The following is a 55817-nucleotide window of genomic DNA, read 5'->3' as shown; positions in this document are numbered from 1 at the left end:
AAACTGGCCACCGTGAGCGCCTGGGCCACCGGCCAGCGTCGCGACCAGAGCCCCGGGACTCGCAGCCAGGTCGCCGAGTTCGAGGTGGACGGCGCCTTCTCCACTCCGGACAGGCCGCTGTACAAGTTCAATCCGCTGGCACAGATGAGCAGCGAGGAGATCTGGGGCTATATCCGCATGCTGGAAATCCCCTACAACTCGCTGCACGAACGAGGCTATATCAGCATCGGCTGCGAACCCTGCACCCGGCCGGTACTGCCCAACCAGCACGAGCGCGAGGGTCGCTGGTGGTGGGAGGAGGCCACCCACAAGGAGTGCGGTCTGCATGCCGGCAACCTGATCGGCAAGAGCTGATCCGGCCAGGGACCGCCCCCGTCAATACAACGGCAGTTCGATGCCCTCGAACAGTTCGTCCAGCTCGGCCTTGTTGTGGCACTGCATGGCTTTGCTCAAAACGGGCCGGGTGAGGTGCGGGGCGAATCGCTCGATGAAATCGCACATGAACCCGCGCAGGAAGGTTCCGCGGCGAAAAGCGATCTTGGTGACGCTGGGCTCGAAGAGCTCACTGGCATCGAGCGCCACCAGATCGCCGTCGAGCTTTTCGTCCACCGCCATCCGAGCGACGATGCCTACACCGAGACCGAGCCGAACATAGGTCTTGATGACGTCGGCATCGGCGGCGGTGAACACCACCTTGGGAGTCAGGCCACGATTGAAAAAGGCCTCGTCCAGCTTGGAACGCCCGGTAAAGCCGAACACATAGGTAACGATGGGATATTCGGCCACCGCCTCCAGCGTCAGCTTGGACAGCTTGGTCAACGGATGCCCCTGCGGCACCACCACACAGCGATTCCAGCGGTAACAGGGCATCATGAGGAGGTCGCTGAACAACTCCAATCCCTCAGTGGCGATGGCGAAGTCGACGGTTCCATCGGCCGCCATTTCGGCGATCTGGGTCGGCGTCCCCTGGTGCATGTGCAGGGAAACCTCCGGATACTGGCGAATGAAGGCGCTGATGACCGACGGCAAGGCATAGCGCGCCTGCGTATGGGTCGTCGCGATGGACAGGGTGCCTTTCTTCTCGTTGGAAAATTCCTGGGCGATCTGCTTGATGCTTTCCACCTTGCGCAGGATTTCCCCGGCAGTGGTGATGATTCGCTCGCCGGCCGGCGTCACACGTGTCAGATGCTTGCCACTACGCGCAAAAACCTCCACCCCCAGTTCATCCTCCAGAAGGCGGATCTGCTTGCTGATGCCGGGCTGCGATGTGTAGAGGCTCTGAGCCGTGGCCGAAACATTGAGATCGTGATGCGCCACTTCCCAGATGTAACGCAGTTGCTGAAGCTTCATGGCTATTCCTCGAACCAAGATAACGAACGCTCGCAAAATGACAGCATTCTTATAACCATTATTGATAGTTTACCGAAGAAAGCCAGACGCTTTATCAGCTAAAACGAATCCGGGCCCTTGAGCGATCATGGCCTCTAGCCATGCAGGAGAATGGTCCTGCGGTCACGTTCCGCCCACTGTCTCCCTATTCTTCGAAAGCCCATTGTCGCCCCCTCGCATAACGCGCTAAGGTTCCCCTCCCCCCATTGCCTTACATGCCGCGCCCATAGTGCGGGGACGCACTGGCTGGCCCATGACCTGCGAGTAACCCGATGGCCGATTTACCGATCAATGACATCAACGTTGCCTCCAACGACCCCCTGATCACCCCAGAGCAGCTCAAGGCAGAGATCCCCCTGAGCGCTGCCGCCATGAACACCGTCTCCCGCGGCCGCGAAGTCATCCGCAATATCCTCGACGGCAAGGATCATCGCCTGTTCCTGGTGGTCGGCCCGTGCTCCATCCACGATGTCAAGGCGGCACACGAATACGCCGAACGGCTCAAGAAGCTCGCAGCCGAAGTTTCCGACACCCTGTTTCTGGTGATGCGTGTCTATTTCGAGAAACCCCGCACCACCGTCGGTTGGAAGGGCCTCATCAACGATCCCTATCTGGACGACACCTTCAAGATCCAGGAAGGGCTGCATATCGCCCGCCAATTGCTGCTCGACATCGCCGAAACGGGCTTGCCGAGCGCTGGCGAAGCCCTGGACCCGATTTCCCCACAGTATCTGCAGGACCTGTTCAGTTGGTCGGCCATCGGTGCCCGCACCACGGAATCCCAGACACACCGCGAGTTGGCCTCCGGCCTGTCTTCTGCCGTCGGTTTCAAGAACGGCACGGACGGCAGCCTGACCGTGGCGATCAACGCGCTGCAATCGGTATCCAGGCCCCACCGTTTCCTGGGCATCAACCAGCAGGGCAGCGTTTCCATCGTGACGACCAAGGGCAATACCTATGGGCACGTCGTTCTGCGCGGCGGCAATGGCAAACCCAACTACGACTCGGTCAACGTCGCCATCTGCGAGCAGGAGCTGCGCAAGGCCGGTATCCTGCCGAATATCATGGTGGACTGCAGCCACGCCAATTCGAACAAGGATCCGGCCCTGCAACCCCTGGTGATGACCAACGTCGCCAACCAGATTCTCGAAGGCAATTCATCCATCATAGGTCTGATGGTGGAGAGCAACCTGGGCTGGGGCAGCCAGTCGATTCCCGACAATCTGGACGACCTCAAGTACGGAGTCTCCGTCACCGACGCCTGCATCGACTGGGACACCACAGCCACGGCGATACGCGACATGCACGCCAAACTCAAGGATATCCTGCCGAACCGGAAACGCTCCTGAGCATCGAAAACGACAACGCCGGGTTGGTATCCCGGCGTTGCCACCACCATGCCCGCATTCTCAAGACTGGCTCTGCTGACGCTCGATGTAGCGCTCGACATAGGAACAGGACGGAATCACCGTGTACCCCATGCGCTTGGCATAATCGAGCGCCTCGGCCGTCAGGGCAGCGGCGATGCCACGGCCACGCAAGGAGACGGGAACATAGGTACGGTAGATATCCAGGGTGTTCTTCCCAAGGTCCATATAGGCCAGATAGGCACGATGCCCATCTACGACAGCCTCGAACTGATGCCCGGCCCGATCATGGTGAATGGATAATGCTTCGCTCATTCCGTCTCCCCTCAAGTCTTGTCTTATTTTTGTACACTTCGTATCTTAGACTCTATCCGTCGGCGAAGAAACGCCTGAATCCGTCTCCCATCCGAACATGGGCCACTGCTCTATTTCCGCTTTCTGTGTAGCACGCCCCGATAAAAGTCGCCTGCTTAATCGGATGGGCAGCAACCCCTTCTCTCCCGCCTTCATAGCCCTGCAAAACAGGAGCGATGGCACGATCATACAAGGCTAATCCACAAGCATTCCCAATGCTTGGACAGAACCCCCAATGCATGATTCTGGATAAATTTTAGACAACCTCATGGATTCTCCGGGGTCATCCGAAAAAAACGTGGCACTCTTTGCTCGTACTCAGTTTACTTACAAAAAGTTATAGGTAGTATGTTGATCGGCGAATTTCCCTCGCATGGGAAATTGCTTTTAGATGAAAGCCACCTCAAAAGGGGAACACGATGAACAATGCTCTGAAAATTTCCGCTCTGACCCTGGCCGCTCTTCTGGCCGCTGGTTGCAGCAGCGCCTCCAAAGAAAGCGATGCCCGCATCACCGCTACCGAAGACGCAGCTGCTCGCGCCCAAGCCCGCGCCGACGAAGCCTATCGCAAGGCCGACGAGGCTCTGGCAGCCGCTCAGCGCGCTCAGCAGACCGCTGACGAAGCCAACGAGCGCGCCCTGCGCATGCTGGAAAAAGCCAGCCGCAAGTAATTGTTTCTTTGGAAACGAGGAAAGCCGGCCCATTCGGGCCGGCTTTTTTATTGAAAGGGCGTGGGAATTAAATCAAGGCTATCCCTTTCATCAATTCGTCAACTTACAAAAACCGCAAACAATTCTCAGATATCCGAACCATTAGTGGTACTGGCCAATCCCGAGTCGGGTCCGGATACTTCGACCGGCAAACCATCTTCGGCCGCGACCACTTCTCGCACAACTTCCCAGTCCAGCCGTCGCTCCCCCAACAAGTCATTGCGCTTGAGCAACTCATCGATCAGGGCTGCATGCTTGTCCACGACCGAAGATTTCGAAGACTCGTCTTCCAAAGGTGCATGCACCTCCAGATAGACCTTGCCTTCCGAGATACCGAACTTGTAGGGCTCGTTGATGATACGAACCTTGGTGCCTACCGGCACCATATCCGCCAGTTGCAGCACGTTGTGGTTCAGCATGCGGAAACATCCATGGCTGACCCGCATGCCGATACCGAACTTCTTGTTCGAGCCATGGATCAGGTAACCGGACAGCCCCAGGGTGAACTTGAAGGGGCCAAGCGGGTTGTCCGGCCCCGCCGGGACCACGGTCGGCAAGGGATCGCCATCGGCGGCGTGCTCTTCGCGAATCGATTTCGGCGGATACCAGGCCGGGTCCTTGATCTTGCCGGTGATGCGGGTTTCGGCGACGGGAGATCCCCATCCTTCGCGCCCGATGCCCAGAGGATAGGTATGAACCACGTTCTGGTCCTTGGGGAAGTAATACATGCGGTACTCGGCCAGATTGATGATGATGCCTTCTCGCGGACCGGGCGGCAGTATGTAGCGCGTCGGCAGGATCACCTCGGTTCCGACGCCGGGCAACCAGGGGTCCACGCCCGGGTTGGCCGCGACCATTTCCAGATAGCCGATGTCGTTGGCCTGGCCGATATCGGCGAAGGTATCTTCGTACTTGGCCTTGATGACCTGCACCTGTCCGACCACATCCTCCCCGGGCGGCGGGAGAGGCAGTTCAAGGGCTGCCAGAGGAGCACTCAACAGCGCCGAAAACGACAGGAAAGCAACAGAACGCGCAAGCATCGAGATAATCCTTGGCATGTAATGGCCCAAGTGGGAATGCCCGATTGTACCGCATCATCGAAGTGTTTAGCCAAGCACCCAGGGAATCGACCAGCCGACGCAATCGCCCCGGCGTTGTGCCTCCAAGGCCGCCCGACAGACCGGGCACAGCCGGTCATCGCGCAGCAGCGGCTTGGTCAGTCCACGCCAGCGCGGCTGTGCAGGCAGCAGGCCGCCGCACAGGGTCCGATCGATCTGGCCACCCAGCTCCAGTTGACGACCGACCAGATGCAGACGTACCTCACGACAGGCGAACAGATCGAGCTGCTCGTCCGGCTCGATCAGGTAATAGGCATGCAGGGACCAGGCAGGGCGAGGCATCGGAGGCTCCAGGAAGGGGGCGCAACATTAGCCGAAAGAACCTGCGCGGAAAAGCCCGGAAAACCGCTTCGAGAGTCCCTGCAAACCGTTCAGAGCAATGGCTCCAGGGTGGGCCAGAGATTGTCCAGCAGCTGCGGCTGGGCCCGTGCGGTCGGATGGATGCCATCGGCCTGCATCATTCCGGGCACTCCCCCCACTCCTTCGAGAAAGAATGGCACCAGCGGCACCTGCTTCTCCTCGGCCAGCGACGCATAGACCCGAATGAACGCCTGGTTGTAGCGGGAGCCGTAGTTCGGCGGGAGCTGCACGCCGAGCAGCAAGACCCGTGCCCCAACGGATCGCGAGCGGTCGATCATCGATGCAAGATTCTGTTGCAATTGCTGTGGAGGCTGTCCGCGCAGCCCGTCGTTTCCCCCCAGCTCGATGATCACCAGCTCCGGACGGTGAGCGGCGAGCAGCCCGGGAAGGCGCGCGAGGCCGCCGGCACTGGTGTCGCCGCTGATCGAGGCGTTCACTACCCGGTGCTCCAAGCCCCGCTCGGTGAGACGCCTTTCCAGCAGAGCGACCCAGCCCTGGCTGGTTTCCACACCCAGAGCGGCGCTGATACTATCGCCGACGACCAGAACGGTACCCGCCAGCGCCCCTTGCGCCCAGAAGAACAGCGACGCCAGCATGGCGCCCAGCAACCACCCACGCATTGGAATCTCCATGAGTTCGAGCATTCTCGTCGCGCAGAACCTTAGCAAAGTGGTTTCCAGCGCGGAAGGCGAACTGACCATCCTCCACGGGCTCGATCTCGAGCTCCCCCGCAGCGCGACCCTGGCCATCGTCGGCAGCTCCGGCTCCGGCAAGTCGACCCTGCTCGGCCTCCTGGCCGGGCTCGACCTGCCCAGCAGCGGGGAGGTCGCGCTGGCCGGCCACAGCCTCGCCAGCCTGGACGAAGACCGCCGGGCGCGGGTCCGTGCCGAGCATGTGGGCTTCGTCTTCCAGTCGTTCCAGTTGCTCGACACGCTCGACGCCCTGGCCAACGTCATGCTCCCCCTGGAGCTGGAAGGCCGCACCGACGCCCGCGCCCGCGCCCGCGAACTGCTCGAACGGGTGGGGCTCGGCCAGCGCCTCGCCCACTATCCGAAGCAGCTTTCCGGCGGCGAGCAGCAGCGCGTCGCCATCGCCCGCGCCTTCGCCGCCGAACCGGACATCCTCTTCGCCGACGAACCGACCGGCAATCTCGACAGTCAGACCGGCGAGCGGATCAGCGATCTGCTCTTCGCCCTCAATCGGGAACGCGGCACCACGCTGGTGCTGGTCACCCATGACGAACGCCTCGCCCGGCGCTGCGAGCGTCTCATACGCCTGGAAGCCGGCCGCCTGGTCGCCTCGGAGCCCTGAATGGACCTGCCCTTCCTGCGCCTGCTGAGCCTGGCCTTCCGCCAATTGCTGCGCGATGCCCGCGCCGGAGAATTGCGGGTGCTGTTCCTCGCCCTGCTGGTGGCGGTGACGGCGACCACCGCCATCGGTTACTTCGGGGCGCGCCTGAACGCCAGCATGCTGCTGCGCGCCACCGAATTCCTCGGTGCCGACCTGCGCCTGAGCGGCAGCTCTCCGGCCACTGCGGAGCAGTTGGCGGCCGGCACGACGCTCGGGCTGGAGCATGCCAGGGTCGTCGAGTTCTCCAGCGTGATCGCCACCGACACGGCCATTCAACTGGCCAGCGTCAAGGCCGCCGACAGCGCCTACCCCCTGCGCGGGGAACTCAAGAGCGCTCCGGCCCCCTATCAGCCGGACACGCCGGGCCCGGGTCCCGCCCCGGGCGAGGCCTGGGCCGAGACACGCCTGCTGGCGGCCCTGAGCCTCGAGGTCGGCGACAGCATCGAAGTGGGTGAAAAGTCACTGCGCCTGACCCGCGTCCTCACCCAGGAGCCGGACCGCGCCGGCAACTTCTACAGCCTCACGCCGCGCGTGCTGATGCATCTCGACGACCTGGACGCCACCGGGGTGGTGCAGCCCGGCAGCCGGGTGCGCTACCGCGAGCTGTGGCGTGGCGCCCCGGAGGCGCTCCAGGCCTATCGCCAGCAGGTGACGCCGCTGCTCGCCGCCGACCAGCGCCTGGAGGATGCGCGCGCCGGCAACCGACAGATCGGCAATGCGCTGGCGCGCGGCGAACGCTACCTGAATCTCGCGAGCCTGGCCGCGGTACTTCTGGCCGGAATCGCCGTGGCCCTGTCGGCGGCTCGCTTCGCGATCCGCCGCTTCGATGCCAGCGCCCTGCTGCGCTGCCTCGGCCTGTCGCGCCGAGCCACCCTCGCCCTCTACGGACTGCAGCTCGGCCTGCTCGGCCTGCTCGCCTGCGGCCTGGGCGCCGCACTGGGCTGGCTCGCGCAGCAGGGTCTGTTCTGGCTGCTTCGAGACTTGCTGCCAGCCGAGGTCCCGGCCGGCGGCCTGATACCGGCGCTGGCCGGCGGCGCCACCGGGCTGGTCGCCCTGGCCGGCTTCGCCCTGCCGCCACTCGCGGCCCTCGGCCGGGTACCGCCGCTGCGGGTACTGCGCCGCGACCTCGTGCCGGTACCGCCCGCCGCCTGGCTGACCTATGGCATGGCCCTGCTGGCGCTCGGCCTGATCATGTGGCGGCTCAGCCTGGACCTGCGGCTGACCCTGGCCCTGCTCGGCGGTGGCCTGCTCGCCGCATTCGCCCTCGGCGCCCTGCTGCTGTCCGGCCTGCGCACCCTGCGACGTCTATTGGCCACGGCCCCCCTGGCCTGGCGGCTGGGAATCGGCCAGTTGCTGCGTCACCCTCTCGCCGCCGCCGGGCAGGCGCTGGCTTTCGGCCTGATCCTGCTGGCCATGTCCCTGGTGGCCCTGCTGCGCAGCGAGTTGCTCGATACCTGGCAGAACCAGCTCCCGGAGCAGGCGCCCAATTATTTCGCCCTGAATGTTCTGCCCGCGGAAAAAGAGCGCTTCATGGCGGAGGTCGCGCGTATCGCCCCGCAGAGCGCTCCTCTCTATCCCGTGGTGATGGGACGTCTGACCGCCATCAACGGCGAACCGGTCAGGCAGATCGTCAGCAAGGAATCCAGCGGCGAACGCGCCACCCAGCGCGACCTCAACCTGACCTGGGCCGAGCGGCTACCCGCGGACAACCGCCTGAGCGCCGGCCAGTGGTGGGACCGGTTGGAGCACGGCGAACTGCCCGGGGTCTCGGTCGAGGCCGAGCTGGCCAAGAACCTCGGGCTCGGACTCGGCGACCGCCTGACCTTCAGCGTCGGCGGCATCACCCGCGATGCACGGGTCAGCAGCCTGCGCGAAGTGCACTGGGACAGCTTCCAGCCGAATTTCTACATGATCTTCCAGCCCGGAACCCTGCAGGACCTTCCGGCTACCTACCTGACCAGCTTCTACCTGCCGCCCGGCCGGGACGCCGAAGTGGTGCGCCTGGCACGCAGCTTCCCCACGGTGACGCTGCTTCAGGTCGAGGCCCTGCTGGCTCAGTTGCGCGGCATCCTCGCCCAGGTCACCCTGGCGGTGGAATACGTGTTGCTGTTCGTCCTCGCCGCCGGCCTCTGCGTGCTGTTCGCCGGACTGCAGGCGACCCTCGACGAGCGCCTCCGCCAAGGCGCCCTGCTACGCGCCCTGGGAGCCAGGCGGCGCCTGCTGGTTCAGACCCGGCGCCTGGAGTTCGCCCTGCTCGGGGCGTCCAGCGGCCTGCTCGCCGCGCTGGGTTGCGAACTGGTCAGCGCGCTGCTTTACCGCTTCGTCTTCGATCTACCCTGGCATCCCCATCCCTGGCTGCTGCTGCTGCCGGCGCTCGGCGCACTGCTGGTGGGCGCCGCCGGGCTGCTGGGCACGCAGCGAGCCCTGAACGCCAGCCCGCTGCAGGTCCTGCGGGAGGGTTGAGCCCGCCCCGGGTTCGGTTATCCTCGCTCTCTTTCGACAGCCTCGAGCCACATGAGCCGTTATCGACCGCCCCGTTCCGCCGGAACGCCCCTGATCACCCCCGAAGGCGAAGCGCGTCTTCGCGCCGAACTCCACGAACTCTGGCACGTGCGCCGTCCGCAGGTCACCCAGGCGGTCAGCGAGGCTGCCGCGCAGGGGGATCGTTCGGAGAACGCCGAGTACACCTACGGCAAGAAGATGCTGCGGGAAATCGACAGCCGGGTACGCTTTCTCACCAAGCGACTGGAGAAGCTCCAGGTGGTCGGCGAGCGCCCCGCCGACCTGAACAAGGTCTACTTCGGCGCCTGGGTCACCCTGGAGGACGAGGACGGCGAACAGGTCCGCTACCGCATCGTCGGCCCGGACGAACTGGACCTGAAACAGAACCTGATCAGCATCGACGCTCCGCTTGCCCGGGCCCTGGTCGGCAAGGAACTGGACGCCGAGGTCCGGGTGCCGACGCCCACCGGAGAGAAGACCTGGTACCTGGTCGCGATCGACTACCCTTGACCCGGAGGCCGCGGGAGCAAGCCATGAACGTCAAGAACCTGCGCCTGTTCTTCGGCCTGCCCCTGCCGCATCGACAGGCCGAGGCGATCGACCGCTGGCGCCGGGAACTGGGGCTCGACGGCCGCCCCGTCGCCAGGCGCAACCTGCACCTGACCCTGGCCTTTCTCGACAGCCATCCGCTCGAGCGCCTGGCGGAACTGCAATGCTTGGGCGAAGGCATTCGGGGAAATGCTTTCGAAATGAAGCTGGATCGCCTGGAAACCGGCCGTCACGGCCTCGTCTGCCTGGGCACCGGCCAGGCACCGGAGGCCCTGCTGCAGCTCGCCGGGGAACTGCAGCGGCTACTGCGTGGCGCCGGCTACGCCCTCGACGAGCGTGCATTCTGGCCGCATCTCACACTGGCCCGGGACTGCCGCAATCCCCCGCTCCCCGCCAGCCCCCCGGATTTCCGCTGGAGGGCCGAACGCTTCGTCCTCTTCCATTCGACGAGCGACGCCCAGGGAACCCTCTACCGGCCCCTGTTCCATTGGCCGCTGGTCATGCCGGAGCGCTGAGCGGGCGAACCGTCAATCGTCGGCGCGGCTGGCGACCCGCTGCTGCGACTCCAGGGCGCTCCGTTCGCGGTGGAAGGCGAGGAAATACTTGTTCACGTTGTTCACGTAGCTGACCACGCCCATCCCCACCTGCTCGGCAGCGACGCGCTCGACCTGGAAGAACCACTGGTCCGGATTCAGGCCGCGCCGCTTCGCCTCCGCCCGCAGATGCTGTACCCGCTGCGGACCGATGTTGTAGGCCGCCAGGGTGAAAGCCATGCGCTCGCGCTCGTTGAAGCGCGGACTGGAAAAGAACTGCCGCCGCAACGACGCCAGGTAGCGGGCGCTGGCCCGGACATTGTTTTCCAGCCGATGGATATCGCCCACCCCGACGCTGCGGGCCGCGGCCGGGGTGACCTGCATCAGCCCCGTGGCATTGCCGGCTCCGCGCGCCGCCGGATTCAGGGTCGACTCCTTATAGGCGACCGCCGCCAGATTCAGCCAGTCGAGACCATTGCGCTCGGCGTATTGCTGCAGGACCGGACGCACCTTCTCGAGACGCCTGAGTTCGATCCCGCCCAAGGGGTTGTGCACCCTGAAGAGACGGCGGTAGACGCGCTGGAAAACCGCGTCCTGATCGGCCGGACTACGGTAGTCCTTGAAGAACCGATCGATGCTGGCGCGCAGCAGGTGGGCATCGCGACGGATGAACCAGCTCAGGTCGTCATCGTGGGAGAAGGCCACCTCGGGCTGCACCTGGAGCTTGGGCAACACCTTGGCCCAGCGCTGGGCGATCGGCAATTCCACGGCGGTCAGGGGATAGATGCCGGCCTGCACCATCTCCAGCACGTCCTCCACCGCCAGACTGGGATCGAGCCACTCGATCCCGATCGGTCGCAGCTTGCGCGCCGCCAGTTGCTCGTTGACCTCGTGCACCGCCGCGCCGACGGCACTGCCGGCCGGCAGCACCAGGGTCTTGCCGGACAACTGATCGAGCTGTCGGTAGCGGCGCGCGCCCTTGCGGCCGACCAGCACCAGCGGGACCTGGGTCATGATCGGTGCACTGGGGCTGATGTCGCCCCGGCCGCGCAGATGGACCAGTTCGCCGGGAGCGACCAGATCGCCCTCGCCGCGCTGCAAAGCGGAGATCAACTGGTCCTTGGCCCTGGGAATGATCTCCAGGCGCAGGCTGCGGCCATCCCTGGCGGTGCGGTTGAGATATTGCTCGAAAGCGCGCAGGCGCCGGTATTCGACCCCGATGGGTTGTCCATTGACCTCGCCCGAGCTGTTCCGGCTCTGGTTCACCAACACCCGCAGCACGCCACTGCTGCGCACCTGCGGCAAATCACGAACCTCTCCCGGCCGCTGCCAGGCTTCCGGCGGCCCGGCCAGACGCGCCGCGGCCGGAAGCGGCAGCAGGCTCAGCAGGCAGGACAGAAGCAGCAATCTTCTTGTTGTCATTCGGTCTCCAGAGAACGGTGTTCGACGAACGAGCCTCATTTCAGAGCCCCCGTGTCTGGAGCAAGTTCCCTGGGGCATGGACTCCCAAGCCTCTCACAGTGCGCCGTCCAAGACCAGGCCGGATTGTCGGGGAGCGACCACCAACCCACTGATTTACCAAGGTTTTTGAACCAGCCGAAAAGGCTCTGCTATGCTTCCCGCGTTCTTTCCGAGGCACAGGCATGCAACTCGTCGACATAGGCGTCAATCTGACCCACCCCAGCTTCGCCCACGACCGCGAAGCCCTGCTGGCCCGCGCCTACCGGGCCGGGGTCTGCCAACTGGTGCTGACCGGTACCAGCGTGGCGGACAGCGAACAGGCCTCGATGCTCTGCCGCCAACTGGACGAAACGGGCGAGCGCCTGTTCGCCACCGCCGGCGTCCATCCCCACGACGCCCGTGAGTGGACGGCCGCCAGTGCCCATCGGTTGCGCGAGCTGTTGCGGGAGGAGCGAATCCGCGCCGTCGGCGAGTGCGGCCTGGACTTCAATCGCGACCTGTCCCCGCGCGCCCTGCAGGAAAAGGCCCTGGAAGAACAGTTGGCGCTGGCCGTCGAGCTCGGCAAGCCGGTGTTCCTCCATGAACGCGATGCCAGCCAGCGCCTGGTCGCGATTCTCCGTCACCATCGTGACAGTCTGGCGGCCGCCGTGGTGCACTGCTTCACCGGTGACCGCCAAGCCCTCTTCGCCTATCTCGACCTGGACCTGCACATCGGCATCACCGGCTGGATCTGCGACGAACGCCGCGGCAGCCACCTGCACCCGCTGGTGCGGGAAATTCCCGCCGGTCGGCTGATGCTGGAAAGCGACGCCCCCTATCTGCTGCCGCGCACCCTGCGCCCCAAGCCCAGGAGCGGGCACAACGAACCGGCCTTCCTGCCCGAGGTGCTGCGCGAGGTCGCCCGCCACCGCGGCGAGTCCGAGGAGGCGCTGGCCGAACACAGCACGGCCTGCGCCCGGCACTTCTTCGGCCTGCCCGAGATCCTCGCATCCTGAGGCCCGGAACCACATCCGGACTACGCCAGCCAGTCCAGGGTCAGGAGCAGGCGCGGCTCCCCCGCCGGCCGTGGCGAACGGTGGACGATACCGGCCCCCTCGTTGCCCAGCCACTTCTCGCCCTTGAACAGCGCCACCGCTCCGGTGTCGATCTGCTGCGCCTCGCCCGGCTCGGCGGACGCATCGCCGAGACGCGCCCTCGCCATGGCGCCCTCGCGAAGCCACTGGCTGCCGATGCCGCAATAGGTGGTGACCAGCCGCAGGGGTACCCGGTCGACGTGAAAGCGCGGACACATGGCGGTTTCCAGCGAGCGCAGGCGCAAACCGACACGACGGGCATCGATCAGGCAGGCGTAGGCCGAGACCAGCCAGGTCAGATCGGCGACGAATTCGGCGTACCCTTCCGCGCCGGCATGCGCCACGAGCAGCCGGCCCAGACCCGGCTCCGCCTCGGGATGCTCCAGCTCCACGACCTGCGACACCGCCAGGGGCTCGCCACGCGCCAGCCGCGCGGCGAAACGCTCGACCGGGCGGGACAGGCGCCGCTGCCAGAGCGCCATGTTGACGCCATCCTCCAGCACCTCAGCGAGCACCGCCGGGCTGTCGGCGCAGAGCTGACGCGGCAGCCGCCGGATAAGCGCTTCCCGCATCTCAGGCGACCTCCTCGCGCCAGGAGCCGAAAGGGTCCGGCAGGGACCGCCAGGACTCCGGCCCGGCGGCCATCTCCGCGTCGTCGAGCAGACAAGCGTCGAGTTCTCGGCCGAGACGGGCAAAATCGATGTGCTGGCCGATGAACACCAGTTCCTGGCGGCAGTCGCCGACCTCGGCCGTCCAGTAGCGCTTGATCGCCGCCAGTCCCTCTTCGTCCCTCGGCCACTGCTCCCTGGGCACGAAACGCCACCAGCGCCCGGCATGGCCATGGCGCATCAGGCCACCGGCCTGGGACCAGCTACCGGCCTCTTCCGGTTTGCTCGCCAGCCAGAACCAGCCCTTGGAGCGCAGCAGCCGCCCGTTGTCCCATTCGCGACTCAGGAAATCGAAGAAACGCTGCGGATGGAAAGGCCGGCGGGCCTGATAAGCCGTCGAGGCGATGCCGTATTCCTCGGTTTCCGGCACATGCTCGCCACGCATTTCCCGCAGCCAGCCCGGCGCCCGGGCGGCGCGCGCGAAATCGAAGCGGCCCGTGTCGAGGATCCTGTCCAACGGCACCCGGCCCATGCTCATCGGCAGGATCTCGGCCTGGGTGTTGAGGCGGCCGAGAATCGCCGTCAGTTCTTCCCGCTCGGCCTGGGAGATCAGATCGATCTTGCTGATCAGGATGACGTCCGCGAACTCCACCTGCTCGATCAGCAGGTCGGTGATCGAGCGTTCGTCCTCCTCCCCCAGCCCCTCGCCACGGCTGGCCAGGCTCTCGGCCTCGTGGAAATCGCGCAGGAAATTGACCCCGTCGACCACCGTCACCAGGGTGTCCAGGCGGGCCAGATCGGACAGGCTCCGTCCCTGGCTGTCGCGGAAGGTGAAGGTTTCCGCAACCGGCAGCGGCTCGGCGATGCCGGTGGACTCGATGAGCAGGTAGTCGAAGCGCCCTTCACGGGCCAGCCGGCTGACCTCTTCGAGCAGGTCCTCGCGCAGGGTGCAGCAGATGCAGCCGTTGCTCATCTCGACGAGCCGCTCCTCGCCGCGCTCGAGGCTGACATCGCGCTGCACTTCGCTGCCATCGATGTTGATTTCACTCATGTCGTTGACGATCACCGCCACCCGCAGGTTCGCGCGGTTCTTCAGAACATGGTTGAGCAGCGTGCTCTTGCCGGCGCCCAGGAAGCCGGACAGCACGGTCACGGGCAGTCGTCGATTCATGGAATTCTCCTCAGATGTCGCGCAGATGCCGTTCGCGCCGCTCCTGGCGTTCCTTCGCCTCGATGCAGAGCGTCGCGGTGGGGCGCAGCAGCAGGCGCCGCAGGCCGATCGGTTCGCCCGTCTCGACGCACCAGCCATAAGCGCCGTGGGCCAGGCGCTCGAGCGCCGCGTCGATCTTGTCCAAGAGCTTCTTCTCCCGCTCCAGCACGCGCAGATGCCATTGCCGCTGCTCCTCGGCGCTGCCGATATCCGCCGGATCGCCGCTCGGCTCCGGCTCGCGCAAGGTGGCGAATTTCTCGTCGATACGCAGTTGCAGCTCGGCGCGCTGCGCCAGCAGCAGGTCGCGGAAGAAGACCTGCTGCTGCTCGTTCATGTAGGCCTCTTCGGGCTGGGCCAGCAGTTCGGCTTCGGTCATGGGAGCCTCCAGGGTCGGGACCTCCACAGGCGCACTCCAGAGGGGCTGTCTTTCAATGCCCACTCCTGCGGAACCTGTACAGGAAGAGCATTTTCATTATAGTTATAACATAACATTTTCGTCGTAAGCCAGCGCCATGAATTCCCTCGCCTTCCCGATGCCGTCGGCCAGCCGCGGACGGACCACACGCACAAGTGCCCCGCAGAAACCGGACTAGACTTCTCTCATCCACGACGTCGAGGAGTGCGGACATGGGCAAGCGCGCTGCGGAGTATTTCCACCGTCAATGGCGGCACTACGAAGACTGCCACCACGACCGGACCAACCTGGCCCTGCACATGCTCGCCCTGCCGCTGTTCGGCGTGGCCTGCCTGGTGCTGGTCGGCGCCCTTGTGCAACGGGACCTGCTGGCACTGGTGCTCGGCGGGCTAGGCCTGGCCGCGGCCCTCGCCCTGATCGCCCAGGGACACCGCTTCGAGAGCGGCTCCGATCCCCGGCACCCGGAGAATTCCCTGCCCCACCTGCTGGTCGAGCAATTCCTGACCTTCCCCTGGTTCGTCCTGAGCGGTGCCTGGCGGCGGGCCTGGAAAGCCTGCCAGCGCAAGCGCGAGTGAACGACGGGAGGCCGGCTCAGGCGAAATCCCGAGCCAGGGTCGTCAGGACGCGGTCGGCGCGCCGGGCGCTCGCTTCCAGTTCCTCGCGCCAGCGGACCGTCAGCGGCTCGAGATCGGTTTCCCGCTCCGCCCGCGCCAGCCACTGCAAGCGGTCGTGCCAATCCCCCAGCGCGGCCTGCGCCCTCTTCAGGCGCTTCGCTCCGTCCTCCGAAAGATCGACCAGATCGGGATAGGCCTCGGCACCGTAGCGCACCCGCTTGATCAGCAGACGCAGCCGATGCCGGTCGTGGGCCGGATCGCGCAGCGCCTCGCCCAGCCGCCGGGCTTGGCGCGCCTGCCCCTTGCCGATGCGCCGGCGCAGGCCGCGCAAGGCGCCATCGCGTCCGGCCTGGCGCCAGAGCGAGGGCCAGACGACCAGGGTGTTGCACAACTGCCGCCATTCGGCACTGGCCAGCAGGCCATCGCGCCCGGCTTCCAGCCGTTCGCGACGCGTACCGACCAACTCGTCCAGGGCAGCGGCTTGCAACTCCCGCAACAGTACTTCGTCGTCGCGCAGCGGCGTGCTCAGCCGCCCCATGGCGGCGGCGGCCAGCTCCAGCGGATCGATGCCGGGCAGGCCGCGCAACGGGCGCAGCAGGCTGCGCAGCCGGCGCAGGACAACGCGCAGGTCGTGCAGCGCCTGGTCATCGCTGTGCGCCGCGAGGCGGGCGGCACAGGCCTGCAAGGCGACATCCAGGCGCAGAACCCGCTCCTGCAATCGATCGGCAATCATCCATCCTCTCCTCACGAATATCGCACCCACGACCGCGGCCCGACCGACCCACGGCCCATACCTCGGCAGTTGAACAGCCGGAACGCGATCAGCGCCGACAATGATCGCCGGCCGAGGCGACGGGGCTCAATCCCGATGCGCCCAGGTCGGCGCTGCCGAACCGGAAACCGCACGCCGGGGACAGCGGCGCTCCCCCGAAGAAATACCGCTCCTGGTCGAGCGCCAGACCCGCCCGATGCGCTCAGATACCGCCTGAGAGGTGGAATCGACGCTGGTCCAGCCGCACTGCGGCCGCCCGCATTCGAACCCAGGCATGGGCATCGAACCGCTGCCCCGACAGATAATCGCCGACCGCCCTCGAACTCGCCGCCCAGGAATCCCGACGGCGCGCAGCACGAAGATCAGGAGGCTGGAGAAATGCTCGCAAAAGCCGCGGCGACCGGCGCACGGTAACTCATCAATGCCGCCGCGCCCCGGCCACAGCGGCTTCGGACCGCAGCGGACAGCTTCGCGAGCGGAGCGCTCGAGCAGCGCCCTCCCCGCGGCCCGCGATGGATGGTCCAGACTTCTATTTGCGCAAGCCGATGCCGACGGCCGCCCGACGGGACAAGGCCACGGAGGCAGACGCAGGCGAAAAGGTGAAGCAGACGCCGGGCAGGAACGGTCGGCGGACAGCCTGGCGCGATTCCGAAGCGCCCGCCGTCCCGAACCCGAAGCATGATCCGTCGCGATTCTTCCGAGGCCGGGCATGACGCCGGCCGGTACGCCAGCGACCATGCGGCACCTCATGCGCAAGTGCCCGGTGGCACGCTCCGGTCGCCGGAACTGACGGCGAGCAAGGCAGCCGCTCCGCATCGGGGCGAGGATAGTCCGTGCCAGCCACCCGCCCGCGCCCCGCCGCAAGCCGTAGAGGACGGCCGGCCCCGGCCGCGATCGCGCGGAATGGCCGTCCCGGCGGCTGCCGTGAAAGCGCAATGGCGGATTATCGAGCCCCAGGACAGACAGAGCGAGGAATGCGATGCAAGCCCACCCGCACAGCGACTGGCACACCCGACCGGCCGAGGATAGCCTGGCCGCCCTGGAGAGCGGCCCGGACGGACTCAGCGCCGACGAAGCCAGGCGCCGCCTCGAGAAACACGGTCCCAACCGCCTGCCGAAACGCAGGAGCGAGGGGCCGCTCAAACGCTTCCTGCTGCAGTTCCACAACCTGCTGATCTACGTGCTGCTGGCCTCCTGCGGGGTCACCCTGATTCTCGGCGAGTGGCTGGACAGCGCGGTGATCTTCGGCGTGGTGCTGATCAATGCGCTGGTCGGCTTCATCCAGGAAGGCAAGGCCGAACAGGCCATGCGCGCCATCCAGAAAATGCTCACCCAGGAAAGCCGGGTGCGCCGCGACGGCAAGGTCAGCGTGATCGACGCCGAACACCTGGTACCGGGCGACCTGGTCCTTCTCGAGGCCGGCGACCGCGTGCCGGCCGACCTGCGCCTGCTCGACACCCGCGACCTGCGCATCGAGGAAGCCGCGCTGACCGGCGAGTCCCTGCCCAGCGACAAGGGCTGCGAGCCGGTCGGCGCCAGCGCCAGCCTGGGCGACCGCAGCAGCATGGCCTACTCCGGCACCCTGGTCAGCGCCGGCAGCGGCGTCGGCCTGGTGGTCGCCACCGCCGGGCACACCGAGCTGGGCCGGATCAGCCACATGCTCGGCAACGTGCAGCGCCTGCAGACTCCGCTACTGGCCGACATGGCGCGCTTCGCCCGCCAGCTCACCCTGATCATCGTCGGCCTGGCCGCGGCGACCTTCGCCTTCGGCGTGCTGCTGCGCGACTACTCGGCCGGCGACATGCTGATGGCCGCGGTCGGCCTGGCCGTGGCGGCCATCCCCGAAGGCCTGCCGGCGGTGCTGACCATCATCCTCGCCCTCGGCGTACAGCGCATGGCCCGCCACCGGGCGATCATCCGCCGCCTGCCGGCGGTGGAAAGCCTGGGCGCGGTGACGGTGATCTGCTCGGACAAGACCGGCACCCTGACCCGCAACGAAATGACCGTGCAGCGCGTCTTCACCCGCGAGCACAGCTACGAGGTGGAAGGGGTCGGCTATGCGCCGCACGGCACCATCCGCTGCGACGACGACCGACAGTGCGCGCTGGACGCCGCCGACGACCTGCTCGAGCTGGCCCGCGCCGGCCTGCTGGCCAACAGCGCCAGCCTGCGTCTGCTGGATGGCCACTGGTGCATCGCCGGCGACCCCACCGAGGCCGCCCTGCTCACCCTGGCCGGCAAGATCGGACTGAATCCGCATCAGGAGAGCCAGCGCCTGCCGCGGGTCGATGCCATTCCCTTCAGCTCCGAGCGGCGCAGCCTGGCCAGCCTGCACCACGACCACGCCGGACACGGGCTGATCTACCAGTTCGGCGCGCCGGAGCGCCTGCTGGAAATCTGCCAGCGGCAGTGGCGGGCGGGCAGCGACGAACCCCTCGAACGCCGCTACTGGCACCAGCGTCTGAACGAGGGCGCCGGCCAGGGCCTGCGCATGATCGGCCTGGCCATGCGGCCGCTGGAGAAAGCCCGCCAGCAACTCGACGAGGACGACCTGAACGAAGGCTTCATCCTGCTCGGTCTGGTCGGCATGATCGATCCGCCGCGCGAGGAAGCCATCCAGGCCATAGCCGAATGCGTGAGCGCCGGCATCGCGGTGAAGATGATCACCGGCGATCATGCCGCCACCGCCGGCGCCATCGCCCGGCGCCTGGGCCTTGGCGGCAGCCGGGCGATGACCGGCACCGAGATCGATACGCTGGGCGACGCCGAACTGGACGCCCGCCTCACCGAAACCTCGGTGTTCGCGCGCACCAGCCCGAGCCACAAGCTGCGTCTGGTCGAGCGCCTGCAGGCCGGCGGCGCCCGCGTGGCGATGACCGGCGACGGCGTCAACGACGCCCCGGCGCTCAAGCGCGCCGACATCGGCATCGCCATGGGTATCAAGGGCACCGAGGCGGCCAAGGAAGCGGCGCAGATGGTGCTGGCCGACGACAACTTCGCCACCCTGGTGGACGCGGTGGCCGAGGGCCGCACCGTCTACGACAACCTGAAGAAGTCGATCCTGTTCATCCTGCCCACCAACGGCGGCCAGGCCCTGGTGCTTTTGGCGGCCATCGCGCTCGGCCTGCCCCTGCCGATCACTCCGCTGCAGATCCTCTGGGTCAACATGATCACCGCCGTGACCCTGGCCCTGACCCTCGCCTTCGAACCGGCCGAGCGCGGGCTCATGCGACAACCGCCGCGCGATCCCGAGGCGCCCATGCTGAGCGGCTGGCTGCTCTGGCGAGTAGCCTGCGTGTCGCTGCTGCTGACCGCCGCCAGCCTCGGCATCTTCCTGTTCACCCAGCAGCAGGGCTGGATGCTGGAAGAAAGCCGCACCCTGGCGCTCAACGTGCTGGTCGCCGGCGAGATCGGCTACCTGTTCAGTTGCCGTCGCCTGCGCGAGCCGGCCCACTTCGGCGCGCGCCGCAACCCCATGGTCTGGGCCATGGTGCTCCTGCTGTTCCTGCTGCAACTGGCCTTCACCTACTGGTCGCCGCTGCAGCGGCTGTTCGGCACCGCCGCCCTCGGCCCCGACGCCTGGGGCTGGTGCCTGCTCGCAGCGGTCGGCGTGTGCCTGGAGGTGGAGCTGGAGAAAGCCTTCTATCGCTGGCGCCGGACACAAAACACCGAGCACGAGGTGCCGCCCCGCTGAGGCGGGGCATGCCTTTCCCGCCCACCTCCCGGCATGGAAGCACATTCATACGCTTACACCCTGCTTCACCGGCAGCTCTTTCCCAACCAATTTCTCAAAAGCTTACGAACGTAAGAATCAGCTCCTCGCGAGTTGGTGGCTTGGAATGCCAAAACGCCCTTTCCAACTCAAAATAATGGCGTTTTGCAAACGCCCCCCAAAAGTGCCTCTGTCTGCCAACCATCATCAATGTAGCCAGAACGCATCTTAGTCAGGAGTACCATACTCAAATCCGTTTAATGGTACTTCGCTGCTACTCTGTCCGATCACTTGGTAGACTGCCTGGATTTGGCGCTCATGACGCGCCTGATGTACCCAAAAGGAACTTCGTGCATGTCTGTCCTGTCCGTCCTGCTCAATACCTACCGCTCTGCTTCAGTTACGGAACGCGAAAAAGGCTCCTACTTTGAAGAGCTGATCTGCGCCTATCTGCGCAACGAGGCCACCTACCGAGATCTTTACCAACAGGTCTGGACATATGCCGAATGGGCTAAAGAGCAGGGGTTGGACGGTCGCGATACAGGAATCGACCTGATCGCTCGAACCCAGGGTACCGGTGAGTATCATGCAATCCAATGCAAGCTGTACGCTGAGGATTATCGCATTCAAAAGAAAGACATCGACAGTTTCTTTACCGCCTCCGGCAAGGCGCCGTTTTCGCATCGAGTCATAGTTACTACCACCAACAACTGGAGCGAACACGCCGAGGATGCCTTACAAGGACAGCAGCCCCCGGTCAGCAAGATCGACCTGCAAGCTCTGGAAGACAGTCAGATCGATTGGGCCAAATACCAGCCTAGGCAGGCTATAACCTTCAAGACCCAAAAGCGGCTCCGCGAACACCAACAAACCGCTCTGAACGCCGTGACAGCCGGCCTACGAACGGCCGATCGCGGCAAACTCATCATGGCTTGCGGTACCGGCAAAACCTTCACCAGCCTAAAAATCGCCGAAAAGCTCGCCGGCCCCGGCAAGCGCGTACTGTTCCTGGTGCCCAGCCTGTCACTGCTATCGCAAACCCTGACCGAATGGACACAGGAGAGCGAAACCCCACTGCACAGCTTTGCCGTCTGCTCCGACAGCGATGTGGGAAAGAAACGCAAGGCCGAAGACGACGCAGTTCAGGTCTTCACCCACGAACTGCGCTACCCGGCCACCACTCGAGCGGATCGCCTCGCGGCGGAAATGCTCAACCGCCACGACGACCGACACATGAGCGTGGTGTTCTCCACCTACCACTCCATCGACGTCATCAGTCGCGCCCAGCACGACCACGGCCTGGCCGACTTCGATCTGGTCATCTGCGACGAGGCCCATCGCACCACTGGCGCCACCTTCGGCGAGGACGACGAAAGCAGCTTCGTGCGCATCCACGATGCCGATTACATCCGCACCGCCAAGCGCCTGTACATGACCGCCACCCCGCGCATCTACGGCGACAACGCCAAAATCATGGCCGAATCTGGCGAAGTTACGCTCTGCTCGATGGACGACCCCGCGCTTTATGGCAGGGAACTATTCATCATCAACTTCTCCGAGGCGGTCAGGCGCGGGCTGCTGGTCGATTACAAGGTGCTGGTGCTGGCGGTGGAGGAAAACGCCATCAACCGCCGTCTTCAGGAGTTGCTGAAAGACGAGAACAACCAGCTCAAGGTCGATGATGCCGCCAAGATCGTCGGCTGCTGGAAGGCATTGGCGAAGCAGGGGCTGGCGGAACAGTTGAGCGGCGACAAGCAGCCGATGCAGCGCGCCGTCGCCTTCTGCCAGGTCATCTCGCCCCACTACAAGGGCAACAAGCACAAGGTCAGTTCCATCAACATCGCCAGCATGTTCAAGGCGGTGGTCGAGGCCTATCAGGGGTCCGAAGACATCGAGGAAGCGGCCCATCTGGTCTGCGAAGCAGAGCACGTCGACGGCGGCATGAACGCCAGCCAGAAGGAGGCCAAGCTGGCCTGGCTGAAGGAAGAAACGCCACCCAACACCTGCCGTATCCTCAGCAACGTGCGCTGCCTATCCGAAGGCGTGGACGTGCCCGCGCTGGATGCCGTGCTCTTTCTCACCCCACGCAACTCCCAGGTAGACGTGGTGCAGTCGGTCGGCCGGGTGATGCGCAACGCTCCCGGCAAGAAGCGTGGCTACGTCGTGCTGCCAGTGGTGATCCCCTCCAACATGACGCCGCACGAAGCCCTGAACGACAACCAAGTCTACAAGGTCGTCTGGCAGGTGTTGCAGGCCCTGCGCTCCCACGACGACAGCTTCGACGCCACCATCAACAAGCTCGACCTCAATGGTCCTGACCGGCGCAAGATGGAAGTCATCGCCATAACCGACAAGGTGGAGAAAAAACCCAGACGCAGTGCCAGCTCGCAAAATGGACAGGCCGGCAAAGGCCAGTACGGTATCGGCGAAAACCGCAGCCGCTATGACGCCGAAGGACAAATGACCCAGCAGGCGGAAATGACCTATGAGGTCGGTGAGATTGAGCGGGCCATCTACGCCAAAATCGTCGAGAAGGTCGGCAACCGCCACCATTGGGAAGACTGGGCAGGTGACATTGCCAAAATCGCCAACACTCACATCGGCCGCATCCGTGCCATTCTCGCTACACCGAGCAACACCCAGGAAATCGCCGCCTTCGAACGCTTCGCCGCCGAGCTGCGCGACGATCTCAACGACAGCGTCAGCGATGGCGAAATCGTCGAGATGCTGGCCCAGCACCTGATCACCAAGCCCGTCTTCGACGCCCTGTTCGAGCAATACAGCTTCGCCCGCCACAACCCCATGTCCCAGGCCATGCAGGCAGTGCTCGATGCCCTGCACGAACACCGCCTGGAAAAGGAAGCTGACACCCTGCAAAGCTTCTACGACAGCGTGAAACTGCGTGCCGAAGGCATCGACAACGCGGCGGGCAAGCAGAAGATCGTGGTCGAGCTATACGACAAGTTCTTCCGTAACGCCTTCCCGAAGATGACCGAGCGCCTCGGTATCGTCTACACGCCGGTGGAGGTGGTGGACTTCATCATCCATAGCGTCAACGACCTGCTGCAAAGCGAGTTCGGCCAGTCATTGGGCAGTGACGGTGTACATATTCTTGATCCCTTTACGGGCACGGGTACGTTCATTACTCGCCTGCTTCAATCCGGCCTGATGACGCCCGAACAGATCAGAAAGAAATACAACAAGGAAATTCACGCCAACGAACTGGTACTGCTGGCCTATTACATTGCCGCCATCAATATCGAAACCACCTACCACGAGATCGTCGGCGGCGATTACGTACCCTTCGAAGGCATCTGCCTGACCGATACTTTCCAGATGTATGAGAAGGACGATCTGGTCAATGACGTATTGGTGGAAAACAGCGGGCGACGGACGCGGCAGAAGAACCTAGACATTCGGGTCATCATCGGCAATCCGCCGTATTCCGTTGGACAAGGTGACGCCAATGCCAATAACCAGAACATCGCCTATCCGTACCTCGACCGCCGCATTCGCGACACTTACGCCGCCCGCTCCAACGCGACCAACAAGAACGCCCTGTATGACAGTTACATTCGCGCCATCCGCTGGGCCAGCGACCGCCTGCAGAATAGCGGCGTCATTGGCTTTGTAACCAATGCGGGCTTCCTCGAAGCCAATACTGCCGCCGGCCTGCGCCACTGTCTGGTGGAAGAGTTCTCCAGCCTGTACGTATTCCATCTGCGTGGCAACCAGCGCACCTCGGGCGAACTTTCGCGCAAGGAAGGTGGCAAGATTTTCGGCAGTGGCAGCCGTGCCCCCATTGCCATCTCATTGTTGGTCAAGAATTCCGACGCCCAAGAGCATGGCCGGATATTCTTTCACGACATCGGCAATTATCTCAGCCGTGAGGAAAAGCTGGAGAAGATCAATGCCTATCGCAGCATTGCGGGCATTGACACTTCTGTCTGGCAAACGATTACGCCCGATGACCATGGTGACTGGCTGAAGCAACGTGACAATAGCTTCAGCGAGCTAATTAAAATAGGCGATAAAAAGAGCAGCGGAGAGAAAATCTTTACAAACTACTCATCTGGCATAAAAACTCAAAGGGATGCTTGGGCTTACAACCCATCGAAAGCTGCCTTGAGAGGCAATATGAAAAAAATGATTGATTTCTATAATACAGAAGTCACCAGAATCTCACAAAGCCATGGAGCATCAGAAAGAAAAGACCTTGAAAGAATTGCAAATAATTTTATCGATTCAAACCCTACAAAAATCAGTTGGAGCGACACTCTAAAGCAGGAACTGATCAAAAGAAATCATATCTCCTTTGAGGAAAGCTGCTTGATCCCGAGCCTGTATCGACCATTTTCCAAACAATGGCTTTATTACAACCGCCGTCTCAATGAAAGAACTTATCAGATGCCTGCCATTTACCCACTAGGGGATGTCGACAACATTGCTATTTGCCTACCTGGCCCTGGCGAAGATCGTCCATTCTCCACGTTGGTGACGCGCTATTTACCAGACCTACACCTGCTGCACGGGGGGCAGTGCTTTCCACTGAACCTTTATGAAGCGGATACAGCCAGCCAGCCAGCCAGCCAGCCAGCCAGCCAGCCAGCCAGCCAGCCAGCCAGCCAGCCAGCCAGCCAGCCAGCCAGCCAGCCAGCCAGCCAGCCAGCCAGCCAGCCAGCCAGCCAGCCAGCCAGCCAGCCAGCCAGCCAGCCAGCCAGCCAGCCAGCCAGGATGGGGCGTCGAGCCACCCAGTCAAGACCATTCGTCCGAAAAACCTTACGATCTGTATCACCCAGATGGGCGGCAGGAGCGGCTTCTCAGTACTGATGACGGACACTCTGCCGAACCTGCACGTTCTGGATACAGTCCAATGCTTCCCGCTGTTCCTCTACGAAGAGGAGGAAGCGAAATGAAGGAACCGACTACTGGCGACCTGTTCGAAACCACCCAGCCCGAGCAACCGCAAAACGGTCCCCGAACACTCACCCGCCGCGACGGCATCACTGACGAGGGACTGATTCACTTCCAGTCGGCCTATCCCGATGAAACCCTAACCAAGGAAGACCTGTTCTATTACATCTACGGCATCCTGCATTCGCCCGATTACCGTGAGCGCTATGCCGATAACCTGAACAAGGAATTGCCGCGCATTCCGCAGGTAAAAACCTTTGCGGACTTCCAGGCCTTCAGCCAGGCCGGACGCAAGCTAGGTGAGTTACACGTCAACTACGAAAGTGTGCCTATGTATGCTGGTGTGAAAATCAATACCGGTAACAAACCACTGACCGATGCTGACTATCGAGTCGAGAAGATGAAATACGGCAAAAAAGGCAAGGACAAGGACCTGACCGCCCTACACTACAATCACCACATCACCATCACTGGCATTCCGCTGGAGGCTTATGACTACGTAGTCAACGGCAAGCCTGCGTTGGACTGGGTGGTGGAGCGGCAAAGCGTGCGGGTGGACAAAGCCAGTGGCATAGTCAGCGATGCCAACGATTGGGCCATCGAAACCATGGGCAACCCGAAATATCCACTGGAACTTTTCTTACGTGTCATCACCGTTAGTCTGGAAACCATGAAAATTGTCAGAGGTCTCCCGCCTCTTGAGATTCGATATAAATGAGTCACAGATTTTAGGCGCGACATAGTGGCCTTCCCCACTTTATTTTTTCTATCGGATAGCGCCGGGTGCTCCCTTCAGGAGAACGAGCGGCAACGTAGGGAGAAAAGCCGGGGTGGAACGTAGGGTCCAATGAGAGGATGGCCTTCTCTTGGCTACTTTTTCTTGGCCAACTGTCCAGCCACTCGGCAGACAGCCGACACAGCGAAGCCGAAGGCAATGCCCCAACACAATCCTTCCACTCCGGCATCCGACGGCCGTTTCACGCGATCACCCGGCAGGTCGCCGCGTGCCGATGCGCCATCCGACAAGCGAATGCAACATTCGACCGTCAAACTGGCGCGCGGCGGATCTACGCTGAAAAAACGTTTCCAGCCACGGAACCCGGACATATGTACAACCAGTATTTCGGCTTTTCCGAGGCCCCCTTTTCCATCTCGCCCGATCCGCGCTACCTGTTCATGAGCGAACGGCATCGCGAGGCGCTCGCCCACCTGCTCTACGGTCTGCAGATCGACGGCGGCTTCGTGCTGCTCACCGGCGAGGTCGGCACCGGCAAGACCACCCTCTGCCGCCGCCTGCTCGGCCAGGTGCCGGAACACTGCGACGTCGCCTTCATCTTCAACCCCAGGCTGTCGCGCCTGGAACTGCTCGAAACCCTCTGCGAGGAACTGGGCATCGCCCTGCCGGACAGGGTGCGCAGCCTCAAGCCCCTGTTCGACCGGATCAACGCCCACCTGCTGGAGAGCAACGCCCGCGGCCGCAAGACGGTACTGATCATCGACGAGGCGCAGAACCTGTCGGCCGAGGTGCTGGAGCTGCTGCGCCTGTTGACCAATCTGGAAACCGACCGGCACAAGCTGCTGCAGATCATCCTGCTCGGCCAGACCGAGCTGCGTGATCTCGTCGCCCGCGACGACATGCGCCAGCTCGCCCAGCGCATCGTCGCCCGCTATCACCTGGAACCGCTGTCGGGCCCGGAAGTCGGCGCCTATGTCCGCCATCGCCTGGCGGTCGCCGGCAGCCGCGCCGAACTCTTCGCGCCGCCGCTGCTGGAACGCCTCTACCGGCTGAGCGGCGGCACGCCGCGGCTGATCAACGTGCTCTGCGACCGCGCCCTGCTCGGCGCCTGCGTGCAGGGCAAGGCCGGTGTGGACCGGGCGACCCTGGACAAGGCCGCCCGCGAGGTGCTCGGCCCGGCGCGGCGAGCGAGGCCTCCCGCGGCCCTGGCCGCGATCCTCGGCATCGGCCTGCTCGCCGGCATGGCCACGGCCGGCTGGCATCTGGCGCCGGAACCTTCGGCGGATGCCGGCCATGGCGGACCGGCCAGGCTGCTCGCCGCCGCACCGACCGAGAGCATGCCTGCACCTGCTCCACCGAGCGGCGATGACGACACCGGACCCCTGCCCGCGTCCGGCCTGCCACGGCAGGAAGGCGTCCAGCCCCTAGAGCCGCCGCGCCCCGAACCCATCGAAATGCCACCGGAGGAAGACGTGGTCGGCCCCGCGGCCGAGGATCACTGGCTGCACGAGGCGCTGGCGGTACGCGCGCTGTTCGACCACTGGCAGGCTGCCATCCGCCAGCCCAGCAACATGGACGACGCCTGCCGCCAGGTCGAGGAAATGAGCCTGCGCTGCCTGCGCCGGCAGGTCGAGCCGGCGTCCCTGGCCAACCTGTCGCCGCCGCTCATCCTCGAACTCGTCCCGGCCGAAGGTCCGCCCTTCCTCGCCACCCTGCTGGCACGGGACGAGCGGCATGCGCGGCTGGCCGTGAGCGGCGAAATCCGCACGGTCGGCCTCGCCGCCCTGACACTTCGCTGGAGCGGCCGCTACGTCCGCTTGCAGCAGGCGCCGCTGATCCACGGCCGGCACCTGAGCCATGGCAGCCGCGGCGCCGACGTGGCCTGGGTGGACCTGCAACTGGAGCGCTGGGAAGGCCGGAGCCGGCCGCGCGCCGGCGACCCGCTGTTCGGCGACGACCTGGAGCGGCGCGTGCGCCGCTTCCAGCAGGCCAACGGCCTGCGCGCCGACGGCGTGGTCGGCGCGCAGACCCTGGAGCGGCTGGCCCGCCTGGGCGGCACGGAAATGGCCGCATTGAGCCGCTGACATGTCCTACATACTCGAAGCCCTGAAGCGATCGGAACGCGCCCGCCGGCAAGGCGAGGCGCCGCTTCTCGACAGCCCGCCGCCCCTGCTCGCGGCACCCCGCGAAGGCGCCGGCCGCCGCCTGCCGGCCTACCTGCCGCCGGCGCTCGGCCTGCTGACGCTGATCGGTGCCGTCCTCGGCTGGTGGCGCCCCTGGCAGGACGAGCCGGCGCTCCGGGCAGCGCCGTCCGCAGCAGCGGCCCCGCGCTCCCCCGCATCCCCGCTGGCCGGCCCCGGCGGAGCGGCCCAGGCGTCGCCCGTCGTCGCGCCGGCTCCCCCCGGGCCGGCCGCCGCTGTCCCGCCCCCGCTGGTCGTCGCCGAGCCACTGATCCGTCCGGACCCGCCGGAAGCGCCCGCCAGCCCAGCGCCCTCTCCCCGCCTCGCCGCGCCGGCCCCCCGTCCCGCCTCCGGCGCGCCGCCAGCCCCGCCGGCGCCTCCCGAACGGGTGCTCGGCTTCCATGAACTGCCCGACGAACTGCGCCGGAGCCTCCCGCCCCTGTCCCTGGCCGGCTTCTCCTACGCCGACGATGCGCACCTGCGCATGGCGGTGATCAACGACCGCATCCTGCGCCAGGGCGACCAGGCCGGCCCCGGCGTTGTCCTGGAGCGAATCGCCGGCGACGGCGTGGTGCTGAACTACCGGGGCTACCGCTTCCGTCCGCGCTGAACGATAACGCCGCCCGTGGCCGACGGCGGTCCGGCGCGGTGAAACGGCTTCGCGCACCTGCTTGTCAAGAATAGGGCTCGTCCAGGGCGAGCCGTCCGGCGACGGCGGCGTCCTGGCGCGGGCTCATCTTTTTCCCGCTCGACAGGAGCGCACATCAAGGACCCCTACATGAACCAGTTGCTTCGCTTCAATCCGCCATCGCACGCGACACTGCCCCTGCTGCTCGCAGGCTGCCTCGGCCTGGCCGCCGAAGCGGGCGAGGCTCCTCCTTACGAATGCGGCGAGAACCTGTCCGACGCCCTGGAAAAAACCATCTGCACGGACCAGGACCTCACGGCGTTGGACCGGAAAATGGCCGAGGTCTACGCAGCGGCCCGGAACGGGGACTCCGCCGGGAATCCGGCGGGCCTGGAAGAACAGCAGCGGGACTGGATCGAGTCGCGCGATGCCTGCGAGAAGAGCGCGGAGCCGCCCGAATGCCTGCAGGAAAGCTACAGGCGGCGGATCGCCGAACTGCAGGCGCGCCATGCCCTGGTGCCCCTCAGCGGTACCTTCACCTACACCTGCGACGACGATCGGAACAAGATCGTCCACGCCCGTTTCTACGAGACCGATCCGCTTTCGCTCTACGCCGAGTACGACGAGCAGGACTCGGTCATGATCGTTCAGCCCAGCAGTACCGGCGTCAAATACGCCGGACAGAACGAAACGACACTGTGGGAACACGGCGACGAGGCCCTGATCACCTGGGGCTATGAGCGGCCGGTCATGAAATGCCTCAAGACCCCCTTGATCGCCCCCGGCGCCGAATCCCGGGGCAAGCCGGACGACTAGATCCGCCCGGTGTCGGGCGACCACGAGTGGCTCTGCCCGGTCGGCCAGATCCGACCGGGCAGCCACATGGGGCCGGGTGTCGTTCCAGTCCTTCGGCGCATTCAGAGTGAATTCAGCTTGCGTCGCTACAGTGGGAACATCGAACCCCGCTGGAGAAAACGACCATGAAGTCCCTGCCCATCCTGCTCATCACCAGTCTGATCGCCACCGGCTCCTTCGCCGCCGGCTACACCGGCCCGGGCGCCCAGGGCGCCATCAGTACCGTATCCGCCGCCAGGGAGGCCGCCGATGAAACCCCGGTGACCCTCGAAGGCCGGATCGTCCGCCAGCTCAAGCACGAGCACTACGAATTCCAGGACCGGACCGGCAGCATCGAAGTCGAGATCGACGACGAGGACTGGCCAACCACCGCCATCGACGAGAAGCGCCAGGTACGCCTGCAAGGCGAGGTGGACAAGGAACTCTTCGGTCGCACCATCGATGTCGACTTCATCGAAGTACTGAATTGACGATCGGGAAAACCGCGCCAGAGTTGTCATGCCAGGGATACATGCTGTACCCGCCCCCTCACATCGCGAAGGCTCTCCCATGGCAATCACCCGGACCATGCCGGCCCGCCCGACCAGACGCCACGTCCCCGGCTGGTCGCTCGGCCTATCCGCCGTACTGCTCGCACTGGCGCTCGGCGCCGGACTGGAGTTCCGCCTGTTCGAACGCACCGGTTTCGACCTGCGGCAGATGTACGGCAGCGAGCGGCCGCACGAAGGCTCGCTCTGGCTGCCCGACTATCGGGTCGCCATCGAAGCGAAGCCGCTGGAGGGGCTCGACGACTTGTCCGGCCTGACCTTCGACCCCGGCCGCGGCACCCTCTTCAGCGTCACCAACGCCCACCCGGAAGTGATCGAATTGAACACCGCGGGCGAGGTGCTGCGGCGCATCGCCCTGAGCGGCTTCGACGATCCGGAGGCCATCGAGTACCTCTCGCCCGGCCGCTTCGTGATCGCCGACGAGCGTGACCAGCGCCTGGTGCTGGTACAGATCGACGACGAAACCACCGCCCTCGACGCCGGCAGCGCCCAGCAGCTCAGTCTGGGTTTCGGCTTGAACGGCAACAAGGGCTTCGAAGGCCTGGCCTACGACACCCACGGGCAGCGCCTGTTCGTGGCCAAGGAACGCGACCCGCTGCGCATCTACGAGGTGACCGGTTTCCCGCACCGCGACCCGAACGCGCCCATGGCCGTGCACCTGCGCGACGATCCGAAGCGCGATGCGCGGCTGTTCGTCCGCGACCTGTCCAGCCTGACGTTCGACGAGAGCCGGAGCCACCTGCTGGCGCTCTCCGACGAGTCGCGCCTGCTGCTGGAGCTGGACGCCGACGGCCGTCCGCTGAGCAGCCTTTCCCTGTCGCGCGGACGCCACGGCCTGAGCGAGACGGTGCCCCAGGCCGAAGGTGTCGCCATCGATGCCGCCGGCAACCTCTACGTGATCAGCGAGCCCAACCTCTTCTACGTCTTCCGCAAGCCGCGGGACTGAACCGGGCGCCCGTCACAGGCGCCATTCCAGCCCGGCGTAGACGCTGCGCCCGTCGCCGGGCAGGAACTGGGCGCTGTCCTGTCCGCGGGCATCGGCGATCACCCCGGTGGTAGCCGCGTAGCTGCGGTCGGACAGGTTGCGGCCCTCGATGAAGAACGCCGGCCCCCGCGCCGGCCGGTAGCCGGCCTTGAGCCCCCAGAGAGCGTAACGGTCGGTATACAGGGTTTCCGCATGGTCCACCGCGTAGTGGCTCGGCACCCACTCGAAGGTCGGCCCGGCGTACCAGCCCGCCCGCTGCCAGAGCAGTTCGCCCTTGAGGAACTGGCGCGGCACGCCGGCCAGGCGGTTGTCGCCGTAGACATCGTCGTCGTCGAAGCGGAAATCGTTGAACAGGTACTGCCCGCGCAGCACGAAGGCACCGACCGACCAGGAGCCGCCCAGTTCGATCCCCTGGTGCAGGGTACGGTCGGCGTTGACCGTGCCCAGCGGATCGCCGTTGTCGTCGTTCAGCGCCAGGAGTTCGTCGCGGATCTCGCTGCGGTAGAGCGCCAGATCCAGCGCCACGCCGCCGCGCGCGTAGCGCAGGCCGGCTTCCCAGGTCCTGGCCCGCTGCGCATCGTTCTTGCTCACCACCTGGCCACCGGTCAGTTCGCTGAAGGTCGGCGGCTCGTAGCTCTGGCTGAAGTTGGCGAACACCTGGATACCCTCGGCCAGGTCGTGGCGCACGCCGAGGCGCGCGACGCGGCCGACATAGGTCGACTCGAAGGATTCGTCCTGGAACACGCAACGGCCGGCGACCGAGGCGTTGCACTTGTAGCGGTCGTCGACCTCGCGCTTCTGGTGCAGCCAGGCCAGCCCGCCGATCAGCGCCCAGCGCTCGGCCAGCGGGATTTCCAGCTCGGCGAAGGCGTTCAGGTTGCGCGCGGTCTGGCGCAGTTCGTTGAGCTTGCGCCCGGCATGACCGCCGACGTTCTGGTGACGCACATCGCGGTTGCGCCCGTGATTGAATTCGATGCCGCCGGTCCAGCGCCAGCCCTGGTGCTGCCACTTGTGGGTGAGGCGCAGTCCGTAGTCCTCGCTGTCCACGTCGAGCACCTGGTAGATCGGGTGCCAGAGGTCCTTTTCGCTGTAGAAACTGGCCAGTTCCAGGCTGTGGCCGCCGTCCAGCAGCCAGACGGTGCGGTTGCCGATGCGATCGAGGGTGAAGTCGCGGCGCTGGTCGTTGCTCAGGTTGCCGGCGGCGGCCTGCTCGTCGTCGTCGCGCAGTTGCGCCTTGGTCAGGTTGCCCGGCAGCTCGGAATCGGTTTCCACATGGGTCACATAGAAGCGGGTGAACAGCCGCTCGCCGAGCCGCCCGCCGAGGTTGGCGAAGTAGCGCTGGTTGTCCTGCCGGGCGTGGTCGCGAAAACCGTCCTGGGAGGAATCGGTCACGCTCAGGTAGGCGTCCCAGGCGCCGAAGTCCCGGGCCGCCGCCAGGAACAGCCGGTGAGAGTCGAAACTGCCGCCCTCGTAGCGCAGGTCCAGCGGCGGCGCGCTCTTGCCGCTGGGCGCGACGAAGTTGACCGCGCCGCCGAGGGTGGCCGTGCCGTAGTGCCAGGCGTTGGCGCCGCGCAACACCTCGATATGGTCGGTGGCCAGCGGCTCGATGACCTGGAAGTCGAAACTGCCGTCGGCCAGGTTGACCGGCGCGCCGTCCTGCATCAGCAGCAGGCCGCGGCCGTGGAAGGTGCGCTGCAGGCCGGAGCCGCGGATCGACAGGCGCGACTCCTCGGCGCCGAAGCGCGGCTGGACGAACACCCCGGTGGCCAGCCCCAGGGCGTCCTGCAGGGTGCTGCTGCGGCCGGTCTTGTAGGTTTCGCCGTCGACCAGCGTGGCGCCGCCGGGAATCCGCGCGAACTCGGCGCGTTTCTCGGCCTGGGTCGGCGCGGTCGGGTCCCCTGCGCGGGGCTCCTCGATGGTCAGGCTGTCCAGCTCGATCTGCTCGGCGAGAGCAGGGGTCGCCAGGCCGGCGTTCAGGGCCAGCAGGCTCAGAATGGATGAAGGGCGCATCCCCGTCGTCTCCTTTGATGCTTCGTTCTGTGTCGGGCGTGGCCGCAACCACGCCGAAGTCGCAGGAAAGGTCGGCTTCGCGGTCGCATGCCTCCGTTCCGGGCTCGGGCCCGGAGCATGGGGAAAGCGGCGAAGCCTCGCGGGAATCAGGGCGCGCGCGGGTTGGCCGGCGGCCAGTGCTGACGAGGAGGAGTCCTGCCGTGCCGGCTCGGGCCGCGGCGCCAGTGACGCGACGGGCGCAGCCAGGTACCCAGGGCGACGAGCAGGGCCAGATCGACAAGGACGGCGAAGTTGCAGAAGAGGCAGTTGGCCAGGTCCGGTACATCCACGGAATCGCCGCTGTCGCCATCCAGCGTCGGCCCGGCATGCCCCTCGGCCGAGCAGAACGCTCCACCCACGCCGGCCAGCGCGAAACCGGCCATCTGCCCGTGGCCGATGCCGCAGTGCAACGCGCTCAGCAGGACGCTGAAGTACAGCATCCAGGCGATCAGCGAGCGATGGTCGCGCGAAAGGTTCATGGGTGTGGAACGGACCGGAAATTCGAAGAACGGGAAATCTATCCGATGAGCGCGGGCCCTGACAGCCCCGGCCGACCTCTTTACACTGCCTTCTGCCGGTTTTTCCTCAGTGCCGACGCGCCGACCGCCATGCCGCCACTCTTCCAGCATTTCATCCGCCTGCCCTCCGCCGGACTGTTGTCCATCCAGTTGCTGGGCGTGCTGCTCTATCCGCTGATGGAGGACACCCGGATCGGACCGGTGCTGTTCGGAGCCTTCGGGATCATCGTGCTGGGCGCCGCGCTGCGCATGGTGCGCCGCAGCGCGGCGGTGACCTGGGTCGCCCTGGTGCTGGCCGGCGCCATCCTCGTCCTGATGCTGGCCAACACCCTGGTTTTCGCCCAGGAACTCAGGCTGAGCCTCGCCCTGCTGGAAAGCGCTTTCTACCTCTATGCGGCAGGCAGCCTGATCCATTACATGATGGAAGACCCGAGAGCGACCACCGACGAACTCTTCGCCGCCGGCGCGACCTTCACCCTGCTGGCCTGGGCCTTCGCCTACCTGTTCGTGGCCTGCCAGCTCGTCGCTCCGGGCAGCTTCGTCGGGCAGTTGAATCCCGAGGCACCCCGCAGTTGGATGGATCTGCTGTTCTTGAGCTTCACCACCCTCTCCGGGGTCGGGATCGGCGACATCCTGCCGCTCAGACCCTTCGCCCGCGCCCTGGTGATGCTCGAGGAATTCGTCGGGGTCATGTATTTCACCCTGGTGGTTTCGCGCCTGATCGGCCTGACGGTGCTCGGCGCCAAGCGTTAGGCGAGCGGCCATCCGCTCCCGGATCGCCCGCGAAGGATCGGGCCACCAGGGCGTACCATCCATTACTTCCCGCGTTGCGCCGGAGCCTGTTCAAGCACAGGGCAAGGCGCGGGGAGAGAAGCTCGGTCATTCCAAACGAATGCCACGCCCTAGACTGGAACCAGCCCTTTGCCGATCTGCGAGGCCCCATGAATCGATCGCCGGAAACATCCTCCCTCGTCGCCGGACTCAACCTGCGTGCCCACTGGATGCCCTTCACCGCCAACCGCGACTTCCAGCGCGACCCGCGGCTGGTGGTCGCGGCCCGGGGCAATTACCTGACCGATGCCGAAGGCCGGCAGGTCTACGACAGCCTCTCCGGCCTCTGGTGCTGCGGCGCCGGACACGGCCGCCGGGAAATCGCCGAGGCGGTGACGCGCCAGCTCGGCACTCTCGACTATTCCCCCGGCTTCCAGTTCGGCCACCCGCTGTCCTTTCGCCTGGCGGAGAAGATCGCCAGCCTGACCCCGGCCGGCCTCGACCACGTGTTCTTCACCAACTCCGGCTCGGAATGCGCCGACACCGCGCTGAAGATCGCCCGCGCCTACTGGCGCCTGAAGGGCAAGGCAGGCAAGACCAGGCTGATCGGCCGCGCCCGCGGCTACCACGGCGTCAACCTCGGCGGCACCGCCGTGGGCGGCATCGGCGGCAACCGCAAGGCCTTCGGCCCGCTATCGGACGTCGACCATCTGCCGCACACCCTGCTCGCCGAGAACGCCTTCAGCCGCGGCCTGCCCGCGCACGGCGGCGCGGCGCTGGCCGACGCGCTGCTCGGGCTGATCGAGCTGCACGACGCCTCGAACATCGCCGCGCTGATCGTCGAGCCGATGTCCGGCTCGGCCGGCGTCCTGGTTCCGCCCGAGGGCTATCTCGCGCGGCTGCGGGAGATCTGCGACCGCCACGAGATCCTGCTGATCTTCGACGAGGTCATCACCGGCTTCGGCCGCACCGGCGCGCTGTTCGGCGCCGAGCGCTTCGGCGTGACGCCGGACATCCTCAACCTGGCCAAGCAGCTCACCAACGGCGCCGCTCCCATGGGCGCGGTGCTGGTCAAGGGCGAGATCTACGACACCTTCATGCGACAGGAATTGCCCGAACACGCGGTGGAATTCGCCCATGGCTACACCTACTCCGCCCATCCGGTCGCCTGCGCCGCCGCCCTCGCCACGCTGGAGCTGCTGGAACGCGACAATCTGCTGCAGCGGGCCGCGGAACTGGCCCCACATTTCGAGAACGCCCTGCATGGCCTGCGTGGCGCGCGGCACCTGCTCGACATCCGCAATTGCGGCCTGGCCGGCGCCCTGCAGCTCGCCCCACGCGACGGCGACGCCCTGGTGCGCCCTTTCGAAGCGGCCATGCGGCTCTGGCGCCGGGGCTTCTACGTGCGTTGCGGCGGCGACACCCTGCAGTTCGGCCCGCCCTTCAGCAGTTCCGCCGCCGAACTGGATCGTCTGTTCGACGCCGTGGGCGAAGTGCTCGGCGGACTCGACTAAAAGCCCGGCGCAAAGCGCCCCGGATGCTAGCGCTTTGATCTATCCTGCTCGCAGGCTCCGTCGACCACCTCCGGTACAGACGGGTGTATTCCCGCCGGCCGGAGTGCCGGCCCAGCAGTAGACCGGACATGCATTCGCCAGGAAGCAAGCCAGAAGAAACCAGCCGCGAGCCAGGGACGGCCTGCGACTGTAGCCGTACCGCCGGCTTCGAAATCATCCTCGACAGCATCGACGCCATCGTCTATGTGGCGGACATGCGTACCCACGAACTGCTGTACCTCAACAGCTACGGGCGCCAGCACTACGGCGACCCCGAGGCGCTGAAGTGCTGGCAGGTGCTGCAGGCCGGACAGGCCGGCCCCTGCGATTTCTGCAGCAACCCCCATCTGCTCGACGCCGACGGCGAGCCGGCCGGCGTCTACGTCTGGGAGATCCGCAACACCCGTACCGGCCGCTGGTACGAATGCCGCGACCAGGCGCGCTACTGGTCGGACGGCCGCCTGGTGCGCATCGAGATCGCCACCGACATCACCGAGCGCAAACGCATCGAGGAGGAACTCGCCGCCGCCAAGCACCAGGCCGAAGCCCTGGCGCACGTCGACGAACTCACCGGCCTGAACAACCGCCGGGCGTTCTTCCAACTGGGCCTGCAGGCCTTCAGGCAGGCCGCGCGCGCCGCCGGCCCCATCGCCGTGATCATGTTCGACCTGGACCACTTCAAGCAGATCAACGACGCCCACGGCCACCTGGTCGGCGACAAGGTGCTGGTCGCGGTGGCCAACGGCATGCGCTCGCAGATACGCGAGGCGGACATCGCCGGACGACTCGGCGGCGAGGAGTTCGCGCTGATCCTCCCGGAGACCACCCTGTCCGAAGCGCTGACCGCCGCCGAACGGCTGCGCGGGGTCATCGCCGCCACCCGCCTCGCGCACGGCTCGATCCACATCCAGTGCACCTCCAGCTTCGGCGTCGCCGTCTGCGAGGACGGCTCGCTGGATCTCGAGCACATGCTCAGCCTGGCGGATGCCGGGCTCTACAAGGCCAAGCGCAACGGTCGCAACCGGGTGGAACACGCCGGCCCGTAGGTCCCGGGGACAGTCTTGCAAGGCCTCCGCCGGCAAGAGGCGGGATTCATCCGCGATGAACCGTGGAAGCGAAGGCATCGCGAATGAATTCGCTCGCCCCCCGGTTCTCCGACAAAGGCACAGTACAAGCCCTTGACTCGAAAAGCTGGATTTCAGGAGCGGACGAGCATCCTGCGAAACGCGGCAATGGCCCGCGCGATCGTCCGCGAGTCGCCGGACGAAGGACCGCTCCCGACCACATGGCCCGAGACGCACTCCGCTCCGGCGAAGGGAGTCTCGACCGGACGTCCAGGGCAATCGCATGAAATGCCCGCTCCATACCGGACTGGAAAGATTGTGTGCCTGGTCCGTTCCGGTGTGGTCTTCGGCTCCGCTGCATGGGCTGCTTGCCGAGTGGCCGGACACTCCCTGTTTCGGCCCCCCGGCCGAGTCACTTTTTCTTGTCTGGCCAAGAAAAAGTGACCAAAAAGAAGGCCACCCCCTCATCCGGCCCTGCGCTTCGCTCCGGGTTCCCTCCCTACATCGCCGTTCCAGGGGCCCGCCGCGAAGGGCCATCCATGGCCCATCGCGGCTCTCGCGGCATCCTTGCCGCTCGACCCCTTCCACGACGATTCCGCTCGGCCTCCTGAAGGGGGCATCCGGCGTTGCCTGACAGGCCGTGCCACAAGAAGGGCAAAAGCGCTTTCAGGCAGCTCGGAACCGACTCCCGTTCAGGAGGCCGAGCGCAGGTGTCGCGGAGGGGGACGCGAGGCAGGACGCCGAGCGAGTCGCGAAGGGACAGGGACGTCCCTTCGCGACGTGCCCCCGGAGCGGCGCCGGAGCGAGGGAACCCCGGCGCAGCCGGGGCCGAATGATCGGGCGCGCTTTCTCTTTGGTTACTTTCTCTTTCGCGCGAGCAAAGAGAAAGTGACTCGGCCGGGGGGCCGAAACAGGGACCGTCCGGCCCCTCGGCAAGCAGCCGTGCCAAGGTTCACACAATCTTTCCAGTCCGATATCAGGCAAGCGCTTCATGCGATTGCCCCGACCGGACGTCCGCTTTCGCTTGCCCGCGAAGACAAATGCGTATAATTATCAATCGCCAGGCGCTGGCGACCTCTTGACGCAAGCCGCGCAAAACGTCGACAGCCCCTGGCTTCGCACACTCTCGTCGACGTCGACTCCCCTTCCAGCCCTGCGCACGGCATGCCGAACCACGGTTGCCGGGGAGCCGCCCATCTGCCGTACAGGATGAATCACCCATGAGTCGTATCGTTTCCGCGCTGCCCGGGCGCATCCGTATCCGTGACCGAGCGCTGCGCGACCGGACACGCCTGGCCCGGATCGAGGAGGCGCTGGCCGGCCTCGAAGGCATCGACGGCCTGCGGCCCAATGCGAATGCCGGCAGCCTCGTCCTGCACTTCGATGCCGCGCGGATCGCGGTCGAGGCGCTGGAAGCGAAGGTCGACTCGATCATCGACGCCGAACTGGCCCGCCCCCAGGCCCCGCGCCGGCGCTCGCTGAAGATGCAGATCAACCGCGGCGCCAAGCTCGGCATGCTGGGCAGCCTGAGCGCCTCGCTGGTGCTGGCCGCGGCCGGCAAGAAAAGCGCCCACGCCATCACCGGCAGCCTGTTCGTGGCCTGCCTGGGCGTGCATCTGGGCGTGCACCGGCGCTCGCTGCTGCGCTGACTCCCGGCCACGCCCGGTGCGTGGCCTACTCCTCCAGGAGACTGCGCAGCATCCAGGCGGTCTTCTCGTGCACCTCCAGGCGCTGGGTGAGCAGATCGGCCGTCGGCTGGTCGCCGGCCTTCTCGACTACCGGAAAGAGCTTGCGGGCGGTGCGGGCGGTCGCTTCCTGGGCGGCGACCAGGTGGCGGACCATCTCGCTCGCCTTCGGCACGCCCTTCACCTCCTCGATGGAAGCCAGCCTGGCGAACTCCCCGTAGGTACCCGGCGCCGGAAAGCCCAGCGCGCGGATGCGCTCGGCGATCAGGTCGAGAGCGGACCATTGTTCGCTGTACTGGGTCATGAACATCTGGTGCAGCGTGTTGAACTGCGGACCGGTCACGTTCCAGTGAAAGTTGTGGGTCATCAGATAGAGCGTGTAGCTGTCGGCGAGCAGTGCCGACAGACCGTTGGCGATCTGTTCGCGATCCGCGGCATCGATGCCGATATCGATGGCGGGAAGCTTGGCTTTGCGGTTTTCCATGGGAACACTCCTCTCGAAGAAACGACTTTCCTGATGCTCGGACCGGACATTTCCGCTCGCGAAGCGGGCTGCCGGAACCGTCCCGACGGGCGGAGCCCGCCGTCTGCAAAGAAGATTAGCGCACCCTGTATTACAGGGGCCGCAGCGACATGGCGGCCCCGCGCCGGAGCGGCGCCCAGCCCTTCGACGGCCGTCCCTCGCGCCATGCCGGATCAGCGGCCGTCGCAGCCGACGGCGATGGCGATCAGCTCGCGGGCCAGTGCGCAGGCGCCCGCCCAGGACCGGCTCGGCTCCGGCAGGTAGATCTCCAGGCCCAGGTAGCGGAACGCCGGGTTGTGCCACACCTGCGGCGGGATGATGGTGCGCGCGTGCAGGTCGGCGCCTTCGTCGCCCAGGGGCACCACGCGCACCTCCAGGCCGGCCAGGCGCCCGGCGCCGGCCACCGCCCGCCGCAGGCAGGCGCACAGCGCCGGATCGGCGCAGATCAGGTCGGCGCCGAGCTGCGGATCAGAACCACTGTGCAGGTCGATGAGCAGACGGTGGCGGTTCAGCACATGGGGCAGCAGTTGCAGATAAAGCGCCCGGTGCAGGGTCTCGTACTGGAAGCGCCGCGCGGCGGGCGGCGGCTGTCCGGACAGGCCCTCGGGAATCTCCAGTACCGCCACCCGCGCCGGGTCGAGCTGCCGGGCCACGGCCCGACCGAAGGCCAGCTCCTCGCGATGGATGCCGATCACCAGCAGCGTAGAGGGAAGGATCATCGGCAGCGCTCAACTGTCGCCGGTCCACTCGTAGAGCACGAGCGTGCCCGGATCGCACTGACAGCAGGGCGAACCGCAGGTGGAGCCGGCCGGCAGCCGTCGCACGCGACCCTTGCGCTCCAGGGTGGCGAGCATGGCTTCGACCGCCTCCGGGGTGCTGCCGCTGGCCGTCGCCAGATCGCGCAGGCTGGCCCGGCCATGCAGACGCAGGTATTGACCGATCTCCGTCAGGATCATGGTCTTCCCTCCTCAGGTTCGTTGCGGCTCGGCCGGCAGGGCTGCCTCCCGCCGGGCGTAACGGCGCATGGCGTACAGCGCCAGGCCGAAAACGGCCAGCAGCGCGCCGATCCAGAGCGACGAAGACAGCGGGTGACGGCCCAGGGTCGCCGCCTGGTAGAACAGGGTCGATGCGCCATAGGCCAGCCCGGTGGTCCAGCAGGCCACGAACAGCGTCCAGCGCGGGCCGGACTCCTGGTAGATCGCCGCGATCGCCGAGGTACAGGGCATGTAGAGCAGGATGAACAGCAGATAGGCGAAGGCGCCGGCGCCTCCGTCGAAGCGGCTGGCCATGGCCCCGAAAACGCCGCTGGCGCCGGCCTGCTCCGTGTCCGGCAGACTCTGCCGCTCGGTGCCGACGACATCCCGCCGCCAGGTGGCGCTGCCCGGCAACAGTTCGAGCCAGCCGTCGACCAGCGTGACGAGGTTGGCGGGAATGGTCGCGAAGGCGGCGACGATCCCCGCGCCCAGATCGAAAGGCGCCTTCTCGTCCGCCGCCCGCGACCCCGTCACCAGGGACGCGTAGGCGGCGTTCAGGGTGCCCACTATCGCCTCCTTGGCCAGCACGCCGGTGAAGATGCCGACCACCGCCGGCCAGTTCTCCTCGTTCAGTCCCAGCGGTTCGAAGGCCGGCGCGACGCCGCGGCCCACGGCCGCCAGCACCGAACGGTCGCTGTTCTCGTTGCCGTAGCTGCCGTCGGTGCCCAGCGCGTTGAGCACGTTGACCACCAGCACCATGGGCACTATCACCCGCCCGGCGCGGAAGATGAAGCGTTTCAGGCGGTCCCAGGCATGGATCAGCACGCCCCGCGCGGTGGGCACATGGTAGGGCGGCAGCTCCATGACGAAGGGCGTGGCCTCGCCCCGCAGCAGGGTGTTCTTCAGCACCAGCCCGGTCAGCACCGCCACCGCGATGCCGATCAGGTACAGGCTGAACACCACATTCTGCGCCCCTTCGGCGAAGAAGGCCGCGGACAGCAGCACATAGACCGGCAGGCGGGCGCCGCAGGACATGAAGTGCGCCATGGCGACGGTCATCAGGCGGTCGCGACGATGCTCCAGGGTGCGGGTCGCCATCACCGCCGGCACCGTGCAGCCGAAGCCGACCAGAAGCGGCACGAAGGATTTGCCCGGCAGGCCGATCCAGCGCATGAAGCGGTCCATGACGAAGGCCGCGCGGGCCATGTAACCGGAGTCCTCCAGCAGCGACAGGGAGAGGAACAGAAAGCCGATCACCGGGATGAACGAGGCCACCACCTGCAGGCCGCCGCCGATGCCCTGCGCCAGCAGCAACTCCAGCCAGCCCGGCGCGCCGAGCGCGCCGAGCAGCGCGCCGAAGCCGTCCACCAGCAGCGTCCCGGCGAGTTGCTCGAAGAAGTCGATGAAGGCGCCGCCCAGGTTGATGGTGACGATGAACATCAGATACATCATCAGCAGGAAGATCGGGATGCCGAGGGCACGGTTGAGCACCACGCGGTCGATGCGCTCGGTCAGATCGCGCCCGACCCGCCCGCCGACGCCCACCACCTCCTTGGCCAGACGGTTGGCCAGGCCGTAGCGAGCGTCGGCCACCCGGATGTCGACGTCCGAATCCAGCCCCTCGGCGAGCGCCGCGGCCCGCCCGCTCAGCGCGCCGCCGGCGCTCTCGCGGGCGAGATCGTCGCCCTCCAGCAGACGCACTGCCAGCCAGCGCGCCGAACTGCCGGCGCGCGCGGCCGCCGCCTGGAGTTGCGGCACCAGGGCGGCGATCGCCCCTTCCAGCGCCACGTCGTAGGGCACCGAGACACTGGCGCCGCGGCGCTCGCCGACGGCGTCGGCGATGGCCGCCTTGAGCGTCCCGATGCCCTCGCCCTCCGAGGCGACCACCGGCACCACCGGGCAGCCCAGGCGTTCGGCCAGGACCTTGGCATCCAGGGTCATGCCGCGCGCCGCGGCCACGTCGACCATGTTGAGCACCACCAGCAGCGGCACGCCCATCTCGGCGAGCTGGCTGGTCAGGTAGAGATTGCGTTCGAGGTTGGCGGCGTCGACGATGTTGATCACCAGATCGGCTTCGTTGCCGTGCACATAGTCGCGGGCGATCTTCTCGTCGAGGGAGACTTCCTGGTCGGTCACATCCAGCGAATAGGTGCCCGGCAGGTCCACGACCTCGAAGCGCAGCCCGCGGAACGGGTAGTCGCCGCTCTTGCGCTCGACCGTCACTCCCGGCCAGTTGCCGACCCGCTGGTGCGCGCCGGTCAGGGCATTGAACAGCGTGGTCTTGCCACAATTGGGATTGCCGACCAGGGCGATCCGGTAGAGCTCCTTCATAGCCGCTCCACCGAGAGCGCGTCGGCCTCGTCCCGGCGCAGCGAGAGGGCGAAGCCGCGCACGCGGATCTCCACCGGATCGCCCATCGGCGCCACCCGCGTGACGCTGAGCTCCGCCCCCGGGGTGAGACCCATCGACAGGAGCTTGCGGCGGTAGGCGCCGCCGCCCTCGGCGAAGCCGAGGACCCTGGCGCGCTCGCCGACATGAAGATCTCTGAGCAGCATGGCGAACCTCCCTGTTTCCGGTGTCAGTCGGTGGCCCGTGGCGATAGGGCCGGCCCCGCGGCGCGGCGTTTCGCCCGTCCTCCGCTCTCGCGCGGCAGGCCGGCGCCGGCCAGCGCACGCAAAAGGATGGCGAGGGTGCTGCCGTTGTGCAGCATCGAGGCGGCCACCGGGGTCAGCAGGCCGAAGGCCGCCGCACCGAGGATGCTGGTGTTGAGCCCGGCGGTGAGCTTGAAGTTGCCGTCGATCAGCCGCCGTGTCGCCAGGGCCAGGGCCAGGGCGTCGGCGACCCGGGAAAAGTCGTCTTCCAGCAGGGTGATATCGGCGGCCAGGCGGGCGATGTCGGCGCCGTGGTGCATGGCGATGCCGACCAGGGCGCCGCTCAGCGCCGGCGCATCGTTCACCCCGTCGCCGACGAAGGCGATGCGCGCGCCCTCGGCGGCGAGCTGCTGCAGCACCTCGGCCTTCTGCTCCGGCAACAGGCCGGCGCGGAATTCGTCGAGCCCCAGTTCCTCGGCCAGCGCGCGGGCCCGCTCCGGCTGGTCGCCGGTGAGCATCAGGATGCGCCTGGCGCCCAGTTCGCGCAGGCGGGCCACGGTTTGGGCGGCATTGTCGCGCACCTGTTCGGTCAGGCCCAGGACGCCGATCAGTTCGCCGCCGAAGCCGATGTAGAGCAGGGTCTTGCCCTCGCCGCGCAAACGCTCGATCACCTCGGCATGGGCGGCGACGGAAATGCCCTCGTCGTCCTCGACGAAGTGCCGCGAACCGACCACGATGCGCTTGCCGTCGATCACGCTCGCCACGCCATGGGCGACGACGAACTGCACCGCCTGGTGGGCGAAGTGGTGCGGATGGCCGAGACGATGGGAGGCCGCCACCACCGCCTCGGCGACCGGATGGAAGTAGTGCTCTTCCACCGAGGCGGCCAGGTTGGTCACGTCCTCCGCGCTATAGGCGGCGCTGAAGGCGATCGAATCGGTCACCTGGAGCACGCCGGTGGTCAGAGTGCCGGTCTTGTCGAAGACGAAAGTATCGGCGCGGGCCAGGCGCTCCAGGGCCTTGGCGCTCTTGATCAGGATCGCCGACTGGCCGGCGCGGTACATCGCCGCCTTGAAGGCCACCGGCGTGGCCAGCTTGAGGGCGCAGGAATAGTCGGCCTGCAGCACCGCCGCGACCCGCTGGCCGTCGGAACTCAGCAGCCAGGTGAGGCCGGCCAGGCCGAGCACCATCGGCACCAGGCGGTCGGCCAGGCGCGCGGCTTCGAGCTGGGTCTCGCTCTTCACCGACAGCGACTGCTCGACGAAGTCGGCGATCCGCGCGGCGGCGGCCTGGCGTCCGACCCGCTCGGCGTAGATGCGCAGGCGGCCCTCCTCGATCAGGGTCGCCGACAGCACCCGGTCGCCGCGCCGGCGCACCACCGGCACGCTCTCGCCGGTCATGGTCGCCTCGTTCACCAGGGCCTCGCCGCCGAGCACGGTGCCGTCCACCGGAATCACGGTGCCGGTGGCGGCGATCACGCTGTCGCCGACCTGCACCTCGGCGGCGTCGATCAGCGTCTCGACGCCGTTGCGCTCGACCCACACCTCGCCGCCCGGCGGGCGCAGCAGGTGCTTGAGCAATTCGTCCGAACGGTGCTCGATGGACTCTTCGAGGTATTCGCCCAGGGCCAGCAGGAAGGAGGTGGTGTTGGCCGCCAGGAAGTCGCTGCGGCCGATGGAGATGCCCACGGCGAGGGCCTCCAGCACATGGGAGGTGATGCCCTTCTCGAGGAAATCGTCGACCGCCTCGCCGAGCAGCGGCACGGCGGCGCCGAAGGCGACCGGCGCCTGCAGGCCCGGTTGCAGGCTGCGGCCGACCAGCAGGGTGGCGCCGCTCATGGCCACCGCCCCCAGGCGCGCGGCCTCGCTGTACCGATGATTGGCGGCCGACAAGGGCAGCCCCGAGGGCGAGAGCGCGAGAATGGCGGCGGCCAGGCCGTCGGGATCGACGACGCCCGGCTCGAACTCCACCACCAACGAGCGCGCCGCCGGATTGGCGCGCGCCTGCAGCACGCCCTTGAGGGTCGCGATCTCGTGCTCGATGCTGTGCGCGTCCAGCGGCGTTCCCGCCCGGCAGCGGTAGCGATAGCGCACCCGACCGGGCGTGCGGTGCAGCGGCCGCAGCCGGACGAACCAGGCGCCCTCCATCAGGCCTCTCCGTGGCGCTCGGCGGCGACCTCGGCCTTGATGTCGGCCATCTGCTCCTTCATCTCCTCGAAGCCCCCGGCGACGCCGGCATAAAGCTTCATGCCGGCCTTGATCAGCTTGCCGCGCAGCTCCTCGTCGGCCAGCACCCAGGCGGCGGCCGCGCCGAGCAGCGCGCCGAGCAGAAATTGCTCGGCGTTGCCCGAACGCAGGAAGGCCGGCATGTTCTGCAGCAGACCGGCATCGAACAGGCCGGAGCCGGGAAAACCGCCGCCGGGCGCGCCATTGCCGTAACCGTACCCATAGCCGGGGGCCTGCTGGCGATAGGCGCCGCCATACGCGCCATCGAAGCCCTGTTGCGGCCCGCCGCCATAGCCATAGGCGCCATAGCCGGCAGCGCCATCCTCGCCGTATCGCGGCCCGCCGGCCTGGGGAGGCACATCGCCATACCCCATGCCATAGCCCATCCCATAGGGACCCGGCCCGGCCTGCTGCCTCTTGTACTTACGCTTCTTGCCCATCTTGATCCTCCTTGTCGAGCCGAGCCACGTCGCGCAGCAAGCGTTCGAGCAGCAGCACTCCTCCGGCACCGGCCGCCGCAGCGACCAGCGCACCGGAATAGTCGCCCAGGCGAACGGCCGTCGCGGCCCGCGATCCGGCGGCGAACGCCGTGCCGCCCTGCAGGGCCTGGCGCAGCACCCGCCGGAGCCGCTCCGGCGACCGGGAACCGCCCTGAAAGGCGGCGAGGCAGGCGGTGGCGACGAAGGCGCGGGTGAATTCGGTGCTCATCGGCAGCGGCGGCGGCTGGAGCGGATAAGCCGGATAAACCGCAAGGCCGCCGACCGGGAGCGGGTATCTCATGGCGCCCGTCCCCCCTTGCCACCCTCGAGGTTCTCCAGGGACTCGCTGGCGGTCCAGTGATGATGCTCGCCGCCGCCCGTTCCGCCTTGTGCGCCTTGTGCGCCCGTCGCCGGTTCGGCCGCGGCCCGGGCCGTGGCCGCCTCCTCTTCGCTCAGGTGCGGCGCTTCGCCGACGGGCGTCTCCCCGGACTCGGCCTCCGCTTTCTCGCCGAGGCGGGCCCGGGCCCGCGCCGAAGCCTTCTCGATCGCCTGCAGACTGGACACGGTGGCCTCGCGCAGACCGCCCTGGGCCTTGTCCAGGCCCTCCTGGGTCTTCTCGCTCTTGAGCAGCTTGAGCAATGCGGCGCCTGTCGCGACGCCGACGGCGAAGGGAATGATGTGGAACATCTCAGTCCTCCTCTCGATTTCGACCGGGCCGGTTCTTCAACAGATAGATCCCCGCTCCGCCCGCCACCATGCCGGCCAACATGGCGGGATGACTGTGCCGCAAGAGAGGGCTGAAAATGCCGAGCGGGCCGGCATGCGAGAGCACCCGCTCCAGGAAGTCGGAGAACGGCCCATGACGCACGTAGGCCGCCTCCGGCGGTATGCCCCGGGCCGCGTGATAGCGCTCCTGGGCCATGGCATCTTCCACGGCCCGGCGAAACGCCGGCAGATGCCGTTCCAGCGAGGCCGCCAGCAGGTCCTGGAACACCCGGCGCGCCTCGGGCTCGGCGACCTGGGCGAGCAGGTACTGGTAAAGGCGGACCCTGGCCATCTCGCCGGCGACCGCCCGTTCGCAGTTGAGCAGCCAACCGGGCGAAACCGTGGTTTCCTGCGGGAAAGGGTCCAGCGGACGGGGAATGCCGAAACGCTGGCACAGGTTCGAGAGCGCGGCGATATGTCGCTCCCCGGAACGCAGGATATCGACGAAAGGCTGCCTCGGTCCGAACGCCTCGACGACACCGGCATGGAAACCGTGGCCGGCGTATTCGTCGTAGAGCGCGATGCGCACGGCCTGGTGCAGGACGGGAAAGGGAGCGGCGGGAGCGATCCTCCGACTGCGCAGAATCGGCTCGTCATAATTCCTCATGCCTGATCTCCCCATGAATCTCGCGCAGAAGCTGTTCGAGGGCCGCCGCGGCGGGCGAATCGACGCCGGCCAGGAAATCGCCCCAGGCCTCGGCCGGAATCACCCGCGGGTCGTACTCCACGGAGCACGAGCGGGCCAGCGGATTGACCCGCACCGCATGGATGCCCGGCGTGCGATCCAGAATAGATTGGAATCGCCGAGCCTGCCGGCCCCGTCCGGCGAGCGACTCGTAGCCGCTCACCAGTTTGAGACGGATGCGTCCGTGGATGTGATGGACGATGCGGATGTGCGCCAGGTAATCGCGCAGTTCGTCGAAGGGCGGAATCATGGGCACCCCGCGACGGCGAAAAACCGGCGGGCGACCCGCGCCGGGCAGGCCGGAAAGAAGCCGGCAGGACGAAGAACGATCATCGCAGGACCTCCGGCGGCGCAGGCCGCGCAGACCTCTTGGCTCCGCATGGCGGAAAAACCGATCTTCCCGCTGCTTTCGGCAACGGTCCGATACTGGAAGAGCCGCGATCCGGGAAGCGAACGGCAACCCTGGCATGGCTCCGATCAAGCTATGGCAGCATCGTGCGAAGCTGTCAAAACGCGGGCGAGCGCATTTCGCTCCCGCCGCCTTTCCGGGCTGCCGGACATCCATGCCGCCAGCGGACGGACAGGCGCCCCTTGCGCCCGGCACCGCTCCCATGACGCCCAGCGGCAATCCGGCGCTTGCCCGGCCCGGCTCTTTTGTTAATGATATTGTTTATCATTAAGCCGAATTCATCCCCAATTCACGATGACCGCCTCCTCGCAAGTCTCCCCCGCACTGCGCCTCCAGGTTCTCCATCGCCTGTTCGGCGAGCATCACGGCTGGCTGTTCGGGCGGTTGCGCGCCCGGCTCGGCTGCGCCCACGACGCCGCCGACATCGCCTCGGAAACCTTCACCCAGGTGGTCGCCCTGGACGATCCCGGCGCCATCCGCGAGCCGCGCGCCCTGCTCACCACCATCGCCAAGCGCCTGATCTACGCCAGTTGGCGCCGCCGCGACCTGGAACGCGCCTACCTGGAAGTCCTGGCGCAGCAGCCGGAGGCCGTCCAGCCTTCTCCCGAGGAAACCGTCCTGGCCCTGGAAGCCCTGGCGGCCATCGACCAGTTGCTCGACGGGCTGTCCCCGAAGGCCCGCGCGGCCTTTCTCTACAGTCAACTGGAAGGCTTGAACTATACGGAGATCGCCAGCCGCCTGGGCGTATCCGTCACCCGCGTGCACCAGTACGTGGTCAAGGGGCTGACCACCTGCTACCTGGCGCTCGAAGCGGCATGAAGCCTCCCCGCCTGTCGCCCGAGGAAAGCGCCGCCATCGAATGGCTGGCCCTGCAACGCTCCGGCCGGATGAGCGATACCGAGCGCCGCCGTTTCGAAGGCTGGCTCGCCGAAAACGAGCGGCATCGCGGCGCCTGGGAGCGCCTGCAGCGGCGCCTGGACAGCGCCTTCGCTGGCATCGCCGGCCAGCCTGCCGACCTTGCGCAAAAGACTCTGCTGAGCGCCGGCAGCAGCCGGCGCCAGGCCCTGCGCGGTGCCCTGGCGCTGGCCGGGCTCGGGCTCGGCGGTCTCGGCCTGACCCGTCCCGGCATGCCGCTGGACGGCCTGGTCGCCGACCTGAGCACGGCCACGGGCGAACGGCGCCGCTTCGCGCTGGCCGATGGCAGCAGCGTTCTGCTCAACGCACAAAGTCGCGTCGACATCGACTACGACGGGCAGCAGCGACGCCTGTACCTGCGGCGCGGCGCCCTGCTCGCCGAGGTGACGGCCGACGCCCGGCGGCCGTTCGTCGTCGAAACGCCCTTCGGCCGCGTGCGGGCCCTGGGAACGCGCTTCAGCATCGCGCTCGGCGAACGGGAAACCACGGTCTGGGTACAGGAGGCACAGGTCCGCCTGGAAAGCCGCTCCGGCGACAGCCTGGTATTGGCGGCCGGCGAAGGCGCCCGCCTCGACCCGGACGGCTGCCAGCGCCTGGAGGCGCAGCGCAGGAGCGAATTCGCCTGGCAGGACGGCTGGCTGGAACTCCACGACCGCCCGCTGGAAACGCTGATCGCCGCCTTGCGCCCCTATCACCGCGGTCACCTGCGCCTTTCCCGGGACGCCGCCGACCTGCGCATCTCGGGCCTGTTTCCCCTGGACGACAGCGAGCAAGTGCTGGCTTCGCTCGAAGAAATCCTGCCGCTGCGCATCCATCGCTACCTGGGCTGGTGGACGAACATCGAGCACAGCTGATTTTTTTTCGCATCCCCTCTGAAAATTCCGGGGCTTCGTCGCACATGGACGGTATCCCTCGCCATTCAGCGGAGCCGTCATGTCTCGTCGTTTCTCTTTTCTCCTCTCGCCGGTCCCCCTGTCCCTGCTGCTGACCTGCCTCGCTCCGGCGGCCCAGGCCGCGGAGCCATCCACCCCGAACCGGCAGCTCCTGACCTTCGACGTGCCGGCCGGCCCCCTCGAAAACAGCCTGACCACCATCGGCCGGCAAAGCGCCCGCAGCATTCTCTTCGACCCCGAACTGGTTCGCGGCGAGCACGCCGAGGCCCTGCACGGGAACTTCAGCGTCGAGCAAGCCATCGAGCGGCTGCTGCACGGGCGCCGCCTGAGGTTGCGCGCCGCCGAAAGCGGCGCCCTGAGCATCGAGGCCCTGCCCGTCGACGGCGCCCTGGAACTCTCGTCCTTTCTGGTGAGCGACTTCTCGCGGGAGGACGCCCGCGGTCCGGCCCACGGACTGGTGGCCCGGCGCAGCGCCACGGCGACGAAGACGGACACGGCCCTGCGCGAAACGCCCCAGGCCATCTCGATCATCACCCGTGAGGAAATGCAGACCCGGCGGCACGACAGCCTCGCCGACACGCTGCAGTACACTTCCGGCGTGATCACCCAGCCGAACGGCTACAGCCGCGTGGCGGACGACTATCGCCTGCGTGGCTTCGACATCGGCCCGCGCACCGGCGGCGTGCTGCGCGATGGCCTGAAACTGCAGAGCACCCAATTCGAGGGCGGCCAGGAGCCCTATGGACTGGAACGGGTCGAAGTGCTCAAGGGCGCTTCTTCGGTGCTCTACGGCCAACTCTCCCCCGGCGGCCTGGTGAATACCGTGAGCAAACGTCCCAGCGACGAGCCGCTGCACGAAATCAACTTCGAATACGGCAACTACCAGCGCCGCCAGATTTCCACCGACCACGGCGGTCCGCTCGACGAACAAGGACGCTTCACCTACCGGCTGACCGCCCTCTGGCGCGACAGCGAAACGCAGTACACCTCGATCGACGACGACAAACGCTTCTTCGCCCCGGCCATCACCTGGCACATCGACGACGATACCCGCCTGACCCTGCTCGCCACCTATCAGGAAACCCGCACGACCCTGACCCCGGCGATGAGCTACAACATCACCAAATACAGCGCGGCGCCCGGCCGCAAGATCCCCTACGACCTGTTCGCCGGCGAGCCGAGCTTCGACGACTACTCGGGCGACATGGGCACCCTCGGCTACCTCTTCGAACACCGCCTCGACGACGGCCTCGAACTGCGCCATGCCCTGCGCTACTTCCACTCCGAAAGCGACTACGACTACATCAGCCTGAACAGCAGCCGGGTCACCGGCGCGAACCTCTCCACCCTGACCCGCAGCTACAACTCGCGCGAGGACATCTCCACCGGCTGGGCCAGCGACAGCAACCTGCAATGGTCGTTCGACAGCGGCCGCTGGCAGCACACCCTGCTCGCCGGCCTCGACTACTACTACAAGACCTACGACAGCCATCGCTGGAGCGGCAATGCGCCATCGCTGGACCTGGCCAACCCGACATACGGCAATCTGCCCAGGGTCGATACCGGCATCGATCGGGGCTCGGACCTGCACAGCCGGCAGGCCGGCTTCTACCTGCAGGAACAGGCCAAGTTCGCCGAACGCTGGGTATTCGTGCTCGGCCTACGCCAAGACTGGGCCAGCAGCCACACCCGCAACTACCGCGACCGGAGCCGCAGCACCAAGAGCGACCAGGAGCTGTCCGGCCGCATCGGCATGGTCTACCTCGCCGACAACGGCCTGGCGCCCTACATCAGCTACAGCCAGTCGTTCCTGCCCGCCGACGGAACCGACAGCGAAGGCCGCAGCTTCGAACCGACCGAAGGCGAACAGTACGAGATCGGCCTGCGTTACCAACCGCCCGGTCGCGACCTGATGCTCAGCGCGGCCGTCTACCGACTGACCCAGGAGAACGTGGTCAGCTCGATTCCCGGTTCGGATTTCGACGAGCAGACCGGCAAGGAACGCAGCAAGGGCCTCGAACTGGAACTCAAGGCCGGCCTGACGCCCCTGTTGAACCTGAGCGCCTCCTACGCCTATACCGATGCCCACATCGTCGCCGACAACGATCCCGTGCTCGAAGGCTCGCGCATCGAGGGCATTCCCTATCACAGCGCATCCCTGTGGCTGGACTACCGCCTGGCCGGGTTCGGCCTGCCGAAGCTGAAGGTCGGCGCCGGCGCCCGCTACAACGGCACCACGCGCACCTCGGCGAACGTCAGCGACCGCAACATCCCGGCCTACACCCTGGTCGACGCGCTGCTCGGCTACGAGCTCGACGACCACTGGCAGATGACCGCCAAGGTGCAGAACCTGACCAACAAGCGCTACCTGTACTGCGCCAACTCCTGTCGCTACGGCGACGAGCGCACGGCCATCGCCACGCTCAGCTATCGCTGGTAGGGCTGCGCGACGCGATTCGAAAAATCCGGGAAAGTGCGTGGATGGAACGCCGGCAGCCGGCCTGCCGGCTTTCACCCGTGGCGGAATCGTCCGCGGAGCAAGCTAGAGCAGCCCCTCCGCCTGCATCGCCTTCTGCACGGCGGGCCGCGCCGCCACCCGGTCGTGGAAGGCACGCAGGGCCGGCCAGCGGGAAAGGTCGATGTCCAGCGGCTTGGTCCAGCTCAGCACGGTGAACAGATAGGCGTCGGCCACGGAGAAGCGCGCGCCGTTCAGGTAGTCCTGCCCGGTGAGCACCTTGTCGACGTAAGCCAGACGCTTCTCGATGCCGGCCAGCGCAGCCTTCTTCCACTCGGGGGTGAGCTGCGGATTGAACAACTGGCCGATCTCCTTGTGCAGTTCGCTGCCGATGAAGAACAGCCATTCCTGGACGCGGAACCGTTCCAGGCTGCCATTGGTCGGCAGCAGGCCGGCCTCGGGCAGCTTCTCGGCGAGGAACAGGGCGATGGCCCCGCTTTCGGTGAGCCGCTGGCCGTCGTTCAACTGCAGGGTCGGCACATACCCCTTCGGATTGACGTTGTAGTAATCCCCCCCGCCCTCGATGGTATGGCTCTTCAGATCCACCTTCTCCAGTTCGTAGGGCAGGCCCAGTTCGCAAAGGACGATGTGCGGAACCAGGGAGCAGGCCCCCGGGGTGTAGTAAAGCTTCATGATTTCTCCTCGATCGACGAATTGCTCGGCTCGCTGGGCAAGCTTAGGCCGCTCTCGGCACTCGCGCTATTCCGCCGCCCGCCTCCATGGCTCGCCTGCGAGTAACCCACAGAAGGTGTGGATCGAGCTGTGGACAAATACGGTATGACTGGCCACAAGGCCGATGGAATCTGGCCTCGGCAGCACCGATCGTTTTTTGATCAGAGTTGCGAAGAATCTTCCTGCCAGCACATAACCGTCTGAAATATCAAGCCATTTTCAATAGTGCGGAGAAAGATAACCAGCACGCCCGAGAGTACCGGGAACTCTGGATTGTCAACCGTGCGTGAGAAAAAAATTGTGGATAACCTTTGGACAAAATGGCTTCGCCGTAGCGGGAGGCGATGGCAAAGGCCCAGCCCGAAGCCGAAGTGCCGGCAAGGCAGCCAGCATCCGGGCGTATCGCCCAGCCCCGTGGGCGCAGGACCAGGACAGCGCCTCTCCCGGTAGCCCCGCGCAGCGCCGTGCTCCATGCTCGGATCTTTCCATCCCATGCGCCGAGGCAAGATTCGACCGGCCGGCGCTTCGCCGGGCCGGCAGATGCGGAGACCCCCATGCCGTACGATTTCGATCCACCCGCCGCCCTGCTGGAGCTGTGCCGGCTCATGGCGCGGCGACCGCTGCTGGTCCTGACTGGCGCGGGCATCAGCACGCCCTCGGGCATCCCCGCCTATCGCGACAAGGACGGCGTCCGCCACGGCCGGGCGCCGATGACCTACCAGGAATTCACCGCTTCGAGCGCGGCGCGCAAGCGCTACTGGGCGCGCAGCATGATCGGCTGGCCGAGGATGCGCGAGGCCCGCCCGAACGCGGCGCACCGGGCCCTGGCCAGGCTCGCGGCCGGACGGCGGATCGCCGGCCTGATCACCCAGAACGTGGACGGGCTGCACCAGGAAGCCGGCAGCGAGGAAGTGATCGAGCTGCACGGCAACCTGCACCGGGTGCGCTGCCTGGATTGCGGCAAGCGGCTGTGGCGCAGCGAGATCCAGGCCGAACTGGAGGAGAAAAACGCCTACCTGCGGGGTGTCGAGGCCATCCTCGCGCCGGACGGCGATGCCCGGCTGGCGGAGGCCCATCTGGAAGGATTCCGCATCCCCTGGTGCCCCTGCTGTGGCAGCGACCTGCTCAAGCCGGACGTGGTGTTCTACGGCGAGGGCGTGCCGGCCGAGCAGACCGAGGCGGCCTCGCGGAGCATCGAGCGTGCGCCGGCGCTGCTGGTCGTCGGCTCGACGGTGATGACTTATTCGAGCTTCCGGCTGTGCCGCTCGATCGCCGAACGGGGCAGGCCGCTGGCGGCCATCAACCAGGGCGCGATGCGCGCGGAAGGCCTGCTGAACCTGAAGATCGAACGGCCCTGCGAGCAGGTGCTGCCCTGGCTGACCGAATGGCTGGAGAATGCGTGACGGCAGGCCCCGCGGCGTTCGTCGCGGGGACGGACGAAGCGCCGGACTCAGGCCGGAACGCCGAGGATCACGCTGGAAGCCTTGATCACCGCACTGGCGCTGGCGCCCGGCCTCAGGCCCAGCTCGGCGGCGGCTTCCTTGGTCACCACGGAAACGATCCTGGCGCCGCCCGGCAGGGTCAGGATCACTTCGACGTTGACCGTGCCGACCTCGATCGACTCGATGGTGCCGGCCAGGACGTTGCGGGCGGACAGGCGGCAGCCGTTACCGTCGTCGGCCGCCAGCAGGACCCAGGGCGCCTTGATCACGGCCACCACCTTCTTGCCGGCGGCAAGGCCCAGGGACCTGGCGCTTTCCAGGGTGACCACGGCCACCAGCTTGTCTCCACCTCCCAGGGTGACATCCACTTCGGCGTTGACCGCGCCTTCCTTCAGGGCGCTGACGGTGCCTTCAAGCACGTTGCGGGCGCTGACCTTCATGCTGTTTCCCTCCTGTCCGATACGTGAATACGGGGGCGCGTGCCGACCGGCATGGCCTTTCCGGCATGACCCGTCGCGGAGCGACCGGCCATGTGCGACGAAACTGTAGCCGGTAGTCCGGCTGGAACAACCGTAATCCGACCTCCGATCGCCGAAGCGGCGGATGGACGATGATCCGCCGACCGCCGGCGTCACGGCAGCGGCTGGATCGTCGGCACGTCGAAATGCACGGCGAGCATCGCCACCAGCTCCGCCAGCGGTACGTTCTCATGGGTGTCCGTGCTGTTCGGGTATTCCAGGTGCACGCCGTAGCGGCCCGGACTCTGGCCGAGCGTATAGAGCCAGGCGCGCACGCCGGGTTCCTCGCGGTGTTGCAGGTAGATCGCCCGCGGGTCCAGCGAGGTCGTGGCATCGATGACGAAGGCATCCGGCCCCAGTTGCTCGCTCAGCAGCAACAGCACATGGCGAATGTCCTGATGTTTGTCCTGCAATGCCCAGATATTCATGCTTTCGCTCCGTACTCCCAGCGCTTGCGAAACACGCCCCGAACCGCTTGGAAAAGACCGGGCGTGCACTGGCGGTACCACGGCGAAGGGCGATCTGCTCTAATGTGCGGTCCGATCGGCGACCCGGCCTCGCACCGGGTCGCTCCCGCCGAGGCAGCCCGTCGGGGGTTGCCGGGATGTTGCCAAACCGTTCGTCGGACGGCAACGGCAGGCCCGGGCACGGACGGCGGAACATCATGAACCGGAAAGCCCGGCATACGCGCAGCGGCTTCGCAGTGACAAGGGGAGAAAAATGGGTGAGGTGAATTCATCGCCTGCATCGACGGAAGCGTTCAACCTGATCGTTCCGCTCGAGAGAAAGCTCAAGGCGCACCTGCGCCTGCTGCCCGACCCGCACCGCGCCGACACCTGGCTGCTGGACGTGCGCCTGTTCTACGAAGCCCATCCGGCGGGCCGGACCAGCTTCACCCTGAGCGGCTATAGCCGCGAGGAAGCCGAGGCCGAGGCGCGCAACATCAGGAGCAACAGCTACCTGATGCAGGAAATCGACCAGTATCTCTGGAGCGAGAACGACTGATCCCCCGGCTCGGCGGAGTCCCCCGGATCGCCGGCAGGCCGGCGATCCGAAGGCGACGGCGAAAACATCGCGGCCAGGCGTGCCGATCAGAGCAAGGGTATCGAGTAGAGGACGATCAGCCGGTTCTCGTTGATGTCGCGCTGGCTGGACACGTGGCTGCGCAGCGCGGCATTGGCCCAGGCGAAGCCGACCCCGGCGAGCGGACCGCTCTGTATCACGTAGTCGAGACGGAAGTCGCGCTCCCATTCCCGTTCGCCGCGCGACTGGCCGGCGACGTCGATGTGCCAGGCCTTGTTGTAGGTCAGCCGGGCGCTCAGGCCGGGAATGCCGAGGGCGGCGAAATCGTAGGTGTAGATCGTGCCCAGAACGCGCTCGCCGGCGCGGCTGAAACCGCCGATCTGGCGGGTGGCCGCGGTGTAGCTGGTGGCGCCGTCGCTCTGGTTGAGATAGGGCAGATCGCTGTCGCCCTCGTTCTGCTGGTAGAGCAGCGCGAGCGAATGGCCGCCCAGCTTGTAGGTGGACTGCAGGCTCCACAGGCGGCTGTCGACCTCCCCCTTCTCCGGATCGCTGCTCAGCCGCGCGTCGCCGATGGTCCAGCCGTTGGCACGCCCGGCACGGCTGGC

Annotated in this window: 55 protein-coding genes (2 of these 55 running past the window's edge); 27 read left to right on the top strand and 28 right to left on the bottom strand. The window is 66.4% G+C overall.

Annotated features, from left to right (window positions below):
- Positions 1–354: the final stretch of a phosphoadenylyl-sulfate reductase gene (locus AVCA_RS10535; RefSeq protein ID WP_012700901.1), read on the top strand. 381 nt of this gene lie to the left of the window's left edge; only the last 354 of its 735 coding nucleotides appear in the window; the start codon falls outside the window, past its left edge; it ends in the stop codon at positions 352–354.
- Between the two features lie 21 nt (positions 355–375).
- Here AVCA_RS10535 and cysB read toward each other — a convergent pair whose 3' ends face one another.
- Positions 376–1350, bottom strand: coding sequence for an HTH-type transcriptional regulator CysB (cysB, locus tag AVCA_RS10530; RefSeq protein WP_012700900.1), 975 nt, complete (start codon positions 1348–1350; stop codon positions 376–378).
- A gap of 311 nt (positions 1351–1661) precedes the next feature.
- On the opposite strand from cysB, the gene AVCA_RS10525 reads away from it, so the two are divergent.
- Entirely contained in the window at positions 1662–2738 is a 1077-nt protein-coding gene (locus AVCA_RS10525; RefSeq protein ID WP_012700899.1) for a 3-deoxy-7-phosphoheptulonate synthase, read from the top strand.
- A 60-nt stretch (positions 2739–2798) separates the two neighbouring features.
- Here the strand turns inward: AVCA_RS10525 and AVCA_RS10520 are convergent, their stop codons facing one another.
- Positions 2799–3071 (bottom strand): GNAT family N-acetyltransferase, encoded by a 273-nt coding sequence (locus AVCA_RS10520; RefSeq protein WP_012700898.1) that lies wholly within the window; start codon positions 3069–3071, stop codon positions 2799–2801.
- Positions 3072–3529: 458 nt separating this feature from the next.
- Between AVCA_RS10520 and AVCA_RS10515 the strand changes: the two genes are divergently transcribed.
- The gene (locus AVCA_RS10515) at positions 3530–3781 is read left to right on the top strand and encodes an Lpp/OprI family alanine-zipper lipoprotein (protein ID WP_012700896.1); all 252 of its coding nucleotides are present in this window, start codon (positions 3530–3532) and stop codon (positions 3779–3781) included.
- Between the two features lie 125 nt (positions 3782–3906).
- Here the strand turns inward: AVCA_RS10515 and AVCA_RS10510 are convergent, their stop codons facing one another.
- The 3 genes from AVCA_RS10510 to AVCA_RS10500 form a co-directional block, all read right to left on the bottom strand.
- Positions 3907–4860 (bottom strand): L,D-transpeptidase family protein, encoded by a 954-nt coding sequence (locus AVCA_RS10510; protein ID WP_012700895.1) that lies wholly within the window; start codon positions 4858–4860, stop codon positions 3907–3909.
- Between the two features lie 66 nt (positions 4861–4926).
- On the bottom strand, positions 4927–5220 hold the full coding sequence (locus tag AVCA_RS10505) for a hypothetical protein (protein WP_012700894.1): 294 nt from the start codon (positions 5218–5220) through the stop codon (positions 4927–4929).
- Between the two features lie 89 nt (positions 5221–5309).
- A complete protein-coding gene (locus AVCA_RS10500; RefSeq protein WP_041807163.1) occupies positions 5310–5918 on the bottom strand; it encodes an arylesterase in 609 nt (202 codons plus the stop codon).
- Positions 5919–5928: 10 nt separating this feature from the next.
- Between AVCA_RS10500 and AVCA_RS10495 the strand changes: the two genes are divergently transcribed.
- Genes AVCA_RS10495 through thpR form a run of 4 tightly spaced genes read left to right on the top strand, consistent with a single transcriptional unit; the run spans position 5929 to position 10214 of the window.
- Positions 5929–6609 carry an ABC transporter ATP-binding protein gene (locus AVCA_RS10495; protein ID WP_012700892.1) on the top strand — a complete coding sequence of 227 codons (681 nt, stop codon included), beginning with the start codon at positions 5929–5931 and terminating at the stop codon, positions 6607–6609.
- Positions 6610–9111, top strand: coding sequence for an ABC transporter permease (locus AVCA_RS10490; RefSeq protein ID WP_012700891.1), 2502 nt, complete (start codon positions 6610–6612; stop codon positions 9109–9111). It begins immediately after the preceding gene.
- Positions 9112–9162: 51 nt separating this feature from the next.
- Positions 9163–9660, top strand: coding sequence for a transcription elongation factor GreB (gene greB, locus AVCA_RS10485; protein WP_012700890.1), 498 nt, complete (start codon positions 9163–9165; stop codon positions 9658–9660).
- 23 nt (positions 9661–9683) lie between these two features.
- Entirely contained in the window at positions 9684–10214 is a 531-nt protein-coding gene (thpR, locus tag AVCA_RS10480) for an RNA 2',3'-cyclic phosphodiesterase (RefSeq protein ID WP_012700889.1), read from the top strand.
- A 12-nt stretch (positions 10215–10226) separates the two neighbouring features.
- Here the strand turns inward: thpR and AVCA_RS10475 are convergent, their stop codons facing one another.
- Positions 10227–11654: an MltF family protein gene (locus tag AVCA_RS10475; RefSeq protein ID WP_012700888.1), complete on the bottom strand. Its 1428-nt coding sequence runs from the start codon at positions 11652–11654 to the stop codon at positions 10227–10229.
- Between the two features lie 221 nt (positions 11655–11875).
- Between AVCA_RS10475 and AVCA_RS10470 the strand changes: the two genes are divergently transcribed.
- Positions 11876–12688, top strand: a complete 813-nt coding sequence (locus AVCA_RS10470) for a TatD family hydrolase (RefSeq protein WP_012700886.1) — start codon at positions 11876–11878, stop codon at positions 12686–12688.
- Between the two features lie 20 nt (positions 12689–12708).
- Here AVCA_RS10470 and AVCA_RS10465 read toward each other — a convergent pair whose 3' ends face one another.
- From AVCA_RS10465 to dksA, 3 genes are read right to left on the bottom strand one after another with little or no spacing between them, the layout of a single operon-like run.
- Positions 12709–13338 (bottom strand): DUF1826 domain-containing protein, encoded by a 630-nt coding sequence (locus AVCA_RS10465; RefSeq protein ID WP_012700885.1) that lies wholly within the window; start codon positions 13336–13338, stop codon positions 12709–12711.
- 1 nt (position 13339) lies between these two features.
- A complete protein-coding gene (zigA, locus tag AVCA_RS10460; protein WP_012700884.1) occupies positions 13340–14545 on the bottom strand; it encodes a zinc metallochaperone GTPase ZigA in 1206 nt (401 codons plus the stop codon).
- 10 nt (positions 14546–14555) lie between these two features.
- Positions 14556–14960: an RNA polymerase-binding protein DksA gene (dksA, locus tag AVCA_RS10455; protein WP_012700883.1), complete on the bottom strand. Its 405-nt coding sequence runs from the start codon at positions 14958–14960 to the stop codon at positions 14556–14558.
- Between the two features lie 251 nt (positions 14961–15211).
- Here dksA and AVCA_RS10450 point away from each other — a divergent pair, with 251 nt between their 5' ends.
- On the top strand, positions 15212–15574 hold the full coding sequence (locus AVCA_RS10450) for a hypothetical protein (protein WP_012700881.1): 363 nt from the start codon (positions 15212–15214) through the stop codon (positions 15572–15574).
- Between the two features lie 16 nt (positions 15575–15590).
- Here the strand turns inward: AVCA_RS10450 and AVCA_RS10445 are convergent, their stop codons facing one another.
- Together AVCA_RS10445 and AVCA_RS27255 are read right to left on the bottom strand one after the other, a co-directional pair.
- The gene (locus AVCA_RS10445) at positions 15591–16346 is read right to left on the bottom strand and encodes a CHAD domain-containing protein (RefSeq protein WP_012700880.1); all 756 of its coding nucleotides are present in this window, start codon (positions 16344–16346) and stop codon (positions 15591–15593) included.
- Positions 16347–16472: 126 nt separating this feature from the next.
- Positions 16473–17096, bottom strand: a complete 624-nt coding sequence (locus AVCA_RS27255; protein WP_367281700.1) for a transglutaminase domain-containing protein — start codon at positions 17094–17096, stop codon at positions 16473–16475.
- Between the two features lie 268 nt (positions 17097–17364).
- Here AVCA_RS27255 and AVCA_RS10440 point away from each other — a divergent pair, with 268 nt between their 5' ends.
- The 9 genes from AVCA_RS10440 to AVCA_RS10405 all read left to right on the top strand — a co-directional run bounded on the left by AVCA_RS10440 (position 17365) and on the right by AVCA_RS10405 (position 30904).
- Positions 17365–20079, top strand: coding sequence for a cation-transporting P-type ATPase (locus AVCA_RS10440; RefSeq protein ID WP_012700879.1), 2715 nt, complete (start codon positions 17365–17367; stop codon positions 20077–20079).
- Positions 20080–20451: 372 nt separating this feature from the next.
- A complete protein-coding gene (locus tag AVCA_RS10435; RefSeq protein ID WP_081434882.1) occupies positions 20452–24927 on the top strand; it encodes a restriction endonuclease in 4476 nt (1491 codons plus the stop codon).
- Entirely contained in the window at positions 24897–25013 is a 117-nt protein-coding gene (locus tag AVCA_RS27250) for a type ISP restriction/modification enzyme (RefSeq protein WP_187149017.1), read from the top strand. Before AVCA_RS10435 ends, AVCA_RS27250 begins: the two co-directional genes overlap by 31 nt.
- A complete protein-coding gene (locus AVCA_RS10430; RefSeq protein ID WP_041807161.1) occupies positions 25010–25729 on the top strand; it encodes a type ISP restriction/modification enzyme in 720 nt (239 codons plus the stop codon). The genes AVCA_RS27250 and AVCA_RS10430 overlap by 4 nt, the downstream gene beginning before the upstream one ends.
- Before the next feature lie 389 nt (positions 25730–26118).
- The gene (locus AVCA_RS10425; protein WP_012700877.1) at positions 26119–27831 is read left to right on the top strand and encodes an ExeA family protein; all 1713 of its coding nucleotides are present in this window, start codon (positions 26119–26121) and stop codon (positions 27829–27831) included.
- A gap of 1 nt (position 27832) precedes the next feature.
- A complete protein-coding gene (locus tag AVCA_RS27040; RefSeq protein WP_012700876.1) occupies positions 27833–28537 on the top strand; it encodes a general secretion pathway protein GspB in 705 nt (234 codons plus the stop codon).
- Positions 28538–28705: 168 nt separating this feature from the next.
- The gene (locus AVCA_RS10415) at positions 28706–29371 is read left to right on the top strand and encodes an MliC family protein (RefSeq protein WP_012700875.1); all 666 of its coding nucleotides are present in this window, start codon (positions 28706–28708) and stop codon (positions 29369–29371) included.
- Positions 29372–29535: 164 nt separating this feature from the next.
- On the top strand, positions 29536–29880 hold the full coding sequence (locus AVCA_RS10410) for a YgiW/YdeI family stress tolerance OB fold protein (RefSeq protein WP_012700874.1): 345 nt from the start codon (positions 29536–29538) through the stop codon (positions 29878–29880).
- A 97-nt stretch (positions 29881–29977) separates the two neighbouring features.
- Positions 29978–30904 carry an SdiA-regulated domain-containing protein gene (locus tag AVCA_RS10405; protein ID WP_012700873.1) on the top strand — a complete coding sequence of 309 codons (927 nt, stop codon included), beginning with the start codon at positions 29978–29980 and terminating at the stop codon, positions 30902–30904.
- A 12-nt stretch (positions 30905–30916) separates the two neighbouring features.
- Here AVCA_RS10405 and AVCA_RS10400 read toward each other — a convergent pair whose 3' ends face one another.
- Positions 30917–32953, bottom strand: a complete 2037-nt coding sequence (locus tag AVCA_RS10400) for a TonB-dependent receptor family protein (RefSeq protein WP_012700872.1) — start codon at positions 32951–32953, stop codon at positions 30917–30919.
- A gap of 146 nt (positions 32954–33099) precedes the next feature.
- Complete coding sequence (locus AVCA_RS10395; protein WP_012700871.1) at positions 33100–33471, bottom strand: DUF2946 family protein; 372 nt, start codon at positions 33469–33471, stop codon at positions 33100–33102.
- A gap of 129 nt (positions 33472–33600) precedes the next feature.
- Between AVCA_RS10395 and AVCA_RS10390 the strand changes: the two genes are divergently transcribed.
- The 4 genes from AVCA_RS10390 (at position 33601) to AVCA_RS10375 (ending at position 38547) form a co-directional block, all read left to right on the top strand.
- Positions 33601–34263: a potassium channel family protein gene (locus AVCA_RS10390; RefSeq protein WP_012700870.1), complete on the top strand. Its 663-nt coding sequence runs from the start codon at positions 33601–33603 to the stop codon at positions 34261–34263.
- Between the two features lie 188 nt (positions 34264–34451).
- Positions 34452–35795, top strand: a complete 1344-nt coding sequence (aptA, locus tag AVCA_RS10385; protein WP_175555925.1) for an omega-aminotransferase AptA — start codon at positions 34452–34454, stop codon at positions 35793–35795.
- A gap of 128 nt (positions 35796–35923) precedes the next feature.
- Entirely contained in the window at positions 35924–36880 is a 957-nt protein-coding gene (locus AVCA_RS10380) for a sensor domain-containing diguanylate cyclase (RefSeq protein WP_012700867.1), read from the top strand.
- A gap of 1238 nt (positions 36881–38118) precedes the next feature.
- Positions 38119–38547: an HMA2 domain-containing protein gene (locus AVCA_RS10375; RefSeq protein WP_012700866.1), complete on the top strand. Its 429-nt coding sequence runs from the start codon at positions 38119–38121 to the stop codon at positions 38545–38547.
- A 25-nt stretch (positions 38548–38572) separates the two neighbouring features.
- On the opposite strand, the gene AVCA_RS10370 is transcribed toward AVCA_RS10375, so the two are convergent.
- The 11 genes from AVCA_RS10370 to AVCA_RS10320 form a co-directional block, all read right to left on the bottom strand.
- Complete coding sequence (locus tag AVCA_RS10370) at positions 38573–39067, bottom strand: Dps family protein (protein WP_012700865.1); 495 nt, start codon at positions 39065–39067, stop codon at positions 38573–38575.
- 212 nt (positions 39068–39279) lie between these two features.
- Entirely contained in the window at positions 39280–39825 is a 546-nt protein-coding gene (locus AVCA_RS10365; RefSeq protein WP_012700864.1) for a hypothetical protein, read from the bottom strand.
- A 9-nt stretch (positions 39826–39834) separates the two neighbouring features.
- On the bottom strand, positions 39835–40062 hold the full coding sequence (locus tag AVCA_RS10360; RefSeq protein WP_012700863.1) for a FeoC-like transcriptional regulator: 228 nt from the start codon (positions 40060–40062) through the stop codon (positions 39835–39837).
- 12 nt (positions 40063–40074) lie between these two features.
- Positions 40075–42411, bottom strand: coding sequence for a Fe(2+) transporter permease subunit FeoB (feoB, locus tag AVCA_RS10355; protein ID WP_012700862.1), 2337 nt, complete (start codon positions 42409–42411; stop codon positions 40075–40077).
- Complete coding sequence (locus AVCA_RS10350; RefSeq protein ID WP_012700861.1) at positions 42408–42635, bottom strand: FeoA family protein; 228 nt, start codon at positions 42633–42635, stop codon at positions 42408–42410. The genes feoB and AVCA_RS10350 overlap by 4 nt, the downstream gene beginning before the upstream one ends.
- Before the next feature lie 23 nt (positions 42636–42658).
- Positions 42659–44818 (bottom strand): heavy metal translocating P-type ATPase, encoded by a 2160-nt coding sequence (locus AVCA_RS10345; RefSeq protein ID WP_015589524.1) that lies wholly within the window; start codon positions 44816–44818, stop codon positions 42659–42661.
- On the bottom strand, positions 44818–45336 hold the full coding sequence (locus AVCA_RS10340; RefSeq protein WP_231876368.1) for a hypothetical protein: 519 nt from the start codon (positions 45334–45336) through the stop codon (positions 44818–44820). The genes AVCA_RS10345 and AVCA_RS10340 overlap by 1 nt, the downstream gene beginning before the upstream one ends.
- Positions 45320–45676 carry a hypothetical protein gene (locus AVCA_RS10335; RefSeq protein WP_012700858.1) on the bottom strand — a complete coding sequence of 119 codons (357 nt, stop codon included), beginning with the start codon at positions 45674–45676 and terminating at the stop codon, positions 45320–45322. Before AVCA_RS10335 ends, AVCA_RS10340 begins: the two co-directional genes overlap by 17 nt.
- Positions 45673–46062 (bottom strand): hypothetical protein, encoded by a 390-nt coding sequence (locus AVCA_RS10330; RefSeq protein ID WP_012700857.1) that lies wholly within the window; start codon positions 46060–46062, stop codon positions 45673–45675. The genes AVCA_RS10335 and AVCA_RS10330 overlap by 4 nt, the downstream gene beginning before the upstream one ends.
- Before the next feature lies 1 nt (position 46063).
- Entirely contained in the window at positions 46064–46747 is a 684-nt protein-coding gene (locus AVCA_RS10325) for a ferritin-like domain-containing protein (RefSeq protein ID WP_012700856.1), read from the bottom strand.
- The gene (locus tag AVCA_RS10320) at positions 46734–47075 is read right to left on the bottom strand and encodes an HMA2 domain-containing protein (RefSeq protein ID WP_012700855.1); all 342 of its coding nucleotides are present in this window, start codon (positions 47073–47075) and stop codon (positions 46734–46736) included. The genes AVCA_RS10325 and AVCA_RS10320 overlap by 14 nt, the downstream gene beginning before the upstream one ends.
- Positions 47076–47528: 453 nt before the next feature.
- Here AVCA_RS10320 and AVCA_RS10315 point away from each other — a divergent pair, with 453 nt between their 5' ends.
- From AVCA_RS10315 to AVCA_RS10305, 3 genes are all read left to right on the top strand, one after another.
- Positions 47529–48053, top strand: a complete 525-nt coding sequence (locus AVCA_RS10315; protein WP_012700854.1) for a sigma-70 family RNA polymerase sigma factor — start codon at positions 47529–47531, stop codon at positions 48051–48053.
- Positions 48050–49003 carry a FecR family protein gene (locus AVCA_RS10310; RefSeq protein ID WP_012700853.1) on the top strand — a complete coding sequence of 318 codons (954 nt, stop codon included), beginning with the start codon at positions 48050–48052 and terminating at the stop codon, positions 49001–49003. The genes AVCA_RS10315 and AVCA_RS10310 overlap by 4 nt, the downstream gene beginning before the upstream one ends.
- Before the next feature lie 79 nt (positions 49004–49082).
- Positions 49083–51482 carry a TonB-dependent siderophore receptor gene (locus AVCA_RS10305; protein WP_012700852.1) on the top strand — a complete coding sequence of 800 codons (2400 nt, stop codon included), beginning with the start codon at positions 49083–49085 and terminating at the stop codon, positions 51480–51482.
- Between the two features lie 102 nt (positions 51483–51584).
- Here AVCA_RS10305 and gstA read toward each other — a convergent pair whose 3' ends face one another.
- Positions 51585–52190: a glutathione transferase GstA gene (gene gstA, locus AVCA_RS10300; protein WP_012700851.1), complete on the bottom strand. Its 606-nt coding sequence runs from the start codon at positions 52188–52190 to the stop codon at positions 51585–51587.
- A gap of 593 nt (positions 52191–52783) precedes the next feature.
- Between gstA and AVCA_RS10295 the strand changes: the two genes are divergently transcribed.
- Entirely contained in the window at positions 52784–53632 is an 849-nt protein-coding gene (locus tag AVCA_RS10295; protein WP_012700849.1) for an NAD-dependent protein deacetylase, read from the top strand.
- Between the two features lie 47 nt (positions 53633–53679).
- Here the strand turns inward: AVCA_RS10295 and AVCA_RS10290 are convergent, their stop codons facing one another.
- Entirely contained in the window at positions 53680–54111 is a 432-nt protein-coding gene (locus AVCA_RS10290; protein ID WP_012700848.1) for a TOBE domain-containing protein, read from the bottom strand.
- A 191-nt stretch (positions 54112–54302) separates the two neighbouring features.
- A complete protein-coding gene (locus AVCA_RS10285) occupies positions 54303–54617 on the bottom strand; it encodes a hypothetical protein (protein WP_012700847.1) in 315 nt (104 codons plus the stop codon).
- A 292-nt stretch (positions 54618–54909) separates the two neighbouring features.
- Between AVCA_RS10285 and AVCA_RS10280 the strand changes: the two genes are divergently transcribed.
- Positions 54910–55194 carry a hypothetical protein gene (locus tag AVCA_RS10280; protein ID WP_012700846.1) on the top strand — a complete coding sequence of 95 codons (285 nt, stop codon included), beginning with the start codon at positions 54910–54912 and terminating at the stop codon, positions 55192–55194.
- Between the two features lie 86 nt (positions 55195–55280).
- Here the strand turns inward: AVCA_RS10280 and AVCA_RS10275 are convergent, their stop codons facing one another.
- Positions 55281–55817, bottom strand: partial view of an OprD family porin gene (locus AVCA_RS10275; RefSeq protein WP_012700845.1) — the final stretch only. The gene runs 795 nt beyond the window's last position; the window shows 537 of its 1332 coding nt (coding positions 796–1332); the start codon falls outside the window, past its right edge; it ends in the stop codon at positions 55281–55283.

This window comes from Azotobacter vinelandii CA (assembly GCF_000380335.1).
Classification (GTDB): Bacteria; Pseudomonadota; Gammaproteobacteria; order Pseudomonadales; family Pseudomonadaceae; genus Azotobacter; species Azotobacter vinelandii.
This window is presented reverse-complemented; position numbering and strand designations above follow the sequence as displayed.

Coding starts and splice junctions, on each gene's coding strand:
- AVCA_RS10490 (WP_012700891.1), top strand. CDS start 6,610: ATGGACCTGCCCTTCCTGCGCCTGCTGAGCCTGGCCTTCCGCCAATTG.
- AVCA_RS10405 (WP_012700873.1), top strand. CDS start 29,978: ATGCCGGCCCGCCCGACCAGACGCCACGTCCCCGGCTGGTCGCTCGGC.
- feoB (WP_012700862.1), bottom strand. CDS start 42,411: ATGAAGGAGCTCTACCGGATCGCCCTGGTCGGCAATCCCAATTGTGGC.
- AVCA_RS10505 (WP_012700894.1), bottom strand. CDS start 5,220: ATGCCTCGCCCTGCCTGGTCCCTGCATGCCTATTACCTGATCGAGCCG.
- AVCA_RS10430 (WP_041807161.1), top strand. CDS start 25,010: ATGAAGGAACCGACTACTGGCGACCTGTTCGAAACCACCCAGCCCGAG.
- AVCA_RS10510 (WP_012700895.1), bottom strand. CDS start 4,860: ATGCTTGCGCGTTCTGTTGCTTTCCTGTCGTTTTCGGCGCTGTTGAGT.
- AVCA_RS10360 (WP_012700863.1), bottom strand. CDS start 40,062: ATGATCCTGACGGAGATCGGTCAATACCTGCGTCTGCATGGCCGGGCC.
- AVCA_RS27255 (WP_367281700.1), bottom strand. CDS start 17,096: ATGCCCGGCCTCGGAAGAATCGCGACGGATCATGCTTCGGGTTCGGGA.
- AVCA_RS10375 (WP_012700866.1), top strand. CDS start 38,119: ATGAGTCGTATCGTTTCCGCGCTGCCCGGGCGCATCCGTATCCGTGAC.
- AVCA_RS27040 (WP_012700876.1), top strand. CDS start 27,833: ATGTCCTACATACTCGAAGCCCTGAAGCGATCGGAACGCGCCCGCCGG.
- AVCA_RS10515 (WP_012700896.1), top strand. CDS start 3,530: ATGAACAATGCTCTGAAAATTTCCGCTCTGACCCTGGCCGCTCTTCTG.
- AVCA_RS27250 (WP_187149017.1), top strand. CDS start 24,897: ATGGGCGGCAGGAGCGGCTTCTCAGTACTGATGACGGACACTCTGCCG.
- AVCA_RS10495 (WP_012700892.1), top strand. CDS start 5,929: ATGAGTTCGAGCATTCTCGTCGCGCAGAACCTTAGCAAAGTGGTTTCC.
- AVCA_RS10325 (WP_012700856.1), bottom strand. CDS start 46,747: ATGAGGAATTATGACGAGCCGATTCTGCGCAGTCGGAGGATCGCTCCC.
- AVCA_RS10285 (WP_012700847.1), bottom strand. CDS start 54,617: ATGAATATCTGGGCATTGCAGGACAAACATCAGGACATTCGCCATGTG.
- AVCA_RS10525 (WP_012700899.1), top strand. CDS start 1,662: ATGGCCGATTTACCGATCAATGACATCAACGTTGCCTCCAACGACCCC.
- AVCA_RS10340 (WP_231876368.1), bottom strand. CDS start 45,336: ATGGGCAAGAAGCGTAAGTACAAGAGGCAGCAGGCCGGGCCGGGTCCC.
- AVCA_RS10390 (WP_012700870.1), top strand. CDS start 33,601: ATGCCGCCACTCTTCCAGCATTTCATCCGCCTGCCCTCCGCCGGACTG.
- cysB (WP_012700900.1), bottom strand. CDS start 1,350: ATGAAGCTTCAGCAACTGCGTTACATCTGGGAAGTGGCGCATCACGAT.
- AVCA_RS10400 (WP_012700872.1), bottom strand. CDS start 32,953: ATGCGCCCTTCATCCATTCTGAGCCTGCTGGCCCTGAACGCCGGCCTG.
- AVCA_RS10365 (WP_012700864.1), bottom strand. CDS start 39,825: ATGATCCTTCCCTCTACGCTGCTGGTGATCGGCATCCATCGCGAGGAG.
- AVCA_RS10435 (WP_081434882.1), top strand. CDS start 20,452: ATGTCTGTCCTGTCCGTCCTGCTCAATACCTACCGCTCTGCTTCAGTT.
- AVCA_RS10450 (WP_012700881.1), top strand. CDS start 15,212: ATGGGCAAGCGCGCTGCGGAGTATTTCCACCGTCAATGGCGGCACTAC.
- AVCA_RS10380 (WP_012700867.1), top strand. CDS start 35,924: ATGCATTCGCCAGGAAGCAAGCCAGAAGAAACCAGCCGCGAGCCAGGG.
- aptA (WP_175555925.1), top strand. CDS start 34,452: ATGAATCGATCGCCGGAAACATCCTCCCTCGTCGCCGGACTCAACCTG.
- AVCA_RS10320 (WP_012700855.1), bottom strand. CDS start 47,075: ATGATTCCGCCCTTCGACGAACTGCGCGATTACCTGGCGCACATCCGC.
- AVCA_RS10415 (WP_012700875.1), top strand. CDS start 28,706: ATGAACCAGTTGCTTCGCTTCAATCCGCCATCGCACGCGACACTGCCC.
- AVCA_RS10345 (WP_015589524.1), bottom strand. CDS start 44,818: ATGGAGGGCGCCTGGTTCGTCCGGCTGCGGCCGCTGCACCGCACGCCC.
- AVCA_RS10440 (WP_012700879.1), top strand. CDS start 17,365: ATGCAAGCCCACCCGCACAGCGACTGGCACACCCGACCGGCCGAGGAT.
- dksA (WP_012700883.1), bottom strand. CDS start 14,960: ATGACCGAAGCCGAACTGCTGGCCCAGCCCGAAGAGGCCTACATGAAC.
- AVCA_RS10370 (WP_012700865.1), bottom strand. CDS start 39,067: ATGGAAAACCGCAAAGCCAAGCTTCCCGCCATCGATATCGGCATCGAT.
- AVCA_RS10330 (WP_012700857.1), bottom strand. CDS start 46,062: ATGTTCCACATCATTCCCTTCGCCGTCGGCGTCGCGACAGGCGCCGCA.
- AVCA_RS10520 (WP_012700898.1), bottom strand. CDS start 3,071: ATGAGCGAAGCATTATCCATTCACCATGATCGGGCCGGGCATCAGTTC.
- AVCA_RS10315 (WP_012700854.1), top strand. CDS start 47,529: ATGACCGCCTCCTCGCAAGTCTCCCCCGCACTGCGCCTCCAGGTTCTC.
- AVCA_RS10295 (WP_012700849.1), top strand. CDS start 52,784: ATGCCGTACGATTTCGATCCACCCGCCGCCCTGCTGGAGCTGTGCCGG.
- AVCA_RS10310 (WP_012700853.1), top strand. CDS start 48,050: ATGAAGCCTCCCCGCCTGTCGCCCGAGGAAAGCGCCGCCATCGAATGG.
- AVCA_RS10445 (WP_012700880.1), bottom strand. CDS start 16,346: ATGATTGCCGATCGATTGCAGGAGCGGGTTCTGCGCCTGGATGTCGCC.
- thpR (WP_012700889.1), top strand. CDS start 9,684: ATGAACGTCAAGAACCTGCGCCTGTTCTTCGGCCTGCCCCTGCCGCAT.
- AVCA_RS10410 (WP_012700874.1), top strand. CDS start 29,536: ATGAAGTCCCTGCCCATCCTGCTCATCACCAGTCTGATCGCCACCGGC.
- AVCA_RS10395 (WP_012700871.1), bottom strand. CDS start 33,471: ATGAACCTTTCGCGCGACCATCGCTCGCTGATCGCCTGGATGCTGTAC.
- AVCA_RS10350 (WP_012700861.1), bottom strand. CDS start 42,635: ATGCTGCTCAGAGATCTTCATGTCGGCGAGCGCGCCAGGGTCCTCGGC.
- AVCA_RS10425 (WP_012700877.1), top strand. CDS start 26,119: ATGTACAACCAGTATTTCGGCTTTTCCGAGGCCCCCTTTTCCATCTCG.
- AVCA_RS10465 (WP_012700885.1), bottom strand. CDS start 13,338: ATGCGGGAAGCGCTTATCCGGCGGCTGCCGCGTCAGCTCTGCGCCGAC.
- AVCA_RS10470 (WP_012700886.1), top strand. CDS start 11,876: ATGCAACTCGTCGACATAGGCGTCAATCTGACCCACCCCAGCTTCGCC.
- AVCA_RS10290 (WP_012700848.1), bottom strand. CDS start 54,111: ATGAAGGTCAGCGCCCGCAACGTGCTTGAAGGCACCGTCAGCGCCCTG.
- AVCA_RS10280 (WP_012700846.1), top strand. CDS start 54,910: ATGGGTGAGGTGAATTCATCGCCTGCATCGACGGAAGCGTTCAACCTG.
- zigA (WP_012700884.1), bottom strand. CDS start 14,545: ATGAATCGACGACTGCCCGTGACCGTGCTGTCCGGCTTCCTGGGCGCC.
- greB (WP_012700890.1), top strand. CDS start 9,163: ATGAGCCGTTATCGACCGCCCCGTTCCGCCGGAACGCCCCTGATCACC.
- AVCA_RS10500 (WP_041807163.1), bottom strand. CDS start 5,918: ATGCGTGGGTGGTTGCTGGGCGCCATGCTGGCGTCGCTGTTCTTCTGG.
- AVCA_RS10335 (WP_012700858.1), bottom strand. CDS start 45,676: ATGAGATACCCGCTCCCGGTCGGCGGCCTTGCGGTTTATCCGGCTTAT.
- AVCA_RS10305 (WP_012700852.1), top strand. CDS start 49,083: ATGTCTCGTCGTTTCTCTTTTCTCCTCTCGCCGGTCCCCCTGTCCCTG.
- AVCA_RS10475 (WP_012700888.1), bottom strand. CDS start 11,654: ATGACAACAAGAAGATTGCTGCTTCTGTCCTGCCTGCTGAGCCTGCTG.
- gstA (WP_012700851.1), bottom strand. CDS start 52,190: ATGAAGCTTTACTACACCCCGGGGGCCTGCTCCCTGGTTCCGCACATC.